Raw genomic sequence first — 55,477 nt, forward strand, 5'->3', positions numbered from 1 at the left:
TCGTCGAAGTTCTCGTCGAAGGCCTTCGAGGAGCTCTTGGTGACGTAGCCCGAGTTGACGAGGTTGTTGATGTACTTGCGGAGGCCGTCCAGCTTCTCCTGGAGCTTTTCCTTCTCCTTCACGACATGCTTGGCAGCTTCCCGCATGTCCTGATATGTGATGTCAAGGTCTTTGGCCATGAAGCCGCTTCCCTTCGCAACGCCGCAGGGCCAACCCCCGTGGCTCCCTTGTTCGCGGACCTGCCGGCCTGCCGTCGCGCCCCCTGCGGCTCAGGGGCCGCCCAGGTCCACCGGTGTGTCCGTCCGCTCTTGCGGCAGCAGCTTACGGCGGTGAACTGCGCTGCCACATCCCCACCTTGTGAAGGCAGCGGTCACAACCGGTGGACGCCGTTGCTGCCGGGAATGCGGCACGCTCCCCGGCTGCCTTCCGAGCGGTCCGAGCCGATATCGTCGGCGGGACTGTGCGCCGCGGGGTGGAAGCGGCCGCAGGGCCTGGGGAGGACGAGCGTGCGCCTGACTCTGACCGTCGTCGATCCGTACGGCGGGAACTCCGCCGATGTCGTCCTCGATGCCGATCCCGAGTCGACCGTGGGCGACATCGCACGCGAACTGGCCGCACAGGTCGGGCACGCCGGCGCCCGGGTCGTCCCCATCGGACACGGGCACCAGGGGCAGGCGCCCGCCGGGACCACGCCGATGGTGTACGTCGACGGGTACGCCGTCGACCCCTCCGCGACCGTCGTCGGCTCCCCCCTGCGCGACGGCGCCGTGGTGTCCCTCCAGGACCCCTCCGGATGCCTGCCCGGTGAGCCCACCGGACTCGTGGAGCTGCGCGTCGTCGGCGGGCCCGCGGCCGGCTTCGTGCACCGGCTCGGCGTCGGCCGCTACGACATCGGCAGCGGCAACGCCTCGTACGTCCGTGTCGACGACCCCGAGGTCGAGGCCCGCGCGCTGACCCTCTCCGTCGCCACCGACGGGACCTGTCAGGTCGTCGTGCACGGCGAGCACGCCGGCGTCACCCTCGACGGCGAGCCCATCGTCGACGTCCAGGAGCGGCGCGACGAGGAGAAGCGCCGCGGCGAGAGTGGTGACGACGCCGACAACGGCTCCGAGAAGAAGCGCCGGAAGAAGAAGAAGAAGAAGAAAAAGAAGAAGAAGGACGGCGCCGAAAGCGCCGCCGCCCAGCGTGGCGGGCGGTTCGACTGGCCGCTCGGGGGGCAGATCGCCGTCGGCAACACCCTGCTCGAGCTGGCCCGTTACTCCCCTCCCAACGCCGCCCTGAAGTGGTCCGACGACGGCATCGGGCTCGACTACAACCGGCCGCCCCGGCTCCGTCCGCCCCAGCGGCAGACCAGTTTCCGGCTGCCCTCCAAGCCCCGCGACTACGAGGCCCGGCCCCTGCCCTGGATCATGGCGCTGACGCCGCTGGTCGGGTCGGTCGTCATGGTGGCGATCTTCCAGCGCTGGTACTACCTGATCATGGCGGCGCTCAGCCCCGTTCTGCTCTTCGCCAACTACTTCAACGACAAGAAGCACGGCCGCAAGTCCCACGCGAAGCAGGTCAAGGAGTACGAGGAGCAGAAGGCCCGGATCGAGAAGGACGCCCAGGACGCGCTGGTCGCGGAGCGCGACGACCGGCGGCACGCCATCCCCGACCCGGCGACGGTGCTGTCCCTGGGCACGGGGCCGCGCACCCGGTTGTGGGAGCGGCGCCGCACCGACCGCGACCATCTGCTGCTGCGGTTCGGCACCGGGCGGCTGCCGTCCGAGGTGGTGCTGGACGACCCGGAGCAGGACGACCACCGGCGCCAGGTGACCTGGAAGATCGAGGACGCCCCGGTCGCGCTGGACCTGCGCGGACTCGGCGTCATCGGCGTCGCGGGTCCCGGCGACTCGGCGCGCGCGCTGGGGCGGTGGGCCGTCGGCCAGACCGCCGCGCTGCACAGCCCGATGGACGTGCAGTTCTACGTGCTGAGCGAGAACTCCGCGCAGGAGTCCTGGGACTGGGTGCGCTGGCTGCCGCACGCCCGCCCCTCCGGCGGCCAGGACGTGAACGTCCTCATAGGCACCGACGCCGAGACGGTCGGCGCCCGGATCGGCGAGCTGACGCAGATCCTCGACGCCCGCAGGAAGGCCGCCGAGCAGAACCGTTCCCAGGGCACGACGTTCAGCGACCCCGACATCGTGGTCGTCTGGGACGGCTCGCGGCGGCTGCGGTCGCTGCCCGGCGTGGTGCGGCTGCTGCGCGAGGGCCCTTCGGTGTCGATGTACGCGATCTGTCTGGACGCCGAGGAGCGGTTCCTGCCCGGCGAGTGCCAGGCGTTCGTCGTCGCCGAGCCGCGCCCCGAGGAGCGCGAGCGGCAGCGGGCCGACCGCGCGGCCCAGCCGGCCGTCGCGGGCGGCTTCCCCTCCTTCCATGCCTGGCACAGCGACGCCCCCGAGCCGGGCCGTGCCCAGCAGGCGCCCGACAAGCTGCGGCTGCGCGTCGAGGAGGCCGGCGCCGAGCGCATCGCGGACGTACGGCCGGACTTCGTCTCGCCCGCCTGGTGCCTGCGGCTGGCCCGTGCCCTGTCGCCGCTGCGGGACATCAGCGGGGAGACCGAGGACTCGGCGCTGCCCGGGTCCAGCCGGCTGCTGGACGTGCTGCAGCTGGAGCCGCCGACGAGTGACGCGATCGCGGCGCGGTGGCGGACGGGCGGGCAGTCGACGCTCGCGGTGATCGGCGAGTCGTACGACGGGCCGTTCGGCATCGACATGCGCAAGGACGGTCCGCACGGCCTCATCGCCGGTACGACCGGTTCGGGCAAGTCGGAGCTGCTGCAGACGATCGTCGCGGCGCTGGCCGTCGCCAACACCCCCGAGAACATGACGTTCGTCCTCGTGGACTACAAGGGCGGCTCCGCGTTCAAGGACTGCGTCAAACTCCCGCACACCGTCGGCATGGTGACCGACCTCGACGCCCATCTCGTGGAGCGCGCCCTGGAGTCGCTGGGCGCCGAGCTGAAGCGGCGCGAGCACATCCTGGCCGCCGCCGACGCCAAGGACATCGAGGACTACCAGGACCTGGTGCGGCGCGACCCGTCGCACCCGCCGGTGCCGCGGCTGCTCATCGTCATCGACGAGTTCGCCTCGATGGTGCGCGACCTGCCGGACTTCGTCACCGGCCTGGTGAACATCGCCCAGCGAGGCCGTTCCCTCGGCATCCACCTGCTGCTCGCCACCCAGCGGCCGAGCGGTGTCGTCTCCCCCGAGATCCGCGCCAACACCAACCTGCGCATCGCGCTGCGCGTGACGGACGCCGGCGAGTCGACGGACGTCATCGACTCGCCCGAGGCCGGGCACATCGCCAAGAGCACCCCGGGCCGCGCCTACGCCCGGCTGGGGCACGCCTCGCTGGTGCCGTTCCAGTCGGGCCGGGTCGGCGGCCGGCGGCCCGGCGCCGCGGACCCGGCCGCCCTCGCGCCCTGGGTGGGTCCGCTGACCTGGGAGGACCTGGGCCGGTCCGCGCTCGCCAAGCCGAAGTCCGAGGCGCGCGAGGACGAGGAGATCACCGACCTGAAGGTGCTGGTCGACGCGGTGCGCGACGCCAACCGCGCGCTCGGCATCCCCGCCCAGCACAGCCCGTGGCTGCCCGCCCTGGACGAGACGCTGCTGCTGGACGACATCGAGGTGCCGGCGTACGCGCCCGCGCCGGGCACGCTGCCGCCGGCGCCGTTCGGCGTCGAGGACCTGCCCGCCGACCAGGCCCGCCGCCCGGTCGTCGTGGACTTCTCCACGTTCGGCCACCTGATGATCGGCGGCGCCCCGCGCAGCGGCCGGTCGCAGGTGCTGCGCACCATCGCGGGCTCCCTGGCCCGCACCCACTCCGTGGCCGACGTCCACCTGTACGGCATCGACTGCGGCAACGGCGCGCTCAACGCGCTGACCCGGCTGCCGCACTGCGGCGCGGTGGTCGGCCGCAACCAGACCGAGCGGGTGATCCGGCTGGTCAACCGGCTCAAGGGCGAACTGTCGCGCCGCCAGGACCTGTTGGCGGAGGCGGGCTTCGCGGACATCGGGGAGCAGCGGGCCGCGTCCGCCGAGGACGAGCGGCTGCCGCACATCGTGGTGCTGCTGGACCGCTGGGAGGGCTGGGTGCCCACGCTCGGCGAGATCGACCACGGTTCGCTCACCGACGAGCTGCAGACGATGATGCGGGAGGGCGCGAGCGTCGGCATCCACCTGGTGCTGACCGGTGACCGGACGCTGCTGGTGGGCCGGATCGCGAGCCTCACGGAGGACAAGTACGGTCTGCGGCTCGCCGACCGCAGCGACTTCTCTTCGCTCGGCATCCCCGCCCGCAAGGTGCCGGAGGAGATCCCGCCGGGCCGTGCCTTCCGCAACGAGTCCGGTACGGAGACGCAGTTCGCGCTGCTCGCCGAGGACACCACGGGTCAGGGGCAGGCGGCTGCGCTGACCGCGATCGGCGAGGCGGCGGCCGCGCGGGACGCCGAAGTGCCGCGCACGCGGCGGCCGTTCCGGGTGGACAGCCTGCCGAGCCGGATCTCCTTCCCCGAGGCGTGGGAGCTGCGCGACCCGGAGGCGTCGCGGTCGAAGCTGTTCGGTCTGGCCGGCATCGGCGGCGACGAGATCGTCGGCTTCGGGCCCGATCTCGCCGACGGGGTGCCGGCGTTCGTGATCGCGGGTCCGGCCAAGTCGGGCCGTTCCACGGTGCTGATGAACTTCGCCCAGTCGTTCCTCGCGCAGGGGACGCGGCTGGTGATCGCCGCCCCGCGCCAGTCGCCGCTGCGGCAGCTGGACGGCGCGGAGGGCGTGCTGAAGGTCTTCACGGGCGACGACATCGACGAGGACGAGTTCGAGGAGCTGGTCGACGAGGCGTCCCCGGAGGAGCCGGTCGCCGTGCTGGTCGACGACGGCGAGATCCTCGAGGACTGCGATGCCGGGAGCCAGTTGAAGAAGCTGGTCTCGCGCGGCGCCGAACGCGGGCTCGCCCTCGTCATCGCCGGTGACGAGGAGGACGTGTGCAGCGGCTTCTCCGGCTGGCAGGTCGACGCGAAGAAGGCGCGGCGGGGCATCCTGCTCTCCCCGCAGGAGTCGTCCAGCGGCGACCTCATCGGCGTCCGGCTGTCCCGGGGGATGGTCGGCGGGCAGGTCGCGCCGGGCAAGGGCATGCTGCACCTCGGGGACGGCGAGCTGCGGACGGTCGTCGTCCCGGGCTGAGCGAGGCGCCCGCGCGGACCGGGGGCCGGCTGCTCGCTCTTCGGGAGCCGGGCCCTCGGCGGCCCCGGCTCCCCGCTGTCCGACTCGTGGACCGGGCCGTCGCCGGCCGGGGTGAGGAGGACGGTGCGGCGGGCCCGGTCGCAGACGTCCCGGTCGGTCCCGGCGCCCACGGAGGTCGTGACGGTCCGCTGGGCGGTGATCTCCTTCAGGGTGAGGGCGTCGTCGCGGATCCCGCCGACGATGCCCGTGTGCCGCGGGGTGCCGACGCGTTGGCCGGCCTCCGCGTCCTTGAGGGTGACGCGGAACGCGCCGAGCGGGGTGGTGACGCTCTCGCGCGAGGCGGCCTGTCCCTCCCGGGTCCCGAGGCGGGCGGCGGGCGGGGTGCCGGAGGGCCGGTCCGAGCCGGCCGCGCCGCCGGCAGGGCCCCACGACCGTGGGTTCGTCCGTGCCGGGCGGCCGCATGGCGCCGTCCCTCCCCCGTCGCACCGGTACGCCGTTGCCACCCGGCAGGGTGGTGGCCGGCCCGGGTCGGGGGCCCGGACCGGCCGCGCGGGGCGGCCGTCAGCGGGTCACGGCTGCAGCAGCTCCACCCGCACGTCCGCCGGGAACCCCGTCGTCGGCCCCACGCGGCGGGCGAACTCGGCGACCGCCTCCAGCTGCGGGGCGCCGAAGCGGAAGTCGAGGGTGGTGAAGTACTGGGCCAGGGTCTTCTCGTCGAAGGCCTCCCAGCGGGCCGCCTGCTCGGCCACCTTGTCGACCTCTTCCAGGGAGAGGTTGCGGGAGGCGAGGAAGGCCTCGTGCACCTTGCGGGTGAGGACAGGCTCGCGCTCCGCGTACTCCTTGCGGGCCGCCCAGACGGCGAAGACGAACGGCAGGCCCGTCCACTGCTTCCACAGCGCGCCCAGGTCGTGCACCTCGAGGCCGTAGCGGGGGCCGTCGACCATGTTGGCGCGCAGGGCCGCGTCGCCGATCAGGACGGCCGCCTCCGCCTCCTGCATCATCAGGCTCAGGTCGGGCGGGCAGGTGTAGTAGTCGGGCCGCACGCCGTACTTCTCGGCGAGGAGGAGCTGGGCGAGCCGTACGGAGGTGCGGGAGGTCGACCCGAGGGCGACCCGCGCCCCGTCCAGCCGGTCCAGCGGGACCTGCGAGACGACCACGCAGGACATGACCGGGCCGTCGCAGCCGACGGCGATGTCGGGGAAGGCGACGAGCTGGTCCGCGTGCTTGAGGTACTCGACCAGGGTGATGGGCCCGATGTCGAGGTCGCCCTGCACCAGCTGCTCGCTGAGCTTCTCCGGGGTGTCCTTCGTCAGCTCGAAGTCGAGGAGCGTGCCCGTTCTCGCGAGCCCCCAGTACAGGGGCAGGCAGTTCAGGAACTGGATGTGGCCGACGCGCGGCCGGGTGCGAGGATTGTCCACATCGTGAGGCTAGACCTTGCGCCGGGCGGCGCGGCGGTCGCCCCCGTCCGTCCCCGCGCACGCGCGTGACGAACGGGGCGTTCAAACATTCGGGTGAAGTGATCTTGGCCTCTATTGCGCTCGGGCCTCCGCGTGCTACGCTCATCGCAAGTTGCAGTTTGGTTTCCCTTGCAGTACAGAGCCTGCGGAGCATGTGACCGCGGGCTCTCGTCGTTCTCAGACGGATGCAGTTGTGCGGAATAGTCTTCACACTTGCTGGTTCTGGAGCAGGGCAACCCTTTGAGCCCAAGGAGGGCTTATGGCTACCGGAACCGTGAAGTGGTTCAACGCCGAAAAGGGCTTCGGATTCATCGCCCAGGAGGGCGGCGGCCCCGACGTCTTCGTCCACTACTCCGCGATCAACGCGACCGGCTTCCGGTCCCTCGAGGAGAACCAGCAGGTCACCTTCGACGTCACGCAGGGCCCGAAGGGCCCGCAGGCGGAGAACGTCACCCCGGCCTGACCCTGATCCTCCGATCCGGGAACGACTAGCAGTACCCAAGGAGCCCCACGCCGCGAGGCGAGCGGGGCTCCTGCCTTTTCTCCGGGACGGCCCTCGGGGAAAGTCCGGTGAATTCTCACTGAACGGCTCCCGGACCCGTACGGGATCCCCCTCGGAACCGCAGGGGATCGCCCTCGGGGTCCTCCGGGACCGCCCTCAGGGCGGCACGGGATCCCTCCGGGCCTGCCCGAATGCGGGGGCGAATTCGCCGCCCCGCGCGTCCCCGCACGCCCTCTCAGACGTGCTGCATGATCAGCAAGAATTTCGTGCCGGGCTCCAGCGCCTCGTAGCGGTGCGGCACGTCCCCGCGATACGCCATGTAGTCCCCGGCGCCGAGTTCCACCTGCTCGCCCTCGGGACCCGCCGCCACCCGTCCGGCGCTCACCACGATGTGCTCCACCGTCCCCGGAATGTGCGGGTCGGAGGTCCGGACCGTCCCCGGCTCCAGATCCACCGCGTAGAGGTCGCGCCGCGCGCCGGGAGGACTCGCCGACAGCAGGGTGGCGACATAGCTGGACCGGTCCGAGCGCACGGTCGGCCCCTCCCCCGCCCTGATCACCTGCACGGCGGGCGCCGGAGGCTCCACCAGCGCGCTGAACGGCACGCCCAGCGCGACCGCCAGCGCCCACAGCGTCTCCATGCTCGGATTGCCGGCGGCCGACTCCAGCTGGGACAGCGTGGACTTGGCGATCCCGGCGCGTTTGGCCAGCTCGGAGAGGGAGAGACCGGCGCGGGTGCGTTCGCGGCGCAGGGCCGCGGCGATCCAGTCGAGGGGCAGGCGGGACGGCGTGCCGTCGGTCATGTCGTTCGCTCCAGAAGACTCTTTGTTCGGCTTGACGAACGCGGGGGCGTCTGTCCATTGTAGAAAACATGCGTTCGATGCAGCGAACACCCTCGTCCGGTCCCGGCCCGTCGGCCGTCGACGCCGGGCTGCTCAGGGACGTGTCCCTGGTGTGTCTCGCCGGAGGCGTCGTCGGAGTGTCGTTCGGGGCGATCGCGGTCGCCGGAGGGCTGCCCGTGTGGGTGCCGGTGGTGATGTCCCTGGTGGTGTACGCGGGCTCCGCCCAGTTCAGTGCGGTGGGTGTGCTGCTCGCGGGCGGCGGCCCGGTCGCGGCGGCGGCCACGGGGCTGCTGCTCAACACCCGCACGGCCGCGTTCAGCCTGGCGGTCGCCGAGCACATCGGGCGGACCCGGCTCGCCCGCCTGGTCGGGGCGCACCTGGTGACCGACGAGACCGTGGCCTTCACCCTCGCCCAGCGGGATCCGGCCCGCCGCCGGGCCGCCTTCTGGGTCTCGGGCGTCGGACTGTTCGCCGTGTGGAACGCCTGCGTGGCCGCGGGCGCCCTGGCCGGCGGCGCGCTGGGCGACACCGCCCGTTACGGCCTGGACGCGGCCTTCCCCGCCGCTCTGGCCGCCCTGGTCCTGCCCACCCTGCGTGAGGACGCCGGCGTCCGCCGGGCCGCTCTCGCCGGCGCCGTGCTCGCCCTGGCGCTCACCCCGGCCGTGCCGGCGGGCGTGCCCGTGCTCGCGGCGTCGGCGGGACTGCTGCTGCACGGGCACGGGCGGAAGGGGCGGCGGACGTGAGCGGGACCGCCGTGATGGTGCTCGTGCTGGCGGTGGGGACGTACGCCTTCCGGCTGGTGGGGCCCGTGCTGCACGGGCGGGTGGAGCTGCCGGACCGGGTGCGCGTGCTGCTGTCGGCCGGGGCGGTGGTGCTGCTGGTGGCGCTGCTGGCGACGGGGGCGCTGAGCGAGGGCGGGGAGTTCGCCGGGTGGGCGCGCCCGGCCGGGGTGGCCGTGGGCGGGGTGCTGGCGTGGCGCCGGGCGCCGTTCGCCGTGGTGGTGCTGGGCGCCGCGGCGGCGACGGCGGCGCTGCGGGCCGCCGGGGTGGCGTAGGGGACGCGGCACCCGACGGGTTGTCAGTGGCCCCCGGTAGCGTCCCGCCCATGACCACGAGCCGACCCGCGCACGCCGAGCAGCCGGAGCACGTCCGCGCCACCCGCGCCTTCTACGACGCGATCGCCGAGGACTACGCCGAGGCGTTCCGGGACCATCCCGCCGCCACGCCGCTGGACCGGGCCGTGCTGGCCGGTTTCGCCGAACTGGTCGGCGGGGGCGGGCCGGTGGCCGACGTGGGCTGCGGCCCGGGCCGGGTGACCGGGTTCCTCGCCTCGCTCGGCCTGGACGTCCACGGCGTCGACCTGTCGGAGTCGATGCTGGCGATCGCCCGCCGGGAGAACCCCGGACTGCGCTTCGCGCAGGGCTCGATGCTCGCCCTGGACCACCCCGACGGCTCCCTCGCCGGGCTCGTGTCCTGGTACTCCACCATCCACACGCCGCCGGAGGACCTGCCCGCCGTGTACGCCGAGTTCCGCCGGGTGCTGGCGCCCGGGGGCCATCTGCTGGTGGCGTTCCAGATGGGCGACGAGCCGCGCCGGCACGTGCGCCCCTGGGGCCACCCGGTCGCCCTCGACTTCCGGCGGATGCGGCCGGAGCGGATCGCGGAGCTGCTGGAGGCGGCCGGGTTCGCCCTGGTGCAGCGCACCGTCCGGGAGGCCGACACCCGGCGGGGCGAGCCCACCCCGCAGGCCTTCCTGATGGCCCGCGTGCCCGGCGAGGACCCCGCCTGACGTCCGGCTCCGCCCACCAGCGGTTCACCGCCCCCCGTACAGCGCCTCCACGTCGTCCGCGAAGTCCCGCAGGACCGCCTCGCGGCGCAGCTTCATCGACGGCGTCAGATGGCCGGACTCCTCGGTGAGGTCGACCGGGAGGACGGCGAAGCGGCGGATGGACTCCGGGCGGGACAGCATCCTGTTGGCCTCGTCGACGGCGCGCTGGAGGACCGCCCGCAGTTCCTCGTCGTCGACGAGGAGTTCCGCGGGGACGGGGTGCTTGCCGTTCATCCGGCGCCAGTGGGCGACGCCGTCGGGGTCGAGGGTGATCAGGGCGGTCACGTAGGGGCGGTGGTCGCCGAGGATCATCACCTGGGAGATCAGGGGGTGGGAGCGGAGCCAGTTCTCCAGCGGGGCCGGGGCGACGCTCTTGCCGCCCGCGGTGATGATCAGCTCCTTCTTGCGGCCGGTGATGGTCAGATAGCCCTCGTCGTCCAGCTCGCCGAGGTCGCCGGTGGCGAACCAGCCGTCCCGGGTGGCGGGCACGACCCCGCCCGCCTGCGGGTTCCAGTAGCCGCGCAGCACGTGCTCGCCCGCGACCAGGACCTCGCCGTCCGCCGCGATGCGGATCCTCGTGCCGGGCAGCGGCCAGCCGACGGTGCCCAGGCGGGGCTTCAGCGGGGGCGTCACGGTCGAGGCGCCGGTGGTCTCGGTGAGGCCGTAGCCCTCGAAGATCTCGATGCCGGCGCCGGCGTAGAAGGCGGCGAGGCGGCGGCCCAGCGGGGAGCCGCCGCAGATGGCGTAGCGGACCCTGCCGCCCATGGCGTTGCGGATCCTCCGGTAGACCAGCGGGTCGTAGAAGGCGCGGGCCGTCCTGAGGGAGCGGGAGGGGCCGTCGCCGGTGCCGGTCCGCCGGGCCTCCAGGGCCTCGCCGTAGCGGCGGGCCACCGTGGCCGCGCGGTCGAAGGCGGACTGCCGGCCGCCCGTCTCGGCCTTGGCGCGGGCGGTGTTGAAGACCTTCTCCAGCATGTACGGGATGGTGAGCAGGCAGGTGGGGCGGAAGCTCGCCAGGTCCGGCAGCAGGTCCTCGGCGGCCAGGCTGGGCGCGTGCCCGAGCCGCACCCGGGCGCGCACGCAGGCCACGGCGACCATGCGGCCGAAGACGTGGGACAGGGGGAGGAAGAGCAGGACGGACGCCTCGTCGTCCGTGCGGTCCCGGAAGACGGGGTAGAGCAGCTCGACGGCGTTGTCCACCTCGGCGAGGAAGTTGCCGTGGGTGAGGGCGCAGCCCTTGGGGCGGCCGGTGGTGCCGGAGGTGTGGACGAGGGTGGCGAGGGTGTCGGGGCCGAGCATGCCCCGGCGCACCTCGATCTCGTGGTCGGGTATGCGGGCTCCGGCGTCCGCGAGGGCGTCGACGTGGCCCTTCTCCATGACCCACACGTGCCGCAGGTCGGGCAGGTGCGGCAGTTGCGGGCCGAGGGCGGCGGCCTGGGCGGCGGTCTCGGTGATCACGGCGACGGCGCCGGAGTCCTGGAGGATCCAGCGCGTCTGGTAGGCGGACGAGGTGGGGTAGACGGGGACGGTGACCAGGCCGGCGGCCCAGGCGGCGAAGTCGAGGAGGGTCCACTCGTAGACCGTGCGGGCCATGACGGCGATCCGGTCGCCGGGCGCCAGCCCTTCGGCGACGAGTCCCCTGGCGGCGGCGAGGACCTCGGCGGCGAACCGTTCCGCCGTGACGTCGTGCCAGGAGCCGTCCGTGGTCTTCCGGCTGAGCACGACGTCGCCGGGCGCGGTGCTCGCGTTCTCGAACGGCAGGTCGGCGAGGGAGCCGTGCCGCACCGGCCGCGCGAACGGCGGCACGGAGGCCTCCCGGACGATCCCGTCCAGCCGGCGGACGGCCGGCGGGACGAGGACGGGCGCCCCGTGGACGTCGGCGTCGAGAGCGGTGGCGTGGTGCGGGGAGGACACGGGCGGCTCCTGGGGCGTGCAGGCGAACTGCGGGGACCCCGGCGTACGTGCCGCGCACGCCGGGGCGCTCACCGGCGGCGTCCGCGGCTCGGGACGCCGCCGGCCGGTGCGGGGATCGTACGGCCCCGGCGTGAGGGGTTCGTGCCGGTTCGGGGGTGGACCGGGACCGAGCGTGTGCAGTGTCGGCGGTTACGCGAGGGTCACTCGGGTACGCCCCCGTCCGGGGCCGGGACGCCCCTGTTCAGGGCCGTTCCAGGACGGCCGTGACACCCTGCCCGCCGGCCGCGCAGATCGAGATCAGCCCGCGGCCGGGGGCGTCCCGCTCGGCGAGGAGCTTGGCGAGGGTGGCCACGATGCGGGCGCCGGTGGCGGCGAAGGGGTGGCCGGTGGCGAGCGAGGAACCGGCCACGTTCAGCCGGGACCGGTCGACGGGCGGCAGGCCGCGCTTCTCCCAGGCGGCCAGGGTGGCCAGCACCTGGGAGGCGAACGCCTCGTGCACCTCGATCAGGTCGAAGTCCCCGAGGTCCAGCCCGGCCCGCTCCAGCATGCGCGGGACGGCATGGGCGGGCGCCATCAGCAGGCCGTCCTCGCCGTCGGCGACGTCGCCGTGCACGAAGTCGACGGCGGCGGTCTCGTACGCGGTGAGGTGGGCCAGCGGCTCCAGACCGCGCTCCTCGGCCCACTCCTCGCTCGCCAGCAGGACGACGGCGGCGCCGTCGGTGAGCGGGGTCGAGTTGCCCGCCGTCATGGTGGGTCCGGGCCCGTCCAGGCCGAACACCGGCTTGAGCGTGGCGAGTTTCTCCACCGTGGAGCCGGGGCGCAGGTTCTGGTCGCGGGCCAGGCCGCGGAAGGGCACCACCAGGTCCTGGAAGAAGCCGCGTTCGTACGCGGCGGCGAGCCGCTGGTGGCTGGTCGCGGCCAGTTCGTCCTGGGCCTCGCGGGTGATGCCCCAGGCGCGGGCGGTGACAGCCGCGTGCTCGCCCATGGACAGCCCGGTGCGCGGTTCGGCGTTGCGCGGGATGTCGGGGACGAGGTGGCCGGGGCGCACCTTGGCGAGCGCCTTGAGGCGGGCGCCGAGCGACGTCGCGCGGCGCGCCTCCAACAACACCTTGCGCAGGGCGTCGTTGACGCCGAGGGGCGCGTCGCTCGCGGTGTCGGAGCCGCCGGCGACCGCGGCCTCGGTCTGGCCGAGAGCGATCTTGTTGGCGGCGGCGACGACCGCCTGGAGTCCGGTGCCGCAGGCCTGCTGGATGTCGTAGGCGGGGGTGCGGGGGTCGAGGCGGGAGCCGAGGACGGTCTCGCGGGCGAGGTTGAAGTCGCGGCTGTGCTTGAGGACCGCGCCGGCGACGAACTCGCCCACCGCGCCCGGCTCGTCGAGCCCGTACCGCTCGACGAGGCCGTCCAGGGCGGCGGTGAGCATCTCCTGGTTGGAGGCGGTGGCGTAGGGCCCGTCGGAGCGGGCGAACGGGACGCGGCTGCCGCCGATGACCGCGACGCGCCGGGCCGCCGCCGGTTTCAAGGTGCTCATCTCGACCTGCTCCTCCACCGTGACATAGGCTTACCTCCAGTAACCTTACTCCAGAGTAAGCACCAAGTGAGCCCCTCGTCCGCACACCTGGGAGTCCCCGATGGCCGACCGCTACCTGAGCTTCACCGGCACCGCGCCGGGCCGCTTCCTCACGCGCCGCCTGGGGCTGCCCCGGCCCGCCCCGCTGCGCCGCTGGTCACCGGAGCGCCCGGCACTGGACGGCGGGCTGCTCCACCTCACCGCGGGCGCCTCCCGCCTGGACCTCGCCCCCGTCCTCGCCCGCACCGGACCCGGCCCGGACAACGCCGGCCGGCCCGCCGCGGTCGTCCTGGACGCCACCGGGGTACGCACCGTCGAGGGCCTCGACGGGGTGCACGCCGCCCTGCACCCCGTCGTCCGGTCCGTCGCCGAGAGCGGCCGGATCGTCGTGCTCGGCGCCCCGCTCGACGCCGCCGACCACCACCAGGCCGCCGCCCAGCAGGCGCTGGAGGGGTTCACCCGCTCCCTCGGCAAGGAGATCGGCGGCGGCAGGACCGTCAACCTCGTCCGCCTCACCGACGCCCACGCCGCCGAGTCCACCCTGCGCTTCCTGCTCTCCCCCAAGTCCGCCTACGTCAGCGGCCAGGTCATCGCCGTCGGCGACCGGGAGAGCCCCGCCCCCGAGGACGCCGACCGCCCCCTGGCCGGCCGCACCGCCCTGGTCACCGGCGCCGCGCGGGGCATCGGCGAGGCCGTCGCCGGGACCCTGGCCCGGGACGGCGCCGAGGTGGTCGTCCTCGACGTCCCGCAGGCCGAGCAGGACGCCCGCCGGGTCGCCGAACGCATCGGCGGCAGCGTGCTGCTGCTCGACATGACCGCCGCCGACGCGGGCGCCCGCATCGCCGGGGCGCTCCCCGGCGGGCTGGACGTGCTCGTCCACAATGCGGGCGTCACCCGCGACCGCCGCCTGGTCAACATGCCGAAGGACCGCTGGAGTTCCGTGCTGGAGGTGAACCTGGCGAGCGTGCTGCGCACCACCGACGCGCTGCTGGAGGCCGGGGCGCTGCGCCGCGACGGCCGGATCGTCGCCACCGCCTCCATCGCGGGCATCGCCGGGAACGCCGGCCAGACCAACTACGGCGCGAGCAAGGCGGGTGTCACCGGCTTCGTCCGCGCCCTGGCGCCCCGGGCGCTCGCCGAGCACGGGGTGACGGTGAACGCGGTCGCGCCCGGCTTCATCGAGACGAAGATGACGGCCGCCGTCCCCCTCTTCATCCGGGAGGCCGGACGCCGGATGAACTCCCTCGCCCAGGGCGGCCTGCCCGTCGACGTCGCCGAGACCACCGCCTGGTTCGCCCACCCCGGCTCGGGCGCGGTCAACGGCCAGGTCGTGCGCGTCTGCGGCCAGAGCCTGCTGGGGGCGTGACCGCCGTGACAGCGACCCCGCCGGAGCAGGCCGAGGCCGTGCTCTCCCGCACCCCGTCCCTCCCCCCGCTGCTCGCCCGCGGCGCGATCCTGTCGCCCTTCCGGCGCCCGGACCCCGCCGCCGCGCACCCCCGCACCCGGCTGGTCCTTCCGGGCCTGCGCCCCGACCCCGCCAGGCTCGCCGCGTACGCGCGGGTGTGCGGCTTCCCGGCCACCGCGGACACCCTGCCGGTGACGTATCCGCACGTGCTGGGCTTCCCGCTGGCGATGCGGCTGATGAGCGCACGGGACTTCCCCCTCCCGCTGCTCGGCCTCGTGCACACGTCGATCGGCATCACCCGGCACCGCGCGACCCCGTCCACCGCCTGCTACGACCTCACCGTGCACGTCGACGGGCTGGCTCCGCACCGGCGCGGCACCGAGGCCGCCGTGGTCACGGAACTGCGCGCCGACGGCGGCCTCGTGTGGGAGTCGCGCAGCACCTACCTCGCCCGGCACCGCACCGCCGCCGCGCCCCCGAAGGAGCCGGCGCGGACGGAGGAGCCCGAGCTGCCCGCCGTCGAGGAGTGGCGGCTCCCCGGCGACCTGGGCCGCCGCTACGGCGCCGCGTCCGGCGACCGCAACCCGATCCACCTGCACCCGCTCACCGCACGCCTCTTCGGCTTCCCCCGCGCCATCGCGCACGGCATGTGGACCGTCGCCCGCTGCCTCGCCGCCCACGGCACCCCGGACGCGGCCGAGGTACGGGCCGGCTTCCGGGCGCCGGTGCTGCTGCCCGGCACGGTGACGTACGCGGCGCACGGCGGGCGGTTCGCCCTGCGCGGGAGCCGCGGCAGGGTTCACCTCACCGGTGAGGTACGCCCGCTCTGACGCCGGCCGCGTCATCCTGTGCGGGGCAAGGACGGCCAGACTCACCTCACCGGCGGGGCGACCGCGCTCCGGGCCTCCGGAGCGTCCCCGTCCCCGGTGTCGTCATCGAGTGGCGTCCAGTGGCGTCCGGCCATCAGGTCGCCCAGCCCGGCCCACGCGAAGTTCATCAGCGTCGTGGCCGCCTGCCGGGCGGTGACGCCGGGGGTGGCGTTGGCCCAGTCGGCGAGCGACTCGGCGGCTCCGACCAGCGCCTCCGCCAGCCCGGAGATCTCCGCCTCCCGCGGGTCGGGGTCCCGGTGGGCCTCCCGCGCGGCGGCCAGGATGAGCTGCGTCACGAACGCGACGATCTCCGCGCGCATCTCGGCCACCTCGGCGGCGAACACCTCACCGTGGGTGCGCGCCTGGAGGTGCAGCACCGCCCAGCCGTCGGGGTGCCGGGCGGTGTGCGTGAAGAACGCGGTCAGGCCCGACCAGAGCTGCCGGTCCGCCGGCAGCTCGGGCCGGGCCCCCGCGCGCACCGCCTCGGTGAGCGCCCTGGCCTCCCGCCGGATGCACGCGGTGAACAGGTCCTCCTTGGAGTTGAGGTACAGGTACACCAACGGCTTGGACACGCCCGCCAGTTCGGCGATCTCGTCCATCGACGCGGCCATGTACCCCCGGTGTCCGAAGGTGCGTACGGCTGCGTCCAGCATCTGCTGTTCACGGACCGCACGCGGCATCCGCTTCGTCTTCACGGCACCCATGGGACACAGCGTACGGTCCGCCGCTACCGCGGGTCGTGGCCACCGTCCTCGGCCGGCCGGACCGGACCGCCGGCCGGCGCCCGGTCGCCCGAGGTGAGCCGGGGCAGCAGCTGCGCGGTGAACAGCGTCGACAGCGCCGAGGTGTCGGTGCCGCCGTCGGTGCGCACCACCACCGGACGCGGCGCCTTCCCGGCCAGCCGGGAGCCCACCTCCAGCCGCCTGCGGGCCAGTTCGTACTGGAGCACCGCGCGGTTGTCCCGGTACGCCTGGGCGAGCGCCTGCTGGGCGCGGGCCTCGTTCTCGGCGGCGATGAGACCGCTGCGGCCGCGCGTCTCGATCTCGAAGCGCACCCGCTGGGCCTCGGTCTCCTGCCGCTCCAGCAGCTGGGCGACCTCCTCGCGGGCCCGGTTCAGCGCCGCCCGCACCTCGACGATCCGGGCGTCACGGATCTTCTTGGCCCGCTCGATGTCCATGCCCAGGCTGTCGATGCGGCGCTTGCGGATCAGGCCCCACTCCTGCTCGTAGGCGGTCCGCTCCTTGGCGACCTGCTCACGGGTGGCCAGGTGCTGCTGGTACTGCGCCGGCAGCTGCACGTCGGGGATGTTGCAGCCGGTGATCCGCACGCCGTAGCGGTCCAGCTGACGGTTGAGCAGGTCCTGCATGTCGGCGACGTCCGAGCCGCGCAGGTCGTAGGCGCGCTCGGTGCGCACCCTGCGGGCCCGCTGCCGGATCGCGTCCTGCACGGCGCTGGACAGCACCAGGTCGAAGTTGCCCGCGCCGATGGTGCGGACGAACAGCACCGCGTCGGTGATGCGGAACTTCAGGAAGAACTCGATCGAGCGCAGCGGCACGTTCTCCTGCGTGGGGCAGGCCATGACGGGCGCCGAGTACGGGATCTCGGTGGCCGTGTCGACGACGAAGTCGACCCGCGACCAGGGGTGCCACAGGTAGTGCCGGCCCGCGTCCAGGGTGCGCACGACGGCCCCGTACCGGGTGAGCACCCCGTGGGTGCCCTGCTCGATCTCGACGATCGAGGAGCGCCACCACCACAGGCCGCCGATCACCAGCAGCAGCACGCCGACGACGTAGGAGAAGGTGGCCAGCGCGCCGGCGGCCATGCCGCCGAGCCCGTCGGAGCCGGACTCCCGCAGCGTCAGCATCACGCCCGTCAGCAGGGCGTAGCCGCCGGCCCAGAACGGCAGCATCCACCACAGGCGGCGGCGGTGCTTGGGGATGATGACCGGCAGCAGGGTGCCGGCCTCGCCGCCGCGCAGCAGGCGGGCGATGTCGCCCCAGGGCGCGACGGCCTCGGAGATGACCGAACGACGGTGACTGCGGACGGAACTCACGGCTGGACCTCCTCGGCGGACCCGGACTCGTCGCCTGCTGCGGCACCCTCGGGCGCATCGTTCGTGACGCCCTCGGCGGGCTCGTCGGGCATCTGCGGCACGACGGTCGGCCGCTCGGCCTCCAGCAGCGCGGCGATCTCCTCCTCACGGGAGGCGATCCGCTCGGACACCTCCGCCAGCCGCTCCCGCACGGCGGCCATCTCCGCGTCGCCGAACAGCTCCGCGCCGCGCTCGCCGACCAGCTCGCGCGCCAGCTCCAGGAAGTCGATCCCGGCGGCCCCGTCGCCGTCGCCGCCGCCGATGCGCACCAGCCGGGGCAGATGGTCGGCGACCTGCTCCAGAGTGTCGAGCACCTGCTGCTGGTAGCGGTACTCCAGGATCTCCGGGGCCTGCGCGGCGGTCACCGCGCGGATGTCGAGGGCCTGCGCCTCCAGCAACGCCGCGTTGGCCTTGGCCTCCGACTCGGCCTGCACGTAGCGCTGGCGGGCGAGGGCCTCGGCGCGGTTGGTCTCGCGCTCCACGGCGGTGTCCATCTGCGCCTGGTACTGGGCGATGTCGGCCTGGATCGCGGACAGCGTCTCCTGGCTGGAGGCGAGCTCGCGGTTCAGGTCGCCCTCGTCCTGCTCCTTGCGCAACTGCAGCGCGTACTCGTGCGTGTACGCCTCCTTGGCCATGCGCACCATCTCGGGCGCGGCCAGGTCCATCCGGTAGCGGCGGTCCGCGGGCTCGGCGTGCGTGATGTTGGCGTTGGTCAGCTCCACGGCCGGGCGGAACTGCTGGTTGAGCTGCTCCAGCAGCCGCCCGCTGTCCTCGCCGACCATGTCGTAGATGCCGGCCGCCTCCTGCTCGTAGATCAGGCTGCGGATGGTCTCGCTGACCGCGTTGCCCAGCTTCTCCTCGAAGCCGCGCACCGCGCCGAGCGTGTAGACGAACTCCACCGGGTCGCTGATCCGGAACTGGATGAACAGGTCGATGGACGCCTTCACACCGCCCTTGGTGGGGGCCTCCCGCACCGGCGCGTTGAACGGGTACTCGCGGGTGGTGTTGACGATGTACGACACCCGCTTCCACGGACTGATCAGAGTGACCCGGCCCGGCCCGACGACCTTCTCCAGCTTGCCGAAGCGGGTGATCATCGCCTGGCACCCGTCCGGCACCATGACCAGACCCTGCCGCCACCACACGAACGCGACGGCGGCCACCGCGATCACCCAGTAGTGCAGCCCGAACAGCGGCTGGGTCGCGCTCCAGCCGCCGGCCGCGGACACGACCGACGTGCCGATCAGCCCGATCACCAGCAGCGACAGGACCGGCAGCATGGACAGCAGGGAACGGCCCTTGGGCATCACCATCGGGTAGATGGCGTGCACCGCCTCGCCGTCCTCCCGCAGCTGCTCGCTGCGGCTCAGCGCCTCGCCGGCCTCGTCCAGCGCCACGGTCTTCTGCCGCATCACGGTGTCGACGGAGCTGCCGTCCTGCTCCCGGGCGGCCGGGAAGTCGGCCGGGTCCATGCCCTCGCCCGTCTCGAACCGCTCGTCCTCGCCCGTGTCCCCGCGCGTGCCGGCCGACGGCGGCGTACCGCCGCCTCCGGTGCGGCGGTGCAGTTCCTCACGGGCCGCGGCGCGCGGATCCGCGCCGCCGATGACCGACTGTGCGACGTTGCGTAGGCTCTGCGCCCGCGTACGTGCCACGGGGTCCCCCTTCGCCTGTGGTGCCGTCCCCGCACTGGACCGCGGGGAATCGTGTGGTCCGGTGATCACACACCACGAAAGCGAACACGCGGAAGGGGCGCACCCCAGCAACGGTCACCCGTGTCTCGTTGCCGGAATGCGCCCCTCGGCGCGGTCGCGAAGCGTCAGGCCGCCGCGGTGACCGGACGGCGGTCCTCCGCCTCGGGGGCCTCGTCGACCGGGGAGGCGTGCACGGAGTCGTACGCCTGACGGTCGAGCAGGCCCTCACGGGCGGAGACGACGACCGGGACGAGCGCCTGGCCCGCGACGTTCGTCGCCGTGCGGATCATGTCCAGGATCGGGTCGATGGCGAGCAGCAGGCCCACGCCCTCCATCGGCAGGCCGAGGGTGGACAGGGTGAGGGTCAGCATGACCGTCGCGCCGGTGAGACCGGCCGTGGCGGCGGAGCCCACCACCGAGACGAACGCGATCAGCAGGTAGTCGCCGACGCCGAGCGGGACGTCGAAGATCTGCGCGACGAAGATCGCGGCGATGGCCGGGTAGATCGCGGCGCAGCCGTCCATCTTCGTGGTCGCGCCGAACGGCACGGCGAAGCTCGCGTACTCCTTGGGCACGCCCAGGCGCTCGGTGACCTTCTGGGTGAGCGGCATGGTGCCGACGGAGGAGCGGGAGACGAAGGCCAGCTGGATCGCGGGCCAGGCGCCCTTGAAGAACTGCACCGGGTTGACCTTGGCGACCGTCGCCAGCAGCGCCGGGTAGACGCCGAAGAGGACGATGAGGCAGCCGACGTAGATGTCGGCGGTGAAGGTGGCGTACTGGCCGATCAGGTCCCAGCCGTAGGTGGCGATGGCGTTGCCGATGAGGCCGACGGTGCCGATCGGGGCCAGGCGGATGACCCACCACAGGGCCTTCTGCAGCAGCTCCAGGACGGACTCGCTGAGGGTGAGGATCGGCTGGGCCTTCTCACCGAGCTGCAGGGCGGCGATGCCGGCCACGACGGCCATGAAGACGATCTGCAGCACGTTCAGCTCGGTGAACGGCGTGATCACGTCGGTCGGCACGATGCCGGTGAGGAAGTCGATCCAGGAGCCGGTCTTCTCCGGGGTGCCGCCGTCGGCCGGGGTGAGGCCGGTGCCCGCGCCGGGATCGGTGACCAGGCCGATGACCAGACCGATCGCCACCGCGATCAGCGAGGTGACCATGAACCACAGGAGGGTCCGCGAGGCCAGCCGGGCCGCGTTGTTGACCTTCCTGAGGTTGGTGACGGAGACGAGGATCGCGAAGAAGACCAGCGGGGCGACGGCCAGCTTCAGCAGGCCGATGAAGGTGCCGCCGACCTTCTCCAGGGTGGTGACCAGCCAGGACAGGTCCTGGCTGCGGGCGAGCCAGCCGAGCAGGACGCCCAGGGCGAGGCCGATGAGTATCTGGGCCCAGAAGGGCACGCGGACGGACCGCTTCAACTGCGTGTTCGAGGACACGGACATGCTCCGGTGAGGGGGACGCGTGAGGGATGTGACGAGGGACTCGGGGGTGGCGCGGCGTCAGGGCTGACAGTTCGCGGTGGTGACCCGGCAGAGATCCACGTGCAGGCGCGCCACGAGCGGAACACTCCGGGGCGTGGGGAACACGGCTGCTGACTTCACCCGACGACCGTAACACCTGAACTTTGAGAACCTCAAAGTCTTGCTTTGAAAGGCGTGACGACGAACACACGCATAGAACGCAAAGCGCCCCGGTATCCCTGGCGAGAGGGAGTCCGGGGCGCCGGCGTGCGGTGCGCGGGTGTGAGGGACGTTACGGCGTCATGGCGTCACGAGGTCTGCGCCTGGCCCGGGGCCTGGCCCTGGGCGCGGGCCGTGTCGTCGGCCGCGTCCTCCTGGGAGCGGTTGGCCTCCAGGTCGGCCTTGGCGCGCTGCATGCGGCGCACGATCCGCTCCGAGGCCCGGTCCCGTTCCTTGCGGAGCACGACGAGGCTGATCGGCGCGGAGATCAGCAGCGCGAGCAGCACGATCCACAGACCGTTGGAGTCGCCGAGACCGCGCGGCGCGAGACCCGAGTAGACGAGGGCCCAGACGACCACGAGGCAGCCCGCGAAGATCCCGAGGCGCATCAGCGTGTAGCGGAGCATCTCATCCACTCTTCCGTGCGTACGGTCAGAAACATCCCGTAAGGGGACGACGTCCAGTGAAGCACGACCGGCGGCCGATCTTTCAGCGGGGTGCGGGGGCGGTACGGGGCGGTGGGGGCCCGTACGGGCCTCACGCCAGTGTGAGCAGCATGATCACGTCGTCGCGGTCGTCGCCGGGCGCCACGCGGATCGCGCCCGGGACCCGGCCGACCTCCTTGTATCCGCAGGAGGCGTAGAAGTGCTCCAGGCCGAGCCCGCCGCGGCAGCCGAGGCGGATCGCCTGCACGCCGTCCATCGTGCGGGCGGTCCGCCCGGCCTCGGCGAGCAGGTCACGGCCGTAGCCCTTGCCCTGGTGGCGGGGGTGGACCATCACCGTGTAGAGCCAGATCCAGTGGGTCATCAGGGGGTGGTCGTTCCGGGTGAGGAACGCCGTCGCGGCGACCCGGCCCTCCTCGTCGTGCCCCACGACCAGCCGGGAGCGCCCCTGCGCCATGTCGGCGAACTGCCGCAGCAGGCCGGGGCGGATGTCCTCCCGCGTCACCGGCGGCACGTACCCGACGGCCCCGCCGGCGTTGGAGACGTCGGTCCAGAGGGTGAGGATGCCGTCACGGAGGGCGGGGGTGACGTCGGGGTCCACAGTGAAGGTAAGGGGCATTTTGAGATGCTAGCCCTTACCCCCGCAGGACCGCAGTCGAATTCCGGCGGCCACCGCCGCAGGGGTTGCGGCACCGACCCGGGTGCGGGTCGTCATGGGTTGCTCGCGCAGTTCCCCGCGCCCCTTCGGGGCGCGGTCACCGCAGCACCCCCAGGGGCGCGGGGAACTGCGCGACCGGCCCACCACTCCGCCGCGGACGGCGACGGCCGGAACCCCCTGACGGGAGTCAGACCCGCATCGGCTGGGGCGACTCGCGGCGGGCCGGGTCCGGGCCCTCGTACTCGCGGATGATCTCGTACCGGGTGTTCCGCTCCACGGGCCGGAACCCCGCGTCCCGGATCAGGTCCAGCAGATCCTCGCGCGTCAGCTTGTTCGGCGTGCCGAAGTTGTCCGCGTCATGCGTGATCTTGTACTCGACCACCGACCCGTCCATGTCGTCCGCACCGTGCTGCAGCGCCAGCTGCGCCGTCTGCACGCCGTGCATCACCCAGAACACCTTGACGTGCGGCACGTTGTCGAACAGCAGCCGTGACACCGCGAAGGTCTTCAGCGCCTCCGCCCCCGTCGCCATCTGCGTCCGCGCCTGCAGCCGGTTGCGGATCCTGCCGTCCTTCATGTCCACGAAGTCGTGCTGGTACCGCAGCGGGATGAAGACCTGGAAGCCGCCGGTCTCGTCCTGCAGCTCCCGCAGCCGCAGCACGTGGTCCACACGGTGGCGCGGCTCCTCGATGTGGCCGTAGAGCATGGTGCACGGGGTCTTCAGGCCCTTCTCGTGCGCCAGCCGGTGGATGCGGGACCAGTCCTCCCAGTGGGTGTCGTGGTCCACGATGTGCTGCCGGACCTCCCAGTCGAAGATCTCGGCGCCGCCGCCGGTGAGCGACTCGAGCCCCGCGTCGATGAGTTCGTCGAGGATCTCGCTCGCGCCGAGCCCCGAGATCGTCTCGAAGTGGTGGATCTCCGTGGCGGTGAACGCCTTCAGCGACACCTCCGGCAGCGCCGCCTTCAGCTCCCGCAGCGACCGCGGGTAGTAGCGCCACGGCAGGTTCGGGTGGAGCCCGTTGACGATGTGCAGCTCGGTGAGGTTTTCCGACCGCATCTCCTCGGCGAGCTTCACCGCCTCCTCGATGCGCATCGTGTACGCGTCCTTCTCCCCCGGCTTGCGCTGGAAGGAGCAGTACGCGCACGACGCCGTGCACACGTTGGTCATGTTGAGGTGGCGGTTGACGTTGAAGTGCACGACGTCGCCGTTGAGGCGCGTGCGCACCTCGTGCGCCAGTCCGCCCAGCCATGCCAGGTCGTCCGACTCGTAGAGCGCGATGCCGTCCTCGCGGGTCAGCCGCTCACCGGAGCGGACCTTCTCCTCCAGCTCGCGCTTGAGCCCGACGTCCATGCCGTTACCTCTTTCCGAAAGACCGACTCGCCCCACCGTACGCCCCGGTCAGCCGGCCTCCTCGGGCAGCTCACCCACGCGGTTCTCCCACTTGGTGGAGAGCACGATGGTGGTGCGGGTGCGGGAGACGCCCTTGGTGCCGGACAGCCGGCGGATGATGCTCTCCAGGCCGTCCACGTCGGTGGCGCGCACCTTGAGCATGAACGAGTCCTCGCCGGCGATGAACCAGCAGTCCTCGATCTCCTGGAGGTCCTTCAGCCGCTGGGCCACGTCCTCGTGGTCGGCGGCGTCGGAGAGGGAGATGCCGATGAGGGCGGTGACGCCGAGGCCGAGCGAGGCGGCGTCCACCGTGGCGCGGTAACCGGTGATGACGCCGGCCGCCTCCAGCCGGTTGATGCGGTCGGTGACGCTGGGTCCCGACAGACCGACGAGGCGCCCCAGCTCCGCGTACGAGGCCCGGCCGTTCTCCCGCAGGGCCTGGATGAGCTGCCTGTCCACCGCGTCCATCGAATCGATGCCTTCCACTGAAGAGGTACGGAGTTTCCGAGAGGTGGTGCCGTGTGGTGCGTCCGCGGTCCGGCGGGCGCACCGGGCCGCGGGGCGGGTGGATCAGCCGTCCGCGCGGGATCCGCCGCCCAGTTCGCCCTCCCAGCGGCGGTACAGGGTGTGGGGGACGCCCGCCGCGTCGAGCACGCGTCCGGCGACGAAGTCCACCAGGTCCTGGATGTGCGTCGCGCCCGCGTAGAAGGCCGGTGAGGCGGGCAGCACGGTCGCGCCCGCGTCGTCCAGCGTCACCAGGTGCCGCAGCGTCTGGCCGTTCAGCGGGGTCTCCCGCACGGCCACGACCAGCGGGCGGCCCTCCTTGAGGGTGACGCTCGCCGCCCGCTGCAGCAGGTCCTTGGACAGCCCGAGCGCCACTCCGGCGACGCTCGCCGTGGAGGCGGGCACGATCAGCATGCCCTTGCTCGGGTACGACCCCGAGGACGGTCCGGCCGCGAGGTCCCCGGCGGCCCAGTACCGTACGCCGTCGAGGTCGACGGAGAAGGTGTCCGGCTTTCCGTCCGCCCCCCGGGAGAGCCATTCCCGCAGGTCGTCACGCCAATGGGCGTCCCGGAAGGCGATCTTGGTCTCGTCCAGCAGGGTGAGCCGCGAGGCCCGGCTGACGACGAGGTCGACGCTCTCCCCCGCGGCGAGCAGCCCACGCAGCACGGCGGCGGCGTAGGGAGTGCCGGAGGCGCCCGAGACCCCTACGATCCAAGGCGATCGCCGCGTCTCTCCTGGCTTGGCTGGGTTCACGGGACCGAGCCTATCCAAAGTCGCAGGGCGGGAACCGGCCCAGGGGTGCCGGGCGTTCTACCCGACAACGGCCCGGCGTGGGGGTGGACGATGACGGACACGCGTCTCACATGGTCGCGCGGCGACCGGGTGCGGACCGCCGCCGTGCTGATGGCGGGCTGGGTGGCGCTGCTGTGGGTGCTCGAGGTGGTCGACGTGGCCACCGGGCACGCGCTGGACGGCTTCGGCGTCGTGCCGCGCACCCCGTCCGAGCTGGTGGACGTCGTCCCGTCCGCCTTCGTGCACTTCGGCTTCTCCCACGTGGCCGCCAACAGCGTGCCGCTGCTGGTGCTGGGCTTCCTCTCCGCGCTCGGCGGGATACGCCGGTTCCTCGTCGTGTGCGCGCTGATCGTCGTCGCGGACGGTCTGGGCGTGTGGCTGGTCTCCCCCGCGGACAGCAACACGGCGGGCGCCTCCGGCCTGGTCTTCGGCCTGTTCGGCTATCTGCTGGTGAGCGGCTTCGTCGAGCGCCGTCCGCTGGGCGTGCTGGTGGGTGTCCTGGTGGCCGCGGTCTGGGGCGGCTCGATTCTCGCGGGGATCGCCCCCACCCAGTCCGGCGTCAGCTGGCAGGGCCATCTGATCGGCCTGGCGGCAGGCGTGGCGGCGGCCTTCCTGCTCCGCCGCCGCCCCGCTGAACGCCGCGAGCCGGTCCTCTAGACGCGCCCGCTCACACGGTCAGCCCGCGCACCAGCAGGTCGAGGAGCGCGCAGACGAACAGGGCGATGCCGATGAAGCCGTTGACGCTGAAGAAGGCGCGGTTGACGCGGGTCAGGTCGTGCGGGCGGACGATGGTGTGCTCGTAGACGAAGGCGGCGGCCACGATCAGCAGGCCCAGCCAGAAGAAGGCGCCGGCGCCGGTGAGCACCGCGTACCAGACGAACAGGGCCGTCGTCACGGTGTGGCAGGCGCGGGCGCCCCAGATCGCCGCGGGGACGCCGAAGCGGGCCGGGACGGACCTCACGCCGATCTCCCGGTCGGTCTCGACGTCCTGGCAGGCGTAGATCAGGTCGAAGCCGCCGATCCAGATGCCGACCGCGAGGCCGAGGACGACCGCGTCCCAGGACCACGACCCGGTGATCGCCAGCCAGCCGCCGACCGGGCCCATCGCCTGCGCGAGACCGAGGACGGCCTGCGGGAAGTCGGTGAACCGCTTGCCGTACGGATACACCACCATCGGGATGACGGCGACGGGCGCGAGGGCCAGGCACAGCGGGTTGAGCAGGGCCGCCGCGCCGAGGAACACCGCGAGGGCGATCAGCGCGCCGGTCCAGGCGTGCTTGACCGACACCGCCCCGGTGACCAGCTCGCGGTGCGCGGTGCGCGGGTTCCGGGCGTCGATCTCGCGGTCGATGATGCGGTTGGCGGCCATCGCGAAGGTGCGCAGGCCCACCATCGCCAGCGTGACCAGCAGCAGCTTGCCCCAGTGGATGTTCCGGTCCCACTCGTGCATCGCGGTGAGCGCGGCGATGTAGGCGAAGGGCAGCGCGAACACCGAGTGCTCGATCATCACCAGGCGCAGGAAGGCCCTGGCGCGGCCCGGCTGCTGCGGGAGGGCGGCGGAGGCCGAGGTCACAGCCCGTACTCCTTCCAGCGGCGGTCGACCTTCGCGGCGGTCTCCGGGTCGGACTCGACCATGTCGGGCCAGCCGCCGTCGCGCGTGTATCCCTCCTCGGGCCACTTCCTCGTCGCGTCGATGCCCGCCTTGCCGCCCCAGAACTGCTGGTACGACGCGTGGTCGAGATGGTCGACGGGGCCCTCGACGACGGTGAGGTCGCGGGAGTAGTCGGTGTTGCCCAGCGCCCGCCAGGCGACCTCGTGCAGGTCGTGCACGTCGCAGTCGGAGTCGACGACCACGATCAGCTTGGTCAGCGACATCATGTGCGCGCCCCAGACGGCGTGCATCACCTTCTGCGCGTGCTTCGGGTACTTCTTGTCGATCGAGACGATCGCGCAGTTGTGGAAGCCGCCGGCCTCGGGCAGGTGGTAGTCCACGATGTCCGGGACGATGATCTTCAGCAGCGGCAGGAAGAAGCGCTCGGTGGCCCGGCCCAGGGGGCCGTCCTCCGTCGGCGGGCGGCCGACCACGATCGACTGGAGCAGCGGGCGCTTCCGCATCGTCACGCAGTCGATCGTCAGCGCGGGGAACGGTTCCTGCGGGGTGTAGAAGCCGGTGTGGTCGCCGAAGGGGCCCTCCGGCAGCATCTCGCCGGGCTCCAGCCAGCCCTCCAGGACGACCTCCGCGTGCGCGGGCACCTGGAGCGGGACCGTCCTGCAGTCCACCATCTCGATCCGCTTGCCCTGGAGGAACCCGGCGAACAGGTACTCGTCGATGTCGCCGGGCAGCGGCGCGGTGGAGGCGTACGTCACGGCGGGCGGGCAGCCGAAGGCGATGGCGACCGGCAGCCGCTCACCGCGCCGCGCGGCCACCTGGTAGTGGTTGCGGCTGTCCTTGTGGATCTGCCAGTGCATGCCGATGGTGCGCCTGTCGTGGCGCTGCAGCCGGTACAGGCCCAGGTTGCGGACGCCGTTCTCGGGGTGCTTGGTGTGGGTGAGCCCCAGGTTGAAGAAGGAGCCGCCGTCCTTGGGCCAGGTGAAGAGCGCCGGGAGCGACTCCAGGTCCACGTCGTCGCCGGTGAGCACGACCTCGTGCACGGGCGCGTCGGAGGACTTCACCTTCTTCGGCGGCACGTGCGTCATCGCGCCGAGCTTCCCGAACGCCTCGCGCACCCCGACGAAGCCGTGCGGCAGCTCGGGCTTGAGCAGCCCGCCGATCTTCTCCCCGATCTCCGCGTAGGACTTCAGGCCCAGCGCCTTCAGCAGCCGGCGGTCGGTGCCGAAGACGTTCATGGCGAGGGGCATCGCGGAGCCGCGCACGTTCTCGAAGAGCAGGGCGGGACCGCCGGCCTTGTTCACCCGGTCGACGATCTCACCGACCTCCAGATGCGGGTCGACCTCGGCCTTGATGCGCTTGAGGTCTCCCTCGCGCTCCAGCGCCCTGAGCAGGGAGCGAAGATCGTCGTAAGCCATGGGGTCCAGTATCCCCGAGCGGCTACGCTGGACGGGTACCGCCCACCCCTTTCGCTGGAGAGGCCCATGCTTCGGGTGCTCATGTTCCTCGTGCCACTGGCCCTGAGCGTCTACGCGTTCATCGACTGCATCAGCACCAAGGACGAGGACATCCGGCACATGCCCAAGCCGTTGTGGGCGATCCTCGTGCTGTTGTTCCCGCTGGTCGGGTCGATCTCCTGGATCATCGCCGGCAAGAAGCGGCAGCCCGCCGGCGCGGGCGGTTCCGCCTGGGGCCGGGGCGGCGGCCGGCAGCAGTGGGTGGCGCCGGACGACAACCCGGACTTCCTGAAGTCGCTGGACGACGACAAGGACAAGGACGACAAGCCGGGGGACGGCGATCGCGGCGGGGCCGGCTGACCGCCTCCGCCCGCGTCGGCTCCCGGCCCGGCTCCGGGAGGCCGTGCCCGCGCGGCCCCGCACCGTGCTCGAGCCGCTCGGCCGGGCGTGTTCCAGGCGTCTGCCGGTCCTCGCGGGGATCACGGTGCCGCCCGGACCGGGACGCCGTGCGGACGATCCGGTACGTGCCGCCCGAGGCGCCCCGCGGACTCCACCGGGCCGCCGGCGCCCTTGCCGTCCGCGTCGGTCCCGGCACGCCGGGCCTCGCCCGGCGCCCGGCGTGACGGGTGAGGGCATCGGGGAGTGAACGCGGCGGAGGCCGCCCCGGACCGTGGTCCGGGGCGGCCTCCGCGCGGCGCGTGGCGGCTCGGCTCAGAAACCGGCCGCCTGGAGCACGCCCAGGCCGACGTCGGCGTAGGAGTGCTTGCCGGAGACGAAGATGTTGACGCCGTAGTAGTTGAACAGCCAGCAGCCGAAGGCGAGCAGGGCCAGGTAGGCGGCCTTGCGGCCCTTCCAGCCGGCGGTGGCGCGGGCGTGCAGGTAGCCGGCGTAGGCGACCCAGGTGATGAAGGACCAGGTCTCCTTGGGGTCCCAGCCCCAGTAGCGGCCCCACGCGTCGCCGGCCCAGATGGCGCCCGCGATGATCGTGAACGTCCACAGCGGGAACACGGCCGCGTTGACGCGGTAGGCGAACTTGTCCAGCGAGGCCGCCGCGGGCAGCCGCTCCAGGAACGACGTGGCGAAGCTGCCCGGCTTGCCGCCGTTCGCCAGCTTGTTCTCGTACGCGTCCTTGAAGAGGTACATGATCGTCGTGAACGCGCCGACGTAGAACACCGCGCCGCACAGGATCGCCGTGGAGACGTGGATGTAGAGCCAGTACGAGTGCAGGGCGGGAACCAGCTGGTCGCTCTCGGTGTACAGAACGGTGACGGCGAGACCGAGGTCGAGCAGGACCGACGTGGTGAGGAACAGGCCGAGCCAGCGCACGTTCTTCTTCAGCGCCAGCAGCAGGAGGTACACACCCACCGCGGTCGTGGAGAAGGTGATGTTGAACTCGTACATGTTGCCCCACGGCGCCCGCTCCACGGACAGCGCGCGGGTGAGCACCCCGCCGAACGCCAGCGCGAACGCGAGCACGGTGAGGGAGATGGCGATGCGTCCGTAGAGGTCGCCCTTCTCGTCGCCGCCGTGCGCCCCGGGTCCGTCGGGCACGTCCCGCGAGCCGGACGCGGCGCGGACCACGACCTTCGGCCGCTCCAGCACGGCGGTGCCGCCGCCCTGCCTCACGGTCACGGCCGGCGCCTGCCCCGTCGTCTTCTTCGGGGTGAGCGCGGCCGCCGTGCGGGCGACCTTGCTCCGGCTGCCGAGGAGCCACTCGGCGATGTACGCGAAGAAAGCGAGGGTGTAGACCGCCATCGCGGAGTAGATCAGCATGTTGCTGATCTCCGCGAGGTTCTCGTTGGTCGCGGCGGCGAGAGTCACTGCTGCTCAGCCCCTTCGGCAGGCACGGCTTGGGAGTCGGGGTCGGTGGACTTGGTTCTTCCGGATCCGTCGGGCGTTCCGGGGTCTTCGGGGGGCGTGCCGCCCTGGTCCGGTGTGCCCTTCGGCTCCGGTGCGTCGTCCGGTACGCCGGGCGCCCGGTCGTAGAGCATCCCGGCGAGGTCGCCGAGTTCCTCCGGCACCTTCGCGGACTCGCTGCGGCCGAGGCCCGCCATCTCGACGACGGTCACGCCGTCGTCGCCGCGCACCGCGCGCACCCACACCCGCCGGCGCTGGACGAACAGCGAGGCGGCCAGTCCGCCGATCGCCACGACGGCGCCGCCGAGCGCCCAGCCGCCGCCCGGCTCCTGGACGACCTGGAAGCCGGCCCACTCCTTGATGTCCTTCTCGAAGGTGATCGAGCCGGCGCCGCCGGGGAGCGTCATGGTCTCGCCGGGGAGGAGCAGCTTCTTCAGCAGCTCCCCGTCGGCGTCCTTGAACTCCTTCATCTTCGTCTTGTCCATCTGGTACACGCTCTGCGGAATGCCGGAGTCGGCCTTCAGGTCGCCGTGGTAGGCGTTGAGCGCGAGCACCGGATAGTCCAGCGCCGGGAACTGGGAGAGCATCGTGCCGCTCGCGGACCCGCCGAAGGTCGGCACGAAGAAGGCCTGGAAGCCGAGCTGCTCCTTCTCGCCCCGCGGGTTGCGGTAGCCGTCGAGGACCTTCACGACGCCGTTGGAGGTGACGTTGTTGTCCAGCGGCAGCAGCGGCACGGCGTCCTGGTAGACGATCTCGCCCTTGCCGTCGCGGACGGTCACGACGGGCGCGTAGCCGTGGCTGACGAGGTAGATCTTGGCGTCGCCGATCTCCAGCGGCTTGTTCACCTTGATGACGGCGCTCCTCTCCTCGCCGTCCGCGCCCTCGGTGTACGTCACCTCGGTCTCGTACGTGCGCGGGGTGCCCCGGTTGGGTCCGGTGCGCTCGTAGGTGCCGGTGAACTCCTCGACGTCGAAGCTGAACGGCTCCAGGTCGTCGTTGGTGAAGAGGCTGCCGGACCTGAAGTCGTCGTACTGGGTGAGCGTGTTGGAGAAGCCGTCGCCCTCGACGACGATCTTGTTGCCCTCGGACTTGAACAGCTGGCCCCAGGCGAAGGCGATCAGCATCACGATCAGCGCGAGGTGGAACGCCAGGTTGCCGAGCTCGCGCAGATAGCCCTTCTCGGCGGCGACGGCGTCGCCGACGGCATGGGCGCGGAAGCGGCGTTTCCTCAGCAGCGCGAGGGCGGCCTCGCGCACCTCCTCGGGGCCGGCCGAGGTGCGCCAGGTGGTGTACGCGGGCAGCCGGGTCAGCCGGCGGGGCGCGCCCGGCGGGCGGCCGCGGAGCTGGCCGACGAACTGCCAGGTGCGGGGCACGATGCAGCCGATGAGGGAGATGAACAGCAGGATGTAGATCGCGGAGAACCACACCGAGCTGTAGACGTTGAAGAGGCCGAGCTTGTCGTAGACCGGCGCGAGGACGTCGTGCTGCTCGCGGAAGTCGGCGACCCGCGTCTCGTCGATGCCGGTCTGCGGGATGAGCGAGCCGGGGATCGCGGCCAGCGACAGCAGCAGCAGGAGCAGCAGCGCCACCCGCATGGAGGTGAGCTGCCGCCAGAACCAGCGGGCCCAGCCGATGACGCCCAGGGCGGGCAGGTCGGGCGAGGGCGAGTCCTCCACCGGGGCGGTGGACAGCTGGGAGCCGGCGGCGCCCAGGTCCTGGTCGTCACCGGTCTTCGTGGTGTCGTCCGTCGTCGTGTCGCTCATCGGGTCAGATCCCCACCGTGAAGCCGTTGGACCAGGTCTGCATCTCCGCCACGAGGGTGTCCCACGCGCCGGTCAGCAGGAGCACGCCGGTCGCGATCATCATCGTGCCGCCGATGCGCAGCACCCAGACGTAGTGCCGCTTGACCCAGCCGAAGGCGCCGAGCGCCTTGCGGAAGGCCACGGCGGCCAGCACGAAGGGCACGCCCAGCCCCAGACAGTACGCGACGGTCAGCACCGCGCCCCGTCCGGCGCTCTCCTGCTGCGCGGACAGGGTGAGGACGGAGGCGAGGGTGGGCCCGATGCAGGGGGTCCAGCCGATGCCGAAGAGGGCGCCGAGCACGGGCGCGCCGACCAGGCCGGTGGCGGGGCGCTTGTGGAAGCGGAACTCCCGCTGGGTGAGCCAGGGCATCAGGCCCATGAAGAAGACGCCCATGAGGATCATGAAGACGCCGAGCACCTTGGACAGCACGCCCGACTGTTCCTGGAGCGTCTGCCCGAAGTAGCCGAAGAAGGCGCCGCCCGAGACGAACACGACGGTGAAGCCGAGCACGAACAGGGAGGCGCCGGCGACCATGCGGCCGCGCCGGGCCTCGGCCAGGTCGGTGCCGGAGACGCCGGTGACGTAGGAGAGGTAGCCGGGGACGAGCGGCAGGACGCAGGGGGAGAAGAAGGAGACCAGTCCGCCGAGCACGGCGATGGGCAGGGCCACCAGCAGGGCGCCGTTCAGCACCGTGCCGTTGTAGCCCGTCTCCGCGGCGAGCGTGTGCAGGGCCGTCACGTCACTTCTCCGCGACGACCGGTTCGAGCATCTTCCGCAGCCGTTCCTCGTCGAGGGCGGTCAGCGAGCGGGCGGCGATCCGGCCCTCCCGGTCCAGCACCAGGGTGGAGGGGATGGCCTGCGGGTTGAGGGTGCCCTTCTCGAAGCGGAGCATCAGCTTGCCCGTGGGGTCGTACAGGCTCGGGTAGGTGATGCCGAAGTCCTTCTCGAAGGCGAGCGCGGCGGTGGTGCTGCCGTCGCGGGTGTTGATGCCGACGAACTGGACGCCCTGGTCCGCGTACTCCTGGGACACCTTGGCGAAGTACTTGGCCTCGGCGCGGCACGGGTTGCACCAGGAGCCCCACACGTTGAGGACGACGACCTTGCCCTTGTAGTCGCCGACGTCGAGCCGCTCGCCCTCCAGGGTCTCCCCGGACAGCTCGGGCGCGGCCACGCGCTCGCCCGCGGAGACGGTGGAGATGCCGTCGGTGCCGGTGACGAAGCCGGTGTCGCCGCCCCCGCCGGAGGTGCCCCCCTCTCCGCACGCGGTGAGGAGCAGTGCGGCCGCGGCGGCGCCGGCGGCCAGGGCGGCACGGCGGCGGGCGCGCACGGCACGGGCGGCGCGGTGCGAGCTCTGCGCGGCTCGGTTCGAGCGCTGGGGGGGACGGCTGGCGGCACTCATGTGAAAAGTTTCGCATGCCCGTTCTGGGGATCTTGCGCACCCCCCTGCGCGCCCCGGCACGGGCGGGAACCCGCGTCTCAGGCGGGGCCGGCGGCCCCCGTGGAGGCCGCGCCGGCGAGGTCGCGGGTGAACGCCTGCCAGCCGTCGGAGGGTTCCTCGCCGACGTCCAGGGTGCGCAGCCGGTCGAGCATCTCGGGCTTCTGCACGTCGAGCCAGTCGCAGAACTGCCGGAAGGAGACGATCCTCACGTCGCCGCCCTTCTCCCTCTCCCGCGCGATGTGCTTCAGCGCCTCCTCCACGGCGTCCATGTAGATGCCGCCGTTCCACTGCTCGAAGTGGTTGCCGACGAAGAAGGGCGCCCGGTTCGTCTCGTACGCCCGCTGGAAACCGGATACGTACGCCTGCGTCGACTGCCGCCGCCAGCCCGGGTGGTGGTGGGCCGGGGCGTTGGTGGAGTGGAGCGACTGGTTGGCGAGCATGTTGTAGTCCATCGAAAGGACTTCGAAGGAACGTCCGGGAAAAGGTATCTGCTGGAGCGGAAGGTCCCATACGCCCTGTTTCCTGGACGGCCAGACCTGGCGTCCGCCGGGCGAGGAGGCGTCGTAGCGCCAGCCCAGCTCACGGGCGGTGGGCAGCAGCCGGTCCTGGCCCAGCAGACAGGGCGTACGGCCGCCGGTCAGTTCCTTGTCGTAGTCGAACGGCAGCGGCTCCACGCCGGTCCACCCGGAGTTGGTCCGCCACTCCTTCACGAACGACTTCGCCTGCTCGATCTCGCTGCGCCACTGCCCGGGCGTCCAGGCGTCGACGCTGCCCGGGCCGGCGCAGAAGTGCCCGTTGAAGTGGGTGCCGATCTCGTGCCCCTCGAGCCAGGCGCGGCGCAGGTTCCTCAGCGTGTCCTTGATGTGCTCGTCGGTGAGGTAGCCGATGTCGGAGGCGCCGCGCGGGTTGTTCGGCGGGTCGTAGAGCCGCTTCTTCGACTCGGGCAGCAGGTACAGCCCCGAGAGGAAGAACGTCATGGACGCGCCGTGCTCCCGGGCGAGGTCGAGGAAGCGCGGGAACAGCCCGTTGCCGACCTCGCCGGCGCCGTCCCAGGAGAACACCACGAACTGCGGGGGCGCCTGACCCGGCTCCAGGGGCACGGGCGGCTCGGGCTGGCGGGGCTGTCCGCCGGTGAAGGAGGTGGAGCCGTCGCCGATCGGACGGACCGTCGCGGTCGGCTTCGGCGACGCGGGACGGTCACCGGTCCCGGTGCGGGAACCTCCGCCGGGGGTGGATCCGTCGGAGCCGGTGGGGCCGCCGCAGCCGGCCAAGGAGACGGCGGCAGCGGCACCCGCGCCGAGCCCGAGCATTCCCCTGCGGGAGAGAGCGCGCATGGCGACCCCCTTCGTCACGTCCGTGAGTGGTCACCCGTTCAGAGGACGCGGCGAAGGGGGAGGTTCCCGTCGGATGCGGAGGTTTCGCAATGAAACCCCCGTGGGGGCGGCGCACCGCCCTCGCACGGGTGTCACGCGCCGAAGGCCTTGCCCTTGCCCTTCACCGGCCTGGCGCCCGCCCGCAGATGCGCGGGCACCAGGTCGAGGGCGGGCTCGCTGTAACCGACGGACACGATCGTGTCGCCGCGGTACGTGAACGTGGTCAGCGAGGCCAGCGTGCACTGGCGGCGGCGCGGGTCGTGCCACAGCCGGCGCTTCTCCACGTAGGACCGCACGATCCAGATCGGCAGCTGGTGGCTCACCAGCACCGCCTCGTGCCCGCGGGCCGCGTCCCTCGCCGCCTCCAGCGCGCCCATCATCCGGACCACCTGGTCGACGTAGGGCTCGCCCCAGGACGGCTTGAACGGGTTGCGGACGTGCCTCCAGTTGCCCGGGCGGCGCAGCGCGCCGTCGCCGATGCCGAAGGTCTTGCCCTGGAAGGCGTTCTCCGCCTCGATCAGCCGCCGGTCGGTGGCGATGTCCAGGCCGTGCGCCTTGGCGATCGGCTCGGCCGTCTCCTGCGCCCGCTCCAGCGGGGAGGCGCCGACGTGCACGATGTCGCGGGGCGCCAGGTGCTCGGCGACCCGGTCGGCCATGCGGCGGCCCAGCTCGGAGAGGTGGTAGCCGGGGAGGCGGCCGTAGAGGACGCCGTCGGGGTTCTCGACCTCGCCGTGCCGCATCAGGTGGACGACGGTGACGTCCTCGGTGTTCTTGTCGCTCACGCGGTGGCCTCCGCCGCTGCTCGGGCCGCCGCCGGGAGGGCGTCGGCGATGCGCTGGACGGCCCGCTCGTCGTGGGCCGTGGACACGAACCAGGACTCGAAGGAGGACGGCGGCAGGTAGACGCCGTTCGCCAGCAGCGAGTGGAAGAACGCGGTGAAACGGAACGACTCCTGCGCCTTGGCGTCCTCGTAGTCGCGCACCGGGTTCTCCGTGAAGAACACGGAGAACATGTTGGAGGCGTTCTGCAGCGTGTGCGCGACGCCCTCCTTGGTCAGCGCCTCGGTGACGAGGGACTGGATCTGCGCGGAGGCCGCGTTCACCTTCTCGTACGCGGCGTCGTCGAGCAGCCGCAGCTGGGCGAGCCCGGCGGCGGTGGCGACCGGGTTCCCGGAGAGGGTGCCCGCCTGGTACACGGGTCCGGCCGGGGCGAGGTGCGCCATGACGTCGGCGCGCCCGCCGAACGCCGCGGCCGGGAAGCCGCCGCCCATGACCTTGCCGAAGGTCATCAGGTCGGGGCGCACGCCGTCGACGCCGTACCAGCCGGCGCGGCTGGTGCGGAAGCCGGTCATGACCTCGTCGGAGATGTACAGCGCGCCGTTCGCGGCGCACGCGTCCTTCAGCCCCTGGTTGAAGCCGGGCAGCGGCGGGACGACGCCCATGTTGCCGGGGGACGCCTCGGTGATCACGCAGGCGATCTCGCCCGGGTGCGCGGCGAACGCGGCGTGCACGGCGTCCAGGTCGTTGTACGGCAGCACGATGGTGTCGCCGGCCTGCGCGCCGGTGACGCCCGGGGTGTCCGGGAGCGCGAAGGTCGCCACGCCGGAGCCGGCGGAGGCGAGCAGCGAGTCCACGTGGCCGTGGTAGCAGCCCGCGAACTTGATCACCTTGGTGCGCCGCGTGAAGCCGCGCGCCAGCCGGATCGCCGACATGGTGGCCTCGGTGCCGCTGGACACCAGCCGCACCTGCTCCAGCGGCTCGATCCGGGCGACCATCTCCTCGGCGAGCGCGACCTCGCCCTCACCGGGCGTGCCGAAGGAGGTGCCGCGCGCGACGGCCTCCTGGACGGCGGCGATCACCTCGGGGTGCGCGTGCCCGAGGATCATCGGCCCCCAGGAGCACACCAGGTCGACGTACTCCCGTCCGTCGGAGTCGGTCAGGTACGGCCCGGTGCCGGAGACCATGAACCGGGGCGTGCCGCCGACGGCGCGGAAGGCACGCACCGGTGAGTTCACACCACCGGGAGTGACGGCCGCGGCACGATCGAACAGCGCCTGCGAGGCTGGGGCTTCGTACGAATATGGCAGTTCGCTCATGACCTGCGACTTCTCCGACCTTTTCCGACGTCCCGGCTGTTCCTCCGGGCTGCGGCTGCTGTGACTCGTTTCAGGGTAGGCCAGGGGCGCTCCGAGGCGTCCCCGCCCCGATCGGGGTTCCGATCGGGGCCCCGGAGCGGCCGTGATCTGCGAAACTGACCCCTGGTGCACACAGCTCGCACGGCCGGGGCGGCCAGGGCCCGCGAAGAACTCGCGGACGGATGGTTCACCGCACGTTTCGGCGGGCGGCCGTGGGGGAGGTCACTGTCACGATGATCGGGTTGCGCGGCGGGGACCACGCGTCCTAGAAAAGCAGTCGGGTGGAGATATGCATCGCGGTGGCGGACTGGGCGAGGGGACCGGTGACCTGGGTCCTCGACGTGCCCGGCGGGGAAGGCACCGACGCGAAGCGGAGGAAACACATCAGACGCGTCGTTCACACGGCGAGCCGGAGCGGATCGGCCCTCTGAGCGGGGCGGGGAGCAGGAATGGTGGTCGGGTGGGGGTGACGTACAAGTACTTCGGCGCGCCGGACGGCGCCACCGCGGCCCGCGTCCCGATCTCCATGCGCCCCGAGGAGCTCGGCGGGGACGAGCTGGGCATGGGCGGCATGTTCACCAAGATCAAGCCGGAGACCATGGCCGCGATGGTCCTCACGGGCATCGAGGGCGTGCCCCTGCACCGGGTCCCGCCGCTCGAACTGGTCGTCCTGCACCCGGACTACGCGGTCGTGAAGCTGCCCATGACGGTGGTGGACCCGCTCCGCGACATAGGCGAGGAAGCGGTCGGCGCGGCCGCGTTCATCTGGTCGACGGTCCCGGACCGCGGCGGCCCGCGCGACGCGTTCAACGTCTACCGGCTCCTCCACGAGTGGCAGGACTTCAGCCACCGGCTGCACGAGGCGGGGCATCAGCCGTACTGCCTGGTGTGGCCCTGAGCGGGGGCTGACGCGACGGGTAACGACGTGACGGGGCGGGTTCCGGGAACCCGCCCCGTCTCGCGTCCGTGGCGGCCGGGGCGGGTCAGCCGTATCGGGTGAACAGGGCGTCGAGGTAGGCCTCCGGGCGGCGGGTGAGGAGTCCGGGGGTCAGGTCGGTGCGGCCCAGGTGGCGCCAGGGGACCGCGACCTTCTCCGCGTCGCCGTAGCCCAGGGTGTCCAGGAGGCGCCAGTGGAGGTGGGCGGCCGGGTCGGGGTCGAGGGTGCCGCCGGCGGCGGTGTAGCGGTCGGCGAAGGCCATGCCCTCGGGGGCGCCGTGCAGCAGGGCGAGGGCGGTCGAGCAGTGGGCCACGTCCAGGTCGGCCGGTCCCCAGGAGGTCTCCACCCAGTCGACGACTCCGCCGGCCTCCGGGGCGTCGTCGGGGCCGGTGAACAGGACGTTGCCCGGGTGGAAGTCCCGGTGCAGGAAGCGGCCCGCGTGGGCGGGGGGTTCGCGGCGGATGAGGTCGGCGGCCCGGTGCCACAGCTCGGGGCGGCGGGCGGCCGGGGGCGGTGCCACCCGGTCCGGGGAGGCCCAGGCCTGGTAGGCGCGGGGTCGCCGGTGTGCGGGCACCGGCAGGCGGTGGATGCGCACGAGAAGGCGGGCGAGCTCGTCGGCCCGGGCCCGCGCGCCCTGGTCGTCCGTGCGGACGGTGCCCGGGAGCAGGGTCATCAGCAGGGACGGGTGGTCGCAGTGCCGGGCGGTCGCGTCCACCGCCACGAGGGTGGCCGCGGGGACGTCCGTGGCGTCGAGCAGGCGCAGGATGTCCGCCTCACGGGTGAGCAGCCCCTCCGCGTGCCGCACGAAGAACGGCTTGACGAAGGACCGCAGGACGAGTGAGCGACGGCCGTCCGGACCGCTGACGTCGAGCCGGCGCATCTCCGACGTCCAGCCGCCGCGCAGCCGCTCCACCCGCTCGACGCGCTCCCCGGCGGACAGGGTCTTCTCCACCCAGGCGCGGGTGGCGTCCCAGGGGTGGCCGGTGTCTTCGGGGTGGTCGGTGTCTTCGGTCGTGGCCGCCATGCGGGGCAGCATACGGACACGGAGGAGCTGTCGGCCGAGGAAACGTGCCAGCCGGTCGTTCAGCTCGCCCGGCTCGGCGAGGGGGAGGAGTCCCGGGGCGTGCGGCTCCGCTCACCCCGTGCCCGCGCACGCCTCCGCCTCGTCCAGGTACGTCGCCACCGGGCCCAGGGTCAGCATGCCGCAGGCGGCACCCGCGTGTTCCGTGCGGGCGTCGCGGAGGGCGTCCGCGGCCCGCGCGGCGGTGTCGCGGTCGCCCAGGCGGACGGCGGCGCGGGCGATCAGGCACCACAGGGCCTCCTGCATGTGGTCGGGCGGTGGTGCGGGGGCCGAGGGGGACGCCGGAGCCGGTCCAGGTGGTCGCCGGGGCGGCGAAGGGCGTGACCCCGTTGAGGAGGTCCGTCTCCAGGCGCGAGAGGTCGGCGCCCGGGTCGAGACCGGGCTGGTCGGCGAGCGTGGCGCGGGCCCGGCGGAGGGCGGCCAGGGCATCGGCCCGGCGGCCCTCGTGGTGCAGGGCGCGGACGAGGAGCGTCCAGGCGGGCTCACACCAGGGGTGTGCGGCGACGTGGTCGCGCAGGTCGGCGGCGAGACCGGCGCCCTCCCCGCGGTCGAGGAGGAGACGGGTGCGCAGCTCGACCGCCTCCGCCCGCAGCTCGTCCAGCCGAGCGCGCTCGCGTTCGGCCCACGCGGAGCCGGTCACGTCGGCGTAGGCGGGTCCGCGCCAGGCGGCGAGCGCCTCGCCGAGCGAGGTCACCGCGCCGGGGGTGTACGCCAAGCGCACCATGGCGGGCGACGTCGTGGCCCTGGCCGCCGCGCTCGGCCACGACCGCTTCGCCCTCGTCGGTCACGACCGGGGCGCCCTCGTCGCCTTCCGGGCCGGGCTCGACCACCCGGAGACCGTCACGCACCTCGGCATCCTCGACATCGTGCCCACGCTCGACATGTGGGACGTCCTGCACGGCGTCTCCGCGGCGGTCGCGTACCACCTGTACCTGATGGCGCAGCCGCCCGGTCTGCCGGAGGCGATGACCGCGGGCAGCGCGGACGCCTTCTTCGGGTCGTTCCCCGACGCCTGGTCCACCGGCCCGGACGCGCTGCCTCCGGAGGTGCGCGCCGAGTACCTGCGGGCGAGCCGCGCGGCGGTGCCGTCGATCGTCACGGACTACCGGGCCCCGGCGGGCGTCGACATCGAGCACGACCGGGCCGGTCCGGACGCGGGGGCCCGGCTCGCCATGCCCGTGACGGTCCTCCAGCAGGACGGGGGCGCCCAGCTGGGCTACGACGCCACCGCGGTGTGGCGGGCCTGGGCGCCGGATCTGGACCACCGGCCGACCGGGGCCGGGCACTTCATGGCCGAGGAGGCGCCCGAGGAGGTCACGGCGGCGATCCGGGAACTGCTGACCCGACAGACGGGCCCGACCGACAGGGCGCACCTTCCGGAATACCCCTAGGGGGTATATGGTTACGGCAGGCGTGGGGACGCACCGTCCCCGTGGCGCTTCGAAGGGGGATGAGGTCCATGGACCACGCCCTGCACCACCACACCGGCCCCGCACACGGCGCCGCGCCCGGCGCGACCTGGTCGACGGCGGTACGGGCGACACTGCACTGCCTGCTCGGCTGCGCCGTCGGCGAGATCCTCGGCATGGTCATCGGCACGTCCCTGATGTGGGGCAACGCGCCGACGATGATCCTGGCCATCGCCCTGGCCTTCGTCTTCGGCTACTCCTTCACCCTCTTCGCCGTGGTGCGCGCCGGAGTGTCGCCGAAGGCCGCCGTGAAGGTCGCGCTGGCCGCCGACACCGTCTCCATCGCGGTGATGGAGCTGGTCGACAACGGCATCATCGCGCTCACCCCGGGCGCGATGGACGCGCACCTGTCCGAGGGCCTGTTCTGGTACGCCCTGCTCGGCGGCTTCGCCGTCGCCTTCCTGGTCACCACCCCGGTCAACAAGTGGATGATCGGCCGGGGCAAGGGCCACGCGGTGGTCCACGCCCACCACTGACCCCGCCCCGGCACGCCGGTCAGCTCCCGCCCGGCCCGCAGGCGGACGGGGACACCGGGTGAACGGGGGCGCCCGGCCCCGCGCTCACGGGAGAAGGCCGAACGCGGGCGGAGGACAAAGCGGGCGGGTCAGCCGTGTCGGGGCCGGTGAAGGCGCAGGCCGCAGGCCGCAGGAGAGCGCGTGCGCATGTCCGTGACGGATGGTGCCGGTGGCCGCCTTCGACCGGCACTCGACCGCCCCGGAGACACTGCGGCGGACGCCGCCCGGGGAGACCGTCGTCGTGCTGGTCACCGTCGCCTGTGCGGTCACCACCTCCACAAGCCGCTCAGCGGCGAGTTCACCGGCAGTCGCTGACGGCGCGGCGCCGCCCCGGGGACCGGTCAGTTTCCGAGAAGCACCGGCGGCCGGGGCGGCCCTACCGTCGACCGCATGAACTCCATCGACTCCGTCACGCTGGAGGTGGCCGACCCCACGGCCGCCGCGCGCTTCTACTCCGACGCCTTCGGCCTGGACCGGGAGCGGGTGCGCCTCGGCGAGTCCGCCGAGCCCACGAACGGCTTCCGCGGCTTCACCCTGTCGCTGGTCACGTCCCGGCCCGGTGACGTCGACGCGCTGCACCGCGCCGCCCTCGACGCGGGCGCCACGGAGCTGAAGCCCGCCGAGAAGTCCCTGTGGGGCTACGGCGGTGTCGTCCAGGCCCCCGACGGCACGGTCTGGCAACTGGTGACGTCGTCGAAGAAGGACACCGGCCCGGTCACCCGGACGATCGACGAGATCGTGCTGCTGCTCGGCGTCGAGGACGTGAAGGCGACCAAGCGGTTCTACGTCGAGCGCGGCCTCACCGTCGGCAAGAGCTTCGGCGGCCGGTACGTCGAGTTCGCCGGTGACCCCGGCACCGTGAAGCTGTCGCTGTACAAGCGCCGGGCGCTGGCGAAGGTCGCGGGCGTCCCCGCCGACGGCGCCGGCTCCCACCGCATCGTCCTCGGCAGCGGGGCCGGCCCCTTCACCGACCCGGACGGCTTCGTCTGCGAGGCGTCCGGTCAGTAGCCGAAGACCTGGGTCCAGGTCCAGTCGCTGCTGACCACGCCGACGCCCAGGCTGGTCAGCGAGCAGTTCAGGATGTTGGCGCGGTGTCCGGGCGAGTTCATCCAGGCGTCCATGACGCTCGCGGCGGAGCTCTGGCCCCGGGCGATGTTCTCGGCGCCCGGACTCGGGTGTCCCTGGGCCCGGGCGCGGTCCACGAAACTGCTGCCGCCGCGGCCGGTGTGGGAGAAGTAGCCGTTGGCGGACATGTCCTGGCTGTGCGCCTGGGCCGCCCTGGCGAGCCGGTCGTCGAGTTTCACGGGGGCGCAGCCCGCCTGCGCCCGCTGTGCGTTGGTCAGGGCCAGCACCTGGGCGGCGGGGCCGGCGGGCGGGGCCGGCGGGTCCGGTTCCCGCTTCGGCTCCGCGGGCTGCCGCGGGGGCGTCGACGTGGTCCGGGCGGGTTCGGGACGCGCCTCGGACTTCGTGGGGCGGGGGGTGGCGGAGGGCTTCGGCGTGCGGGACGCCTCGGCGGACGGCGTGGCCCGTGCGGACCGGGACGCCGAGGCGGTGGCGGTGGGCGGGGCGGACGCCGCGGTGCTGGGCGGGGCGGACGCCGGGCCGCTCGTCGGCGCCGCCCGCACCCGGTCCGCGCCGTCGTCCGGCGTGAGTATCGTGACGCCCGATACCACCCCTCCGGTGACCAGCAGCACCGCGGCCGCGGCGGCGACGGCCCGGCCGCGCCGCCTCCGCTCCCGGCTCCGCACGCGACGGCTCCTGCGGTGTCCGGCCACCACGTCCGCCGCTCCCGGGCCGCCGTGCCCCTCCGCCGGGCCGGGCTCCCCGTCACCACGCGAGCCCTCCGGCGCACCGGGCGCCGCCGCCATGCCGCCGAAGCCCTCGTCCTGCCCCGACGCCGCCGCACCGCCGGACCGGCCCTGGGACCACGGCGCCGCCGCACCGTCCGACTGACCCCGGGGCCACGAACCCACCGCACCGTCCGGCTGACCTTGGGACCACGGCGCCGCCGTCCCCTCGGGCCCGGGTGTCGCCGTCGGTTCTCCGGCGAAGGCGGCCGGTGACGCCTCCGCGGTCCCCGCGCCGTAGGCGGTGAGCACGGCGGCAGCCGCGAGCAGGCCCGCGCCCACCGGGACCAGGCCCAGCCCGACGAGCAGGCCCTCCGCCGGGACCAGGCCGGACTGGAAGCCCGCGCAGACCGTGCAGTCCCGGGCGTGACGGGCGATCCGCTTGCGCCACAGGGCCGAGGGGGTCAGGTCCCAGCCCGCCACCACGTCGTCCAGCAGGACGCAGCGCGGACGGGCGGACAGCGCCCGCACCACCAGGCGTGCCGTCTCCAGCTGGGCCTTCATCCGCTGGACGCGCACCGCCGCGTGCTGCGGTGACAGCTCCAGTGCGGCCGCCACCTCCGCCCGCGTCAGCTCGCCCGCCGCTTCCAGCCACCATAGGGACAGCAGCGCCTGGTCGTCGGGGTTCAGCCAGCGGGTGGCCTCGGCGACCTCCCGCCGCTGCCCCTCCAGTCCCAGCCGCACGATCGTCAGGTCGACGAAGTCGGCTCCCGGGTCGGCGAGTTCCCGGGCGTCGTGCAGCCCCGAGCGGGGCGGCTCCGTACGGTGGTCGCGCCAGTGGTGGCGGAGCTGGTTCATGGTGACGGCGACCAGCCAGGACCTGAAACGCGCCGGGTCGTCCAGCGAGCCCAGGGAGCCGAGGACGCGCAGCATGGTCTCCTGCACCACGTCGTCGACGTCGGGGTGCCCGTTGAGGGCGCGGCCGACGATGTTGTAGACCAACGGCAGGCAGGCGGCGACCAGTTCGTCCTGGGCGCGCTGGTCACCGCGCCGTGCCGCCTCGACCGTCCCGCGGCTCGGGTCGCCGCCCCGTCCCCTGCCGGGTGTTGTGCTCGCTGCCACGCTCGTCCACGCTCCTTCTCGGTCCCGGACCGAACTGCCCGTCGTGACAGGAGAGCCGCCGCCCGGGGCGGGATAACGGAAAGTCCGTGGGTCAGTCCAGGACGTGCCGCAGGTACGCCGCCGGGTCGGCGAGGTAGCGGCGCCAGTGGTCGACCAGGGCGAGGTCCTGCCAGGCGGTGCGCCGGATGCCGTGGTCACCGACCTCGACGATGTCCGCGCCGGGCAGGGCGGTCAGCAGCGGGGAGTGGGTGGCGCACACGACCTGCGCGCCGGCGCTCGTCAACTGGTGGATGTGACCGAGCAGTTCGAGGCACGAGGAGAAGGACAGGGCGGCTTCGGGCTCGTCCATGACGTACAGCCCGGGGCGCAGGAACTTGTTCCGGAACGCCGCGAGGAAGCCCTCGCCGTGGCTGCGCTCGTCCGGCGCGAGGCCCTCCCGGTCCAGCGCGTCCAGGGCGGTCTCGGCGCGGAGGAAGAAGCCCTGGCGGGCGGACCAGGAGGCGAGCATCCGGCGGCCGTGGGGGGCCGCGTCGAAGCGGATGCGCTCGCCCAGGACCGACTTGGCGCGGTGGCTGGCGTACCGCCACTCGTGCGAGCCGCCCCAGGGGTCCAGGCCGAAGCCCTCGGCGAGCGCCTCGACCAGGGTCGACTTGCCGGAGCCGTTCTCCCCGACGACGAAGGTCACCGGGGCGGTGAACCGCAGGCCGTCGCCGAGGAGCGCGCGGACGCACGGGACCGACCAGGGCCACTCCCCCGCGTCGTACGCATCCACATGAGCGTACGCACGTTCGATGATCACGGGATCGAGTCTGTCACGGCGCGGTCCGGCGGGCGGCCCGCCCCCCCGCCCGCTCACTTCGTGCCCACCGTCCGCAGCACCGTCAGCACCAGGGTCCGCGCCGCCTCCACCACCTCCCGCACGCTGACGTGCTCCCGTGCGCTGTGGGCCACGGCGATGTCGCCCGGACCGTACTGCAGGGCCGGTATCCCGGCGCCGGTGTAGTGCCGCAGGTCGCTGCCGTACGTGGCCCCCCGCCGCCGGGGCGCGGGTCCGCCCGTCGCGTCGGCGTGCGCGGCGCCGACCGCGTCCGCGAGGGGGTGCCCCTCGGGCAGCATGCCGCTCGCGAACTGCCCGCCCGGCCAGGTCACCGTGGCCGGACGGTCGCGCAGCCAGGGGTCGGCGGCGCACGCCTCGGCCACGCACCGCTCCAGCGCGGCGCGCGCGTCCGCCGGGTCCTCGCCGAGCCGCACGCCGAACCTGCCCTCGGCGACCAGCAGATCGGGCACGCTGCTGGCCCAGTCCCCGGCCCGCAGCGTGCCCACCGACAGGCCGTAGGGGATCGGGTACTCGGCGAGCAGCGGGTCCGGGTCCCGGTTCCGCTCCTCCTCCAGCGCGGCCAGCGCCCGGTGCAGCGGCAGGTAGGCGTCCACGGCGCTGACGCCCTTCTCCCGCGCGCTGCCGTGCGCGGCCCGTCCGGGCACGGCGATCCGGAACGTCAGCGCGCCCGCGTTGGCGGTGATCAGGGTGCCGGCGGTGGGTTCGGCGATGACGCAGGCGTCACCGGTGTGACCGCGCCGCAGCGTGCCGAACGCGCCGATGCCGCCGTCCTCCTCGCCGACCACGCAGTGCACGGCGACCCGGCCGCGCAGCCGTGTCCCGGCCGCCCGTATCGCGGCGAGCGCGGCGAGGTGCGCCGCGAGTCCGGCCTTCATGTCGCACGCCCCGCGCCCGTGCACCAGGTCCCCCGTCACCCGCGGCACGAACGGGTCCCCGTCCCACGCGGCCAGGTCCCCCGGTGGTACGACGTCGACGTGACCCTGGAGGATCAGCGTCGGCCCGTCGCCCCCGTCGGGCGTGGTGCCGACCAGCCCCCACGCCTCCTCGCGCGGCGCCTCCGTGCCGGGGAAGTCCGGCTCGGCGCGCAGCGCGGGCAGGTCCATCGGCCACAGGTCCACGTCCAGCCCCAGCCACTCCAGCCGCCCCGCGAGCTGGTGCTGCAGCTCGGACTCGGCGGCGCTCCCCGTGACGCTCGGCACGGAGATCAGCTCCATCAGCGTCCGCGCCGTCGCCGCCGCGTCGACCGCCGCCAGCGCCGCGGCCTCCTCATCGCTCAGCATGCCGTTCCTCCCCTCACCCCGGGGACGACACGGCACCGCCCCCGCATCCATACCTGCACCGGCCGGGGAGGGGCTACGCCTCCGAGGGGCGGCGCACCGGGCCGTCCACGAGGCCGGAGGACACGCGGGCGCCTCCGGCCGGCGGGCCGCGCCGCGAACCGGCTACGCCTCCGCGTCGTCCCGTTCCGCCACCGCCCCGGCCACCGTGAAGCCGGTGACCGTGCCGCCGCCCTCGCGGCGGAAGGCGTACGGGGCGCCGCCGTGGGCGAGGGCGATCTCGCGGACGATGGAGAGGCCGAGGCCCGAACCGGGCAGGGACCGTGCGTCGGCGGCGCGGTAGAAGCGGTCGAAGACGCGGGTCAGGTCGTCGTCGGCGATGCCCGGCCCCCGGTCGCGCACCTCCACCCGCACCGTGCCCGGCCGGGCCGGTCCCGCCACGTGGATCTCGACGGGCGCGCGGCCCTCCCGGTCGAACTTGACCGCGTTCTCCACCAGGTTGGACAGCGCCCGGGTGAGCATCCCGGGCCGCCCGTGGGTCGTGGTGTCCCCGCTCGCGCGGACCACGATCTCCCGCCCCGTGCGCCGCCGGGCGAGGCCCGCCACGTCCTCGGCGACGTCCGTGAGGTCGATCCGCCGCGGCGGCTCCGTGTCGGACTGCCCGGCCGCGAGGTCGACCAGCTCGTTGACCAGGTCGGTCAGCTCCCGCGCCTCCTGAGCGAGGTCGGTGACCAGTTCCTCGCGGCTGTCCGGCGGGAGTTCGTCGATGCGGCGCAGCAGCGAGATGTTGGTGCGCAGCGAGGTGAGCGGGGTGCGCAGCTCGTGTCCGGCGTCCTGGACCAGCCGGCGCTGGTCCTCCTCGGACTGGGCGAGCCGGCCCAGCATCCGGTCGAAGGCGCGGCCGAGCCGCCCCACCTCGTCGTAGCCGGCGACCGGCACCTGGATGCCGAGACGGCGGGTGCGGGCGACGGCCTCGGCGGTGTGGGTGAGCACCACCAGGCGGCGGGTGATGCGCCGGGCCAGCCACCAGCCGAACAGCCCGGCGGCGACCACCACGGCCGCCATGAGGAGGAACGTGCGCCGCTGCAGCGCGCGCAGCAGGTCCTCGGTGTCGCTGAACTCCTGCGCGACCTGCACCGCGCCCCTGCCGCCGCCGAGGGAGACGGTCGCGACCCGGTAGACGTCGTCGCCGACGTCCACCTCGGCGTGCACGACCACGCGCCCCGCGGCGGCGGCGCCCGCGATCCGGCGGTCGGCGTCCACCACGGGCAGTCCGGGGTCGCCCGGGTCGACGATCCCGCCGTCCGGCCCGAGCACCTGCACGTCGGTACGGGCGGGACGCACCAGGTCGTGGCCGGGCGCGGCGGAGGAGAAGTCGTGCGGCGTCATCCGGTTCGCCCGGACCTCGCCGCTCAGGTCCCGCACCACCTCGTCGAACACGGACTGCTGGTCCACCCGCACCAGCCGCGCGGCCGCGTTGTACGACAGGAAGCCGACCAGCAGCGTGACGGTGGCGGTCACCGCCGCGAACGCCACGGCGAAGGTGGTGCCCAGCGACAGCAGGCGCAGCCGGTGACGCGGGACGGACGGTCCGTGCGCACCGCCGTCGGCGGCCACTCAGCCCTCCCGCAGGACGTAGCCCACCCCGCGCACCGTGTGGATGAGCTGCGGGGCGCCGGGCTCGTCGAGCTTGCGGCGCAGGTAGCCGACGTAGACGGCGAGGTTCTTGGAGCCGGGGCCGAAGTCGTAACCCCAGATGCGGTCGTAGACGGCGGAGTGCTCGAGGACCACGCCGGCGTTGCGGATCAGCAGTTCCAGCAGCTCGAACTCGGTGCGGGTCAGCTCCAGTTCGCGGTCGCCGCGCCAGACCCGGCGGGCCTGCGGGTCCATGCGCAGCCCGGCCGCCTCCAGGTGGCGCCCGGACGGCGCCGCCGCGGCTCCGGACTCCTGGGCGGCCCGCTCGGGCTCCGCGGGCGCGGGGGCCGCGCGGCGCAGGAGGGCGCGGAGCCGGGCGAAGACCTCCTCGACGTCGAACGGCTTGACGACGTAGTCGTCGGCGCCCGCGTCCAGGCCGGCGATCCGGTCGGCGGTCTCCACCAGCGCGGTCAGTATCAGCACCGGGGTGCGGTCGCCCTCGGCGCGCAGCGCCCGGCACACCTGGAGCCCGTCGATGCCGGGCATCATCACGTCGAGGACCAGCACGTCGGGCCGGCTGCGGCGGGCCTGCGCGAGGGCCTCGGCGCCGTCGGCGACGGCCGTGACGCGGTAGCCCTCCAGGGTCAGCGCGCGCTCCAGCGCGTTGCGGATGGCGCGGTCGTCTTCGGCGAGCAGAACGGTGTGCGGCACCCGCCCAGTGTGCCAACCCGGCGGGCCGCACGGCCCCCCGCTCGCTCACCCCGGCCTCACCCGCCGGGGCGCAACGCGGCGAGCCGTTCCTCGAAGGGGGTCACGTCCTCGAACGAGTCCCTCCTGGGGAGGGGTGCGCCGCCGGCCGCCCCTTGCCGGACCTCCGTCCCGCCCTGGCCTGCCGGTTCCCGGCCGGAGGGGACCTGCCGGGCCTCCGAGCCGCCAGGCGCTGCGTCCCGCCGGGGACGGTCGGCCGGAGCCGCCTGCCGGGGCAGGGGCCGGGTCGCCGGCGTGGTGGCCGCCAGCGCGGCCAGTTCGGTCGCCGCCCGCGCGATGCGGGCGTTCAGTCCCTCCGCGCCCCAGTCCTCCGAGGCCGCGTAGACGCCGGTGGGGACGACGACCGCGCGGAGGTAGGAGAAGAGCGGGCGCAGCGCGTGGTCGAGGACCAGCGAGTGACGCACGCTGCCGCCCGTCGCCGCGATCAGTACCGGCGTGCCGGTCAGCGCCTCCGGGTCGGTGGCGCTCAGCGCGTCGAAGAAGGACTTGAACAGCCCGCTGTAGGACGCCGAGAACACCGGCGTGACCACGATCAGCGCGTCCGCCCCGGTCACCGCGTCGAACGCGTCCGACAGTCCCGGCCCGGGGAAGCCGTTCGTGAAGACGTGCGCGATCTCCACGGCGAGGTCCCGCAGCTCGATCACCCGGACGTCGGCCTGCCCGAGGCTCGCGGAGGCGGCCTCGGCGAGCCGGTCGCCCAGCAGCCGCGTGGACGACGGCACGCTCAGCCCGGCCGACACGACGACGATGCTCATGCCCGCGCCCCTTCCTCCTCGGCGGTGGCGGCCTTCCGCGCCGCGGCCAGCCGCGAGGCGTGGGTCGGCGCCTCCGGCACGTCCGCCGGCCGGTTCCTCGCGAACTCTTTCCGCAGCACCGGCACGACCTCCTCCCCGAGCAGGTCGAGCTGCTCCAGCACCGTCTTCAGCGGCAGGCCCGCGTGGTCCATCAGGAACAGCTGGCGCTGGTAGTCGCCGGCGTACTCGCGGAAGGACAGTGTCTTCTCGACGACCTGCTGCGGGGACCCCACGGTCAGCGGCGTCTGCGCGGTGAACTCCTCCAGCGAGGGCCCGTGCCCGTACACCGGCGCGACGTCGAAGTACGGCCGGAACTCCCGCACCGCGTCCTGCGAGTTCCTCCGCATGAACACCTGCCCGCCGAGCCCGACGACCGCCTGCTCGGGCGTGCCGTGCCCGTAGTGGGCGTACCGGGTCCGGTACAGCTCGACCATCCGCTTGGTGTGGTCGGCCGGCCAGAAGATGTTGTTGTGGAAGAAGCCGTCGCCGTAGTACGCGGCCTGCTCGGCGATCTCCGGCGAGCGGATGGACCCGTGCCAGACGAACGGCGGCACGCCGTCCAGCGGGCGGGGCGTGGAGGTGAACCCCTGGAGCGGGGTGCGGAAGCGTCCCTCCCAGTCGACGACGTCCTCGCGCCACAGCCGGTGCAGCAGGGCGTAGTTCTCGATGGCGAGGTTGATGCCCTGGCGGATGTCCTGGCCGAACCAGGGGTAGACCGGGCCGGTGTTGCCGCGGCCCATCATCAGGTCCACCCGGCCGTCGGCCAGGTGCTGCAGCATCGCGTAGTCCTCGGCGATCTTCACCGGGTCGTTGGTGGTGATCAGCGTGGTGGAGGTGGACAGCAGCAGCCGCTCGGTGCGGGCCGCGATGTAGCCGAGCATGGTGGTCGGCGAGGACGGCACGAACGGCGGGTTGTGGTGCTCCCCGGTCGCGAACACGTCCAGGCCCACTTCCTCGGCCTTCAGCGCGATGGCGACCATGGCCTTGATCCGCTCGCGCTCGGTCGGCGTGCGCCCCGTCGTCGGGTCGGGGGTGACGTCCCCGACGCTGAAGATCCCGAACTGCATGGCCGCTCACCTTCCAGTTTGTTGACGGTTCAACTATACCTCTGGAACGGCCCTCCGCCCCGTCCTATTCCACCCCTCCGGAAACGGCCCCACACCCCGTGCGTCCACGTACCCACGGCCCACGCCCCCTACGGCGCCGGCTCCCCCGCCCGCAGCCGGGCCGCCTGCTCGGCGCCGTACTCCGTGGTGCGCCGCAGGTGCTCGACGAACAGCGCCAGCTCGCCGTCGTCCAGGTCGTCGAAGAGCGCGAACCAGCCGCCCCCGACCCGCTCCCACACCCGCGCCACCTCGACGGTCCGCTCCGGCACCGGCGCGACCAGCACCAGCCGCCGGTCGCCCGCGTCCCGCTCCCGGACCACGTACCCCGCCCGCTCCAGCCGGTCCACCAGCCGCGTCGCCGAGCCGGTGGTCAGCCCGGTCAGCTCCGCGATCCGCCCGGTCGTCACCGGGCCGGGCTCCAGGGTGAGCAGGTTCAGGCACTGCAGGTCGGTCGGGTGCAGCCCCAGCCGGTCGGCGAGCGCCTGGTTGAACAGCGCGTACGACGCCATGTACCGCCGCGCCACCACGGCCAGCTCGGCCATCAGCCGTGACCGCGCCTCCCCCGGCGGCCCCGCCGTCGTCGCGCCCCTGACCCGTCCGTCCGCTGCGTCCGTCACGGGGGCATGTATCCCCGGACCGCACCGCCGCAGGCGCCCTCCAACAGGTGACACGGGCGGCCCGTGCGAAGCTGCGGGCATGCTGATCCTCCGCTCCGCCGCCCTGTTCGTCCTCGCCGCGATCCTGGAGATCGGCGGCGCGTGGCTGGTCTGGCAGGGCGTCCGCGAACACCGCGGCTGGATGTGGGCGGCCGGCGGGGTCCTCGCCCTCGGCGCGTACGGCTTCGTGGCCACCTTCCAGCCCGACGCCCACTTCGGCCGGGTGCTCGCCGCGTACGGCGGCATCTTCGTCGCCGGGTCGATCCTGTGGGGCGTGATCGCCGACGGCTACCGCCCGGACCGCTGGGACACCGCCGGCGCGCTGGTCTGCCTCGCCGGCATGGCCCTCATCATGTGGGCCCCGCGCAACGACTGACGCGGACCTCCGAGGGCCCGCCCGGTCTCCTCCCGCCCCCGCCATATGCTGACCGGGCGCGGACCGTTCCCCGCGGCCCGTCCCCCGCGGTGCGCGCCCGTGCCGACCGTCCGACGCCCGACCGCCCCGCCACCGCCCGCCCCGAGGAGCAGCCCATGGCCACCGCCGTACCGCCCGCCGCGTCCCGCATCGCCGTCGTCACGGGGGCGAGCAGCGGAATCGGCGCCGCGACGGCGCGACGGCTGGCCGAGGCCGGCTACCGCGTCGTCCTCACCGCCCGCCGCGCGGACCGCATCGAGGCGCTCGCCGAGGAGCTGAACGCGGCCGGGCACTCGGCGACGGCGTACCCGCTGGACGTCACCGACCGCGCCGCCGTCGACGAGTTCGCCACCGCGTTCCGCACCGTCGGCGTGCTGGTCAACAACGCGGGCGGCGCCCTCGGCGCCGACCCGGTCGCCACCGGCGACCCGCAGGACTGGCGCACGATGTACGAGACCAACGTCATCGGCACCCTCAACCTCACCCAGGCCCTGCTGCCCAAGCTGGACGCGAGCGGCGACGGCACGGTCGTGGTGGTCTCCTCCACCGCCGGGCACGCCACCTACGAGGGCGGCGCGGGCTACGTCGCCGCCAAGCACGGCGCGCACGTCCTCGCCGAGACGCTGCGCCTGGAGATCGTCGGCCGCCCGGTGCGGGTGATCGAGATCGCGCCCGGGATGGTGAAGACCGAGGAGTTCGCCCTGACCCGGTTCGGCGGCGACGCGGAGAAGGCCGCCAAGGTGTACGAGGGGGTCGCCGAGCCCCTCACGGCGGACGACGTGGCCGACACCATCGCCTGGGCCGTGACCCGCCCGTCCCACGTCAACATCGACCTGCTGGTGGTCCGCCCGCGCGCCCAGGCGTCCAACTCCAAGGTGCACCGGGAAGCACGATGACCACGGACGGCGAGCGGTGCCGCCTGGAGCTGGGGAAGAGGTGATGTACGCGATGTCGCACGCGAAGCAGGGGACTCCCGTACGGGGATCTCGGCCACGGCGATGAGTTCCGCGGCGTCCGGCGGTCTTCCTGTCGGGACAGGACCCCGTGACCGAGGAGGACGTGCCATGCGCGCCGTGACCTATTCGATGAGCGTCTCGCTCGACGGCTACATCACCGGACCGGACGGCGGCATCGACTGGTCGACGCCGGACGACGGCGTCTTCCGCTTCTGGATCGACGAGATCCGGCAGGTCGGTGTCCATCTGCTCGGCCGGCGGCTGTACGAGACGATGCTCTACTGGGAGACCGCCGCCGACGACCCGTCGCTCGACGACGCGCAGCGCGAGTGGACCGAGCTGTGGAACCCGCTGCCCAAGGTGGTCTTCTCCCGCACGCTCACGGAGGTGCGGGGGGCCGCGCGGCTGGCCGCCGGCGGCCCGGCCGAGGAGATCGAGCGGCTGCGGGCGGAGCCGGGCGACGGAGAGATCGCGATCGGCGGCGCGGCGCTCGCCGCCGAGGCGGCCGCGGCGGGGCTGATCGACGAGTACCGGACGATGGTCCACCCGGTGCTGGTGGGCGGGGGCACCCCGTACTTCCCCCGCGACGAGCGCCGCGTGGACCTCGAACTCGTCGAGACCCGCACCTTCGCGTCGAACATCGTGTACCTGCGCCACCGTGTGCGGAGGTGACCCCGCACGCGGCGCTCAGCCCTTCACGCAGACGACCTGCTTCAGCTTCGCGACGACCTCCACGAGGTCCCGCTGCTGGTCGATGACCTGCTCGATCGGCTTGTACGCGGCCGGGATCTCGTCGACCACGCCGGAGTCCTTGCGGCACTCCACGCCCCGCGTCTGCTCCTCGAGGTCCTTCGCCGTGAACCGACGCTTCGCCGCGTTGCGGCTCATGCGGCGGCCCGCGCCGTGCGACGCGGAGTTGAAGGACGCCGCGTTCCCGAGGCCCTTCACGATGTACGAGCCCGTGCCCATCGAGCCCGGGATGATCCCGTACTCGCCGGAGCCCGCGCGGATCGCGCCCTTGCGGGTGACCAGCAGGTCCATGCCCTCGTAGCGCTCCTCGGCCACGTAGTTGTGGTGGGCGCTGATCTCCGGTTCGAAGGCGGGCCGGGCCTTCCTGAACTCCTTGCGGACCACGTCCTTCAGGAGCGCCATCATGATCGAGCGGTTGTACTTCGCGTACTCCTGCGCCCAGAACAGGTCGTTGCGGTAGGCCGCCATCTGCGGGGTGTCCGCGACGAAGACGGCGAGGTCGCGGTCGACCAGGCCCTGGTTGTGCGGGAGCTTCTGGGCGACGCCGATGTGGTGCTCGGCGAGCTCCTTGCCGATGTTGCGGGAACCGGAGTGCAGCATCAGCCAGACATATCCCTCCGTATCGGTGCATATTTCCACGAAGTGATTTCCCCCGCCGAGCGTCCCCATCTGCTTCGCGGCCCGCCCCTCACGGAACTTCACCGCGTCCGCGACCCCGCCGAAACGGCTCCAGAAGTCCTCCCACCCGCCGGTCGGGAAGCCGTGCAGGCGCCCCGGGTCGACGGGGTCGTCGTGCATGCCCCGGCCCACCGGGATGACCTGCTCGATGCGCGAGCGCAGCCGGGACAGGTCGCCGGGCAGGTCGTTCGCCGTCAGGGACGTCTTCACCGCGGACATGCCGCAGCCGATGTCGACGCCCACCGCCGCCGGGCACACCGCACCCCGCATCGCGATGACCGAACCGACCGTGGCGCCCTTGCCGTAGTGCACGTCCGGCATCACGGCCAGGCCCTTGATCCAGGGCAGGGTGGCGACGTTGCGCAGTTGCTGGAGCGCGCCCTCCTCCACCGTCGCCGGGTCCGTCCACATACGGATCGGCACCTTCGCACCCGGCAGTTCCACATACGCCATGACGTCCTCATTCCCCCGGAAAAACGAACAGAAGTCCCATAACGCAAAACCGGCGCCAAGGTCGGCGATAAGGGATGACGGACCGGCGTCCACGGCAGTGCGTGCGATACACATTGTCTGCGAACGGCTCCCCCCTGCGGCAAGCGATTAACCAGCGGGGACACTGGAAGGCCCGGCGGGCAGCGGCCCGCACCCACCGTCGAGAGGACCTGGACCGTGCAGCGGAAGGCGTACGGACCCGGCGTCGCCGTGCTCCTGGCGGCCGTACTGGCCGGCTGCACCGGCAGCTCGGACGACGGCGGGCGGACGGACGACTCCAACCCGGGCAGCGCCGGCGCGGCGAGCCAGGCGGCCCAGCCCGGCCGGTACGCCACCCTTCCGGAGCCCTGCGGCGCGGTCGACGACCGCACGTTGGAGGAACTCCTGCCCGGCCTCGGCGAGTTGGCGGACGAGCAGCAGCGGGAGAAGGCGTACGCGGGCGAGGCGACGCTCACCTACGACACCGACCGCAAGGTGGGCTGCCGCTGGAAGGTGGAGTCGCTCGCGGCGACCGACCGTCTGCTGGTCGACTTCGAACGGGTCGTCTCCTACGACCACGCGGTCAGCGACGACGCCCGGGCCGAGGAGCTGTTCGCGCGCAAGCGGACGGCGGCGCAGCTTCCCGAGCCGGCGGTGACGGGCTCCGGCTCCCCCTCCCCGTCCGGTTCGGGCACGACGGGTTCCGCGGACCCCAGCGGGTCCCCGGCGGCGCCCGGTTCGCCCTCGCCCACCGCGTCGCCCTCCGTCTCCCCGTCCGAGCTCCAGCCGCGGATCCTGGAGGACCTCGGCGACGAGGCGTTCCTCGACGACGCGCTCAGCAGCTCCGGTTCGACCGTCCAGGAGCGCACCGTCACTGTGGCGTTCCGCACGTCCAACGTCATCGTGACCATCGAGTACGCGGAGCAGCCGGTGACCGTCGGCGCCGTCCCGGACAGCAAGGAAATGCAGGACAGGGCACGGAAACTGGCCGCCGAGCTGTCCGGCTCGCTGGGCGGCTGACCCTGCTTCACCGCCCTGTCACGCGCGCCGCGAAGCCCGCGAAGTACGGCCGTACGGGTGACGGGGCGCGTACCGTGACCCCTCGGACACCGTTCCGACCGCAGGGAACACGAGCGTCATGAGTGAAGGAACCATGCAGCGACGAGCACAGCGAGAGCAGCCCGAGCGAGCTAAGCGCCTGACCCGCGTCCTTGTCTGCGCGGCAGCCGTCCCCGTGATGCTGGTCGCCGCCGGCTGCTCCTCGGACTCCGGCTCCGACGACGGCGGCGAGAAGGCCGCGAGCGCCTCCCCGTCGGCGAGCCCGTCCCCGACCGTGCGGGCGGCGGCGTACCGGACGCTGCCCGAGGCGTGCGGCGTGCTGACGAAGAAGACCCTCAAGGATCTGGCGCCCAAGGCGAAGTCCGGCAAGGAGGGCAGCTCGGACGACGTGGCGTCGCGGGCCAGCTGCTCCTGGAGCAGCCTGGACAACAACGGGGTCGAGGGCTCGCAGTTCCGCTGGCTGAACGTGTCGCTGCTGCGCTTCGAGTCGGACATCGCGCGTGGTCCGGGTGACGAGCTGGCCAAGGAGTACTACGACAAGCAGGTGCGCGAGGTCCGGGCGACGCAGGGCGCGAGGAGCCTGCGCGCGGAGGCGCTGACCGGCGCCGGGGACGAGGCGACCGCGGTGCGCTACGACCTGAA

Annotated in this window: 52 protein-coding genes and 2 pseudogenes (2 of these 54 cut by a window edge); 18 read left to right on the plus strand and 36 right to left on the minus strand. The window is 73.1% G+C overall.

Features of this window, described 5'->3' with window-relative positions:
- Positions 1–179, minus strand: the 5' portion of a protein-coding gene (locus ACIQ8B_RS21045; protein ID WP_006133193.1) for a WXG100 family type VII secretion target. Its footprint begins 121 nt before the window's first position; 179 of the gene's 300 nt are visible here — the first part of the coding sequence; its start codon is at positions 177–179; its stop codon lies beyond the left edge, outside the window.
- A 327-nt stretch (positions 180–506) separates the two neighbouring features.
- Between ACIQ8B_RS21045 and ACIQ8B_RS21050 the strand changes: the two genes are divergently transcribed.
- A complete protein-coding gene (locus ACIQ8B_RS21050; RefSeq protein ID WP_403548678.1) occupies positions 507–5,219 on the plus strand; it encodes an FtsK/SpoIIIE domain-containing protein in 4,713 nt (1,570 codons plus the stop codon).
- A 569-nt stretch (positions 5,220–5,788) separates the two neighbouring features.
- On the opposite strand, the gene ACIQ8B_RS21055 is transcribed toward ACIQ8B_RS21050, so the two are convergent.
- Complete coding sequence (locus tag ACIQ8B_RS21055) at positions 5,789–6,637, minus strand: menaquinone biosynthetic enzyme MqnA/MqnD family protein (protein WP_403548680.1); 849 nt, start codon at positions 6,635–6,637, stop codon at positions 5,789–5,791.
- 298 nt (positions 6,638–6,935) lie between these two features.
- Between ACIQ8B_RS21055 and ACIQ8B_RS21060 the strand changes: the two genes are divergently transcribed.
- Complete coding sequence (locus tag ACIQ8B_RS21060; protein ID WP_006133199.1) at positions 6,936–7,139, plus strand: cold-shock protein; 204 nt, start codon at positions 6,936–6,938, stop codon at positions 7,137–7,139.
- Positions 7,140–7,413: 274 nt separating this feature from the next.
- Here ACIQ8B_RS21060 and ACIQ8B_RS21065 read toward each other — a convergent pair whose 3' ends face one another.
- On the minus strand, positions 7,414–7,980 hold the full coding sequence (locus tag ACIQ8B_RS21065) for a helix-turn-helix domain-containing protein (RefSeq protein ID WP_403548682.1): 567 nt from the start codon (positions 7,978–7,980) through the stop codon (positions 7,414–7,416).
- A 68-nt stretch (positions 7,981–8,048) separates the two neighbouring features.
- Here ACIQ8B_RS21065 and ACIQ8B_RS21070 point away from each other — a divergent pair, with 68 nt between their 5' ends.
- Genes ACIQ8B_RS21070 through ACIQ8B_RS21080 form a run of 3 tightly spaced genes read left to right on the plus strand, consistent with a single transcriptional unit; the run spans position 8,049 to position 9,807 of the window.
- Positions 8,049–8,762 carry an AzlC family ABC transporter permease gene (locus ACIQ8B_RS21070; RefSeq protein WP_403548684.1) on the plus strand — a complete coding sequence of 238 codons (714 nt, stop codon included), beginning with the start codon at positions 8,049–8,051 and terminating at the stop codon, positions 8,760–8,762.
- A gap of 14 nt (positions 8,763–8,776) precedes the next feature.
- Positions 8,777–9,073, plus strand: coding sequence for an AzlD domain-containing protein (locus ACIQ8B_RS21075; protein WP_403548792.1), 297 nt, complete (start codon positions 8,777–8,779; stop codon positions 9,071–9,073).
- Between the two features lie 50 nt (positions 9,074–9,123).
- A complete protein-coding gene (locus ACIQ8B_RS21080; protein WP_403548686.1) occupies positions 9,124–9,807 on the plus strand; it encodes a class I SAM-dependent methyltransferase in 684 nt (227 codons plus the stop codon).
- Between the two features lie 24 nt (positions 9,808–9,831).
- Here ACIQ8B_RS21080 and ACIQ8B_RS21085 read toward each other — a convergent pair whose 3' ends face one another.
- Together ACIQ8B_RS21085 and ACIQ8B_RS21090 are read right to left on the minus strand one after the other, a co-directional pair.
- Positions 9,832–11,757: an AMP-dependent synthetase/ligase gene (locus ACIQ8B_RS21085; RefSeq protein WP_403548688.1), complete on the minus strand. Its 1,926-nt coding sequence runs from the start codon at positions 11,755–11,757 to the stop codon at positions 9,832–9,834.
- A gap of 241 nt (positions 11,758–11,998) precedes the next feature.
- Entirely contained in the window at positions 11,999–13,285 is a 1,287-nt protein-coding gene (locus tag ACIQ8B_RS21090) for an acetyl-CoA C-acetyltransferase (protein WP_403548690.1), read from the minus strand.
- 100 nt (positions 13,286–13,385) lie between these two features.
- On the opposite strand from ACIQ8B_RS21090, the gene ACIQ8B_RS21095 reads away from it, so the two are divergent.
- Both ACIQ8B_RS21095 and ACIQ8B_RS21100 read left to right on the plus strand, forming a co-directional pair.
- Complete coding sequence (locus ACIQ8B_RS21095) at positions 13,386–14,690, plus strand: 3-oxoacyl-ACP reductase (RefSeq protein ID WP_403548692.1); 1,305 nt, start codon at positions 13,386–13,388, stop codon at positions 14,688–14,690.
- A 5-nt stretch (positions 14,691–14,695) separates the two neighbouring features.
- Complete coding sequence (locus ACIQ8B_RS21100; protein ID WP_290005858.1) at positions 14,696–15,559, plus strand: MaoC family dehydratase; 864 nt, start codon at positions 14,696–14,698, stop codon at positions 15,557–15,559.
- 41 nt (positions 15,560–15,600) lie between these two features.
- On the opposite strand, the gene ACIQ8B_RS21105 is transcribed toward ACIQ8B_RS21100, so the two are convergent.
- The 10 genes from ACIQ8B_RS21105 to ACIQ8B_RS21150 form a co-directional block, all read right to left on the minus strand.
- Complete coding sequence (locus ACIQ8B_RS21105; protein WP_403548694.1) at positions 15,601–16,302, minus strand: TetR/AcrR family transcriptional regulator; 702 nt, start codon at positions 16,300–16,302, stop codon at positions 15,601–15,603.
- Positions 16,303–16,325: 23 nt separating this feature from the next.
- Positions 16,326–17,651, minus strand: a complete 1,326-nt coding sequence (locus tag ACIQ8B_RS21110) for an SPFH domain-containing protein (RefSeq protein WP_290005626.1) — start codon at positions 17,649–17,651, stop codon at positions 16,326–16,328.
- On the minus strand, positions 17,648–19,342 hold the full coding sequence (locus ACIQ8B_RS21115; protein WP_290005623.1) for an SPFH domain-containing protein: 1,695 nt from the start codon (positions 19,340–19,342) through the stop codon (positions 17,648–17,650). The genes ACIQ8B_RS21110 and ACIQ8B_RS21115 overlap by 4 nt, the downstream gene beginning before the upstream one ends.
- Positions 19,343–19,506: 164 nt before the next feature.
- Complete coding sequence (locus tag ACIQ8B_RS21120) at positions 19,507–20,826, minus strand: dicarboxylate/amino acid:cation symporter (RefSeq protein ID WP_290005621.1); 1,320 nt, start codon at positions 20,824–20,826, stop codon at positions 19,507–19,509.
- A 57-nt stretch (positions 20,827–20,883) separates the two neighbouring features.
- Positions 20,884–20,985 carry a putative leader peptide gene (locus ACIQ8B_RS21125; RefSeq protein ID WP_342210895.1) on the minus strand — a complete coding sequence of 34 codons (102 nt, stop codon included), beginning with the start codon at positions 20,983–20,985 and terminating at the stop codon, positions 20,884–20,886.
- Between the two features lie 167 nt (positions 20,986–21,152).
- Positions 21,153–21,470, minus strand: a complete 318-nt coding sequence (locus ACIQ8B_RS21130; protein WP_106413015.1) for a DUF4229 domain-containing protein — start codon at positions 21,468–21,470, stop codon at positions 21,153–21,155.
- A 130-nt stretch (positions 21,471–21,600) separates the two neighbouring features.
- Complete coding sequence (locus ACIQ8B_RS21135) at positions 21,601–22,125, minus strand: GNAT family N-acetyltransferase (protein WP_290005619.1); 525 nt, start codon at positions 22,123–22,125, stop codon at positions 21,601–21,603.
- 226 nt (positions 22,126–22,351) lie between these two features.
- Entirely contained in the window at positions 22,352–23,515 is a 1,164-nt protein-coding gene (gene mqnE, locus ACIQ8B_RS21140; RefSeq protein ID WP_403548698.1) for an aminofutalosine synthase MqnE, read from the minus strand.
- 48 nt (positions 23,516–23,563) lie between these two features.
- A complete protein-coding gene (locus ACIQ8B_RS21145) occupies positions 23,564–24,022 on the minus strand; it encodes an Lrp/AsnC family transcriptional regulator (protein WP_290005615.1) in 459 nt (152 codons plus the stop codon).
- 102 nt (positions 24,023–24,124) lie between these two features.
- Positions 24,125–24,811 (minus strand): UbiX family flavin prenyltransferase, encoded by a 687-nt coding sequence (locus tag ACIQ8B_RS21150; RefSeq protein ID WP_106413019.1) that lies wholly within the window; start codon positions 24,809–24,811, stop codon positions 24,125–24,127.
- Between the two features lie 90 nt (positions 24,812–24,901).
- Here ACIQ8B_RS21150 and ACIQ8B_RS21155 point away from each other — a divergent pair, with 90 nt between their 5' ends.
- The gene (locus ACIQ8B_RS21155; RefSeq protein ID WP_290005613.1) at positions 24,902–25,507 is read left to right on the plus strand and encodes a rhomboid family intramembrane serine protease; all 606 of its coding nucleotides are present in this window, start codon (positions 24,902–24,904) and stop codon (positions 25,505–25,507) included.
- Positions 25,508–25,517: 10 nt separating this feature from the next.
- On the opposite strand, the gene mqnP is transcribed toward ACIQ8B_RS21155, so the two are convergent.
- Positions 25,518–26,423, minus strand: coding sequence for a menaquinone biosynthesis prenyltransferase MqnP (gene mqnP, locus ACIQ8B_RS21160; RefSeq protein ID WP_403548700.1), 906 nt, complete (start codon positions 26,421–26,423; stop codon positions 25,518–25,520).
- Positions 26,420–27,877 (minus strand): menaquinone biosynthesis decarboxylase, encoded by a 1,458-nt coding sequence (locus ACIQ8B_RS21165; protein ID WP_403548701.1) that lies wholly within the window; start codon positions 27,875–27,877, stop codon positions 26,420–26,422. Before ACIQ8B_RS21165 ends, mqnP begins: the two co-directional genes overlap by 4 nt.
- Before the next feature lie 66 nt (positions 27,878–27,943).
- On the opposite strand from ACIQ8B_RS21165, the gene ACIQ8B_RS21170 reads away from it, so the two are divergent.
- Complete coding sequence (locus tag ACIQ8B_RS21170) at positions 27,944–28,276, plus strand: PLD nuclease N-terminal domain-containing protein (protein ID WP_106413022.1); 333 nt, start codon at positions 27,944–27,946, stop codon at positions 28,274–28,276.
- A 351-nt stretch (positions 28,277–28,627) separates the two neighbouring features.
- Here the strand turns inward: ACIQ8B_RS21170 and ccsB are convergent, their stop codons facing one another.
- From ccsB to hemL, 7 genes are all read right to left on the minus strand, one after another.
- On the minus strand, positions 28,628–29,737 hold the full coding sequence (ccsB, locus tag ACIQ8B_RS21175) for a c-type cytochrome biogenesis protein CcsB (protein ID WP_403548703.1): 1,110 nt from the start codon (positions 29,735–29,737) through the stop codon (positions 28,628–28,630).
- Positions 29,734–31,536 (minus strand): cytochrome c biogenesis protein ResB, encoded by a 1,803-nt coding sequence (locus ACIQ8B_RS21180; RefSeq protein ID WP_403548705.1) that lies wholly within the window; start codon positions 31,534–31,536, stop codon positions 29,734–29,736. Before ACIQ8B_RS21180 ends, ccsB begins: the two co-directional genes overlap by 4 nt.
- A gap of 4 nt (positions 31,537–31,540) precedes the next feature.
- On the minus strand, positions 31,541–32,314 hold the full coding sequence (locus ACIQ8B_RS21185; RefSeq protein ID WP_106413025.1) for a cytochrome c biogenesis CcdA family protein: 774 nt from the start codon (positions 32,312–32,314) through the stop codon (positions 31,541–31,543).
- A gap of 1 nt (position 32,315) precedes the next feature.
- The gene (locus ACIQ8B_RS21190) at positions 32,316–32,975 is read right to left on the minus strand and encodes a TlpA family protein disulfide reductase (RefSeq protein WP_403548707.1); all 660 of its coding nucleotides are present in this window, start codon (positions 32,973–32,975) and stop codon (positions 32,316–32,318) included.
- Between the two features lie 77 nt (positions 32,976–33,052).
- The gene (locus ACIQ8B_RS21195; protein WP_403548709.1) at positions 33,053–34,348 is read right to left on the minus strand and encodes a hypothetical protein; all 1,296 of its coding nucleotides are present in this window, start codon (positions 34,346–34,348) and stop codon (positions 33,053–33,055) included.
- Between the two features lie 131 nt (positions 34,349–34,479).
- Positions 34,480–35,127, minus strand: coding sequence for a histidine phosphatase family protein (locus tag ACIQ8B_RS21200; protein ID WP_290005852.1), 648 nt, complete (start codon positions 35,125–35,127; stop codon positions 34,480–34,482).
- Positions 35,128–35,165: 38 nt separating this feature from the next.
- Positions 35,166–36,482 carry a glutamate-1-semialdehyde 2,1-aminomutase gene (gene hemL, locus ACIQ8B_RS21205; protein ID WP_403548711.1) on the minus strand — a complete coding sequence of 439 codons (1,317 nt, stop codon included), beginning with the start codon at positions 36,480–36,482 and terminating at the stop codon, positions 35,166–35,168.
- A gap of 328 nt (positions 36,483–36,810) precedes the next feature.
- On the opposite strand from hemL, the gene ACIQ8B_RS21210 reads away from it, so the two are divergent.
- On the plus strand, positions 36,811–37,419 hold the full coding sequence (locus tag ACIQ8B_RS21210) for a hypothetical protein (protein ID WP_198602497.1): 609 nt from the start codon (positions 36,811–36,813) through the stop codon (positions 37,417–37,419).
- Positions 37,420–37,504: 85 nt separating this feature from the next.
- On the opposite strand, the gene ACIQ8B_RS21215 is transcribed toward ACIQ8B_RS21210, so the two are convergent.
- The 3 genes and pseudogenes from ACIQ8B_RS21215 to ACIQ8B_RS21225 all read right to left on the minus strand — a co-directional run.
- Positions 37,505–38,482, minus strand: coding sequence for a phosphotransferase family protein (locus ACIQ8B_RS21215; protein ID WP_403548713.1), 978 nt, complete (start codon positions 38,480–38,482; stop codon positions 37,505–37,507).
- A gap of 111 nt (positions 38,483–38,593) precedes the next feature.
- Positions 38,594–38,785 carry a hypothetical protein gene (locus ACIQ8B_RS21220; protein WP_403548715.1) on the minus strand — a complete coding sequence of 64 codons (192 nt, stop codon included), beginning with the start codon at positions 38,783–38,785 and terminating at the stop codon, positions 38,594–38,596.
- A gap of 10 nt (positions 38,786–38,795) precedes the next feature.
- Positions 38,796–39,251, minus strand: a pseudogene (locus ACIQ8B_RS21225) (BTAD domain-containing putative transcriptional regulator); the annotation flags it as partial.
- Between ACIQ8B_RS21225 and ACIQ8B_RS21230 the strand changes: the two are divergent.
- The 3 genes and pseudogenes from ACIQ8B_RS21230 to ACIQ8B_RS21240 form a co-directional block, all read left to right on the plus strand.
- Positions 39,232–39,930 (plus strand): annotated as a pseudogene (locus ACIQ8B_RS21230) (alpha/beta fold hydrolase); the annotation flags it as partial. The pseudogenes ACIQ8B_RS21225 and ACIQ8B_RS21230 overlap by 20 nt on opposite strands.
- A gap of 68 nt (positions 39,931–39,998) precedes the next feature.
- Positions 39,999–40,484 carry a DUF4396 domain-containing protein gene (locus ACIQ8B_RS21235; protein ID WP_403548717.1) on the plus strand — a complete coding sequence of 162 codons (486 nt, stop codon included), beginning with the start codon at positions 39,999–40,001 and terminating at the stop codon, positions 40,482–40,484.
- 429 nt (positions 40,485–40,913) lie between these two features.
- Positions 40,914–41,531 (plus strand): VOC family protein, encoded by a 618-nt coding sequence (locus ACIQ8B_RS21240; RefSeq protein ID WP_403548719.1) that lies wholly within the window; start codon positions 40,914–40,916, stop codon positions 41,529–41,531.
- Here the strand turns inward: ACIQ8B_RS21240 and ACIQ8B_RS21245 are convergent.
- The 8 genes from ACIQ8B_RS21245 to ACIQ8B_RS21280 all read right to left on the minus strand — a co-directional run bounded on the left by ACIQ8B_RS21245 (position 41,525) and on the right by ACIQ8B_RS21280 (position 50,392).
- Positions 41,525–43,432 carry a sigma-70 family RNA polymerase sigma factor gene (locus ACIQ8B_RS21245; protein WP_403548721.1) on the minus strand — a complete coding sequence of 636 codons (1,908 nt, stop codon included), beginning with the start codon at positions 43,430–43,432 and terminating at the stop codon, positions 41,525–41,527. The two genes, ACIQ8B_RS21240 and ACIQ8B_RS21245, sit on opposite strands and share 7 nt — an antisense overlap.
- A gap of 91 nt (positions 43,433–43,523) precedes the next feature.
- Entirely contained in the window at positions 43,524–44,231 is a 708-nt protein-coding gene (locus ACIQ8B_RS21250) for an AAA family ATPase (protein WP_290005584.1), read from the minus strand.
- Between the two features lie 53 nt (positions 44,232–44,284).
- Entirely contained in the window at positions 44,285–45,550 is a 1,266-nt protein-coding gene (locus ACIQ8B_RS21255; protein WP_106413040.1) for an ArgE/DapE family deacylase, read from the minus strand.
- Positions 45,551–45,712: 162 nt separating this feature from the next.
- The gene (locus ACIQ8B_RS21260) at positions 45,713–47,164 is read right to left on the minus strand and encodes a HAMP domain-containing sensor histidine kinase (protein WP_106413041.1); all 1,452 of its coding nucleotides are present in this window, start codon (positions 47,162–47,164) and stop codon (positions 45,713–45,715) included.
- Positions 47,165–47,893: a response regulator transcription factor gene (locus ACIQ8B_RS21265; RefSeq protein WP_403548724.1), complete on the minus strand. Its 729-nt coding sequence runs from the start codon at positions 47,891–47,893 to the stop codon at positions 47,165–47,167. It abuts the gene before it with no gap.
- A 56-nt stretch (positions 47,894–47,949) separates the two neighbouring features.
- A complete protein-coding gene (locus ACIQ8B_RS21270; RefSeq protein ID WP_403548726.1) occupies positions 47,950–48,705 on the minus strand; it encodes a CE1759 family FMN reductase in 756 nt (251 codons plus the stop codon).
- Complete coding sequence (locus ACIQ8B_RS21275) at positions 48,702–49,811, minus strand: LLM class flavin-dependent oxidoreductase (protein ID WP_403548728.1); 1,110 nt, start codon at positions 49,809–49,811, stop codon at positions 48,702–48,704. The genes ACIQ8B_RS21270 and ACIQ8B_RS21275 overlap by 4 nt, the downstream gene beginning before the upstream one ends.
- A 128-nt stretch (positions 49,812–49,939) precedes the next feature.
- The gene (locus ACIQ8B_RS21280) at positions 49,940–50,392 is read right to left on the minus strand and encodes a MarR family winged helix-turn-helix transcriptional regulator (protein ID WP_403548796.1); all 453 of its coding nucleotides are present in this window, start codon (positions 50,390–50,392) and stop codon (positions 49,940–49,942) included.
- A gap of 154 nt (positions 50,393–50,546) precedes the next feature.
- On the opposite strand from ACIQ8B_RS21280, the gene ACIQ8B_RS21285 reads away from it, so the two are divergent.
- The 3 genes from ACIQ8B_RS21285 (at position 50,547) to ACIQ8B_RS21295 (ending at position 52,549) form a co-directional block, all read left to right on the plus strand.
- Positions 50,547–50,882 (plus strand): YnfA family protein, encoded by a 336-nt coding sequence (locus ACIQ8B_RS21285; protein ID WP_403548730.1) that lies wholly within the window; start codon positions 50,547–50,549, stop codon positions 50,880–50,882.
- 155 nt (positions 50,883–51,037) lie between these two features.
- Positions 51,038–51,817: an SDR family NAD(P)-dependent oxidoreductase gene (locus ACIQ8B_RS21290; protein ID WP_290005848.1), complete on the plus strand. Its 780-nt coding sequence runs from the start codon at positions 51,038–51,040 to the stop codon at positions 51,815–51,817.
- A gap of 168 nt (positions 51,818–51,985) precedes the next feature.
- Complete coding sequence (locus ACIQ8B_RS21295) at positions 51,986–52,549, plus strand: dihydrofolate reductase family protein (RefSeq protein WP_403548732.1); 564 nt, start codon at positions 51,986–51,988, stop codon at positions 52,547–52,549.
- Between the two features lie 15 nt (positions 52,550–52,564).
- On the opposite strand, the gene ACIQ8B_RS21300 is transcribed toward ACIQ8B_RS21295, so the two are convergent.
- The gene (locus tag ACIQ8B_RS21300; protein WP_403548734.1) at positions 52,565–53,758 is read right to left on the minus strand and encodes an RtcB family protein; all 1,194 of its coding nucleotides are present in this window, start codon (positions 53,756–53,758) and stop codon (positions 52,565–52,567) included.
- Between the two features lie 216 nt (positions 53,759–53,974).
- On the opposite strand from ACIQ8B_RS21300, the gene ACIQ8B_RS21305 reads away from it, so the two are divergent.
- Positions 53,975–54,796, plus strand: coding sequence for a DUF3558 domain-containing protein (locus tag ACIQ8B_RS21305; protein WP_403548736.1), 822 nt, complete (start codon positions 53,975–53,977; stop codon positions 54,794–54,796).
- Positions 54,797–54,929: 133 nt separating this feature from the next.
- Positions 54,930–55,477: the 5' portion of a DUF3558 family protein gene (locus ACIQ8B_RS21310; RefSeq protein ID WP_403548738.1), read on the plus strand. It continues 280 nt past the right edge of the window; 548 of the gene's 828 nt are visible here — the first part of the coding sequence; it begins with the start codon at positions 54,930–54,932; the stop codon falls past the right edge of the window.

Source organism: Streptomyces sp. NPDC096105 (assembly GCF_044763335.1).
In the GTDB taxonomy this organism is placed as follows: Bacteria; Actinomycetota; Actinomycetes; order Streptomycetales; family Streptomycetaceae; genus Streptomyces.

Bases quoted from the DNA above. Each gene is read 5' to 3' on its own strand.
- ACIQ8B_RS21275 (WP_403548728.1), bottom strand. From the start codon at position 49,811: ATGCAGTTCGGGATCTTCAGCGTCGGGGACGTCACCCCCGACCCGACG.
- ACIQ8B_RS21135 (WP_290005619.1), bottom strand. From the start codon at position 22,125: ATGCCCCTTACCTTCACTGTGGACCCCGACGTCACCCCCGCCCTCCGT.
- ACIQ8B_RS21215 (WP_403548713.1), bottom strand. From the start codon at position 38,482: ATGGCGGCCACGACCGAAGACACCGACCACCCCGAAGACACCGGCCAC.
- ACIQ8B_RS21075 (WP_403548792.1), top strand. From the start codon at position 8,777: ATGGTGCTCGTGCTGGCGGTGGGGACGTACGCCTTCCGGCTGGTGGGG.
- ACIQ8B_RS21095 (WP_403548692.1), top strand. From the start codon at position 13,386: ATGGCCGACCGCTACCTGAGCTTCACCGGCACCGCGCCGGGCCGCTTC.
- ACIQ8B_RS21180 (WP_403548705.1), bottom strand. From the start codon at position 31,536: ATGAGCGACACGACGACGGACGACACCACGAAGACCGGTGACGACCAG.
- ACIQ8B_RS21300 (WP_403548734.1), bottom strand. From the start codon at position 53,758: ATGGCGTATGTGGAACTGCCGGGTGCGAAGGTGCCGATCCGTATGTGG.
- ACIQ8B_RS21240 (WP_403548719.1), top strand. From the start codon at position 40,914: ATGAACTCCATCGACTCCGTCACGCTGGAGGTGGCCGACCCCACGGCC.
- ACIQ8B_RS21070 (WP_403548684.1), top strand. From the start codon at position 8,049: ATGCGTTCGATGCAGCGAACACCCTCGTCCGGTCCCGGCCCGTCGGCC.
- ACIQ8B_RS21090 (WP_403548690.1), bottom strand. From the start codon at position 13,285: ATGAGCACCTTGAAACCGGCGGCGGCCCGGCGCGTCGCGGTCATCGGC.
- ACIQ8B_RS21170 (WP_106413022.1), top strand. From the start codon at position 27,944: ATGCTTCGGGTGCTCATGTTCCTCGTGCCACTGGCCCTGAGCGTCTAC.
- ACIQ8B_RS21270 (WP_403548726.1), bottom strand. From the start codon at position 48,705: ATGAGCATCGTCGTCGTGTCGGCCGGGCTGAGCGTGCCGTCGTCCACG.
- ACIQ8B_RS21105 (WP_403548694.1), bottom strand. From the start codon at position 16,302: ATGGGTGCCGTGAAGACGAAGCGGATGCCGCGTGCGGTCCGTGAACAG.
- ACIQ8B_RS21200 (WP_290005852.1), bottom strand. From the start codon at position 35,127: ATGCGGCACGGCGAGGTCGAGAACCCCGACGGCGTCCTCTACGGCCGC.
- ACIQ8B_RS21065 (WP_403548682.1), bottom strand. From the start codon at position 7,980: ATGACCGACGGCACGCCGTCCCGCCTGCCCCTCGACTGGATCGCCGCG.
- mqnE (WP_403548698.1), bottom strand. From the start codon at position 23,515: ATGGACGTCGGGCTCAAGCGCGAGCTGGAGGAGAAGGTCCGCTCCGGT.
- ACIQ8B_RS21190 (WP_403548707.1), bottom strand. From the start codon at position 32,975: ATGAGTGCCGCCAGCCGTCCCCCCCAGCGCTCGAACCGAGCCGCGCAG.
- ACIQ8B_RS21080 (WP_403548686.1), top strand. From the start codon at position 9,124: ATGACCACGAGCCGACCCGCGCACGCCGAGCAGCCGGAGCACGTCCGC.
- ACIQ8B_RS21155 (WP_290005613.1), top strand. From the start codon at position 24,902: ATGACGGACACGCGTCTCACATGGTCGCGCGGCGACCGGGTGCGGACC.
- ACIQ8B_RS21220 (WP_403548715.1), bottom strand. From the start codon at position 38,785: ATGCAGGAGGCCCTGTGGTGCCTGATCGCCCGCGCCGCCGTCCGCCTG.
- ACIQ8B_RS21120 (WP_290005621.1), bottom strand. From the start codon at position 20,826: ATGTCCGTGTCCTCGAACACGCAGTTGAAGCGGTCCGTCCGCGTGCCC.
- ACIQ8B_RS21290 (WP_290005848.1), top strand. From the start codon at position 51,038: ATGGCCACCGCCGTACCGCCCGCCGCGTCCCGCATCGCCGTCGTCACG.
- ACIQ8B_RS21295 (WP_403548732.1), top strand. From the start codon at position 51,986: ATGCGCGCCGTGACCTATTCGATGAGCGTCTCGCTCGACGGCTACATC.
- ACIQ8B_RS21195 (WP_403548709.1), bottom strand. From the start codon at position 34,348: ATGCGCGCTCTCTCCCGCAGGGGAATGCTCGGGCTCGGCGCGGGTGCC.
- ACIQ8B_RS21145 (WP_290005615.1), bottom strand. From the start codon at position 24,022: ATGGACGCGGTGGACAGGCAGCTCATCCAGGCCCTGCGGGAGAACGGC.
- ACIQ8B_RS21280 (WP_403548796.1), bottom strand. From the start codon at position 50,392: ATGGCCGAGCTGGCCGTGGTGGCGCGGCGGTACATGGCGTCGTACGCG.
- ACIQ8B_RS21285 (WP_403548730.1), top strand. From the start codon at position 50,547: ATGCTGATCCTCCGCTCCGCCGCCCTGTTCGTCCTCGCCGCGATCCTG.
- ACIQ8B_RS21210 (WP_198602497.1), top strand. From the start codon at position 36,811: ATGCATCGCGGTGGCGGACTGGGCGAGGGGACCGGTGACCTGGGTCCT.
- hemL (WP_403548711.1), bottom strand. From the start codon at position 36,482: ATGAGCGAACTGCCATATTCGTACGAAGCCCCAGCCTCGCAGGCGCTG.
- ACIQ8B_RS21165 (WP_403548701.1), bottom strand. From the start codon at position 27,877: ATGGCTTACGACGATCTTCGCTCCCTGCTCAGGGCGCTGGAGCGCGAG.
- ACIQ8B_RS21060 (WP_006133199.1), top strand. From the start codon at position 6,936: ATGGCTACCGGAACCGTGAAGTGGTTCAACGCCGAAAAGGGCTTCGGA.
- ACIQ8B_RS21255 (WP_106413040.1), bottom strand. From the start codon at position 45,550: ATGCTGAGCGATGAGGAGGCCGCGGCGCTGGCGGCGGTCGACGCGGCG.
- ACIQ8B_RS21130 (WP_106413015.1), bottom strand. From the start codon at position 21,470: ATGCTCCGCTACACGCTGATGCGCCTCGGGATCTTCGCGGGCTGCCTC.
- ACIQ8B_RS21235 (WP_403548717.1), top strand. From the start codon at position 39,999: ATGGACCACGCCCTGCACCACCACACCGGCCCCGCACACGGCGCCGCG.